We start from the raw sequence: 56,130 nt of genomic DNA, 5'->3' as shown, positions 1-56,130 counted from the left end.
TGTTTGGACGATTTACAGAACGTGCCCAGAAAGTACTTGCACTAGCACAAGAAGAGGCAATCCGACTTGGTCATAATAATGTTGGAACTGAGCATATTCTACTTGGCTTGATTCGTGAAGGAGAAGGGATTGCAGCCAAAGCTTTAACAGCTCTTGGACTAGGATCAGAAAAAATTCAAAAAGAAGTCGAGAAATTGATTGGACGTGGACAGGATTCTGTTCAATCGATTCACTATACTCCAAGGGCTAAGAAGGTCATTGAGCTATCGATGGATGAAGCGCGTAAGCTAAGTCATTCTTACGTAGGAACTGAGCATATCTTACTTGGTCTCATTCGTGAAGGAGAAGGTGTTGCAGCTCGTGTTCTTAACAACCTTGGCGTAAGCTTGAATAAAGCGCGTCAACAGGTTCTTCAGCTCCTAGGAAGCAATGAAAGCTCTTCTTCTAGTCATCAGGGTGGTGGTGCCAGTGCTAATACCCCTACTCTTGATAGCCTTGCAAGAGATCTTACTGTCATTGCAAGAGACAATGGCCTCGACCCTGTCATTGGTCGAAGCAAAGAAATTGAGCGAGTCATTGAAGTCCTTAGCCGCCGAACAAAGAACAATCCTGTTCTTATTGGTGAGCCGGGTGTAGGTAAGACAGCGATTGCCGAGGGTCTTGCTCAGCAAATTATTAACAATGAGGTACCTGAAACGCTTCGTGATAAGCGCGTCATGACGCTTGATATGGGTACAGTTGTAGCTGGTACGAAATATCGCGGTGAATTTGAGGATCGCTTGAAGAAAGTTATGGATGAAATTCGTCAAGCAGGTAACATCATTCTATTCATTGATGAACTTCACACCTTAATTGGTGCTGGTGGAGCTGAAGGTGCAATTGATGCATCGAATATCCTTAAGCCTGCACTTGCAAGAGGAGAACTTCAGTGTATTGGTGCTACCACTCTTGATGAGTACCGCAAATACATTGAGAAAGATGCGGCGCTTGAGCGACGTTTCCAACCGATTCAGGTAAATGAGCCGACAAGTGATGAGTCTGCACTTATCTTAAAAGGACTACGAGACCGCTATGAAGCACATCACCGCGTAACAATTACTGATGATGCCATTGAAGCAGCTGTAAAGCTCTCGGATCGCTACATTTCCGATCGTTTCTTACCGGATAAAGCAATTGACTTGATTGACGAAGCCGCTTCGAAGGTGCGTTTGCGTTCTTATACAGCACCACCAAACTTGAAAGAGCTGGATAAGAAGTTGGAAGAAGTACGAAAAGAAAAAGATGCGGCTGTACAAAGTCAGGAATTCGAAAAAGCTGCTTCTCTTCGTGACTCTGAACAACGTTTACGTGAGCAGCTTGAGCAAACGAAGAAAGAATGGAAAGAAAAGCAAGGAAAAGAGAATCAGGAAGTAACTCCAGAAGATATTGCAATAGTTGTTGCGAATTGGACCGGTATTCCCGTTTCAAAACTAGAAGAACAAGAGACAGAGCGCCTCTTGAAGATGGAAGAGATTCTTCATAATCGCCTTATCGGTCAAGAAGAAGCAGTTAAATCGATTTCGAAAGCTGTGAGACGTGCTCGTGCAGGTCTCAAAGATCCGAAACGCCCAATTGGTTCATTCATTTTCCTAGGGCCAACTGGTGTAGGTAAGACTGAATTAGCACGTGCAGTTGCTGAAACGCTATTCGGTGAAGAGGATTCTGTTATTCGAATTGACATGTCCGAATACATGGAGAAACACTCAACGTCACGTCTTGTAGGGTCACCTCCAGGATATGTCGGTTATGAAGAGGGTGGTCAGCTAACTGAGAAGGTTAGACGTAAACCATACTCTGTTATCTTGCTAGATGAAATTGAAAAAGCACATCCGGATGTATTCAATATTCTACTTCAAGTGCTTGAGGATGGACGATTAACTGATTCGAAAGGGCGCGTAGTTGATTTCCGTAATACAGTAGTCATTATGACTTCAAACGTTGGTGCCAGCACACTTAAACGTAATAAATATGTTGGATTCTCAACAGAATCTGAAGGTCAGGAATACAAAGATATGAAAGGTAAAGTCATGGATGATCTCAAGAAGACTTTCCGTCCAGAGTTCCTGAACCGAATTGATGAGACGATTGTATTCCATTCACTTGAAAAGAAACATTTGAAAGAAATCATTGTTTTGATGGCTAACCAACTAAAGGCTCGTCTATCTGATCACGGGATTGATTTTGAGCTAACCGATTCTGCTTTAGATAAAATTTCTGAAGAAGGATATGATCCTGATTACGGTGCACGTCCACTAAGAAGAGCGTTGCAGCGCCATATTGAAGATCGTCTTTCTGAAGAATTGTTAAAAGGAAATATTGAAAAAGGTCAACGAGTGAAAATCGATTACAAAGAGAATGAGTTTGTTGTTGAAACTCTTTCTGAAGCAACTTCATCCTAAGAAATACAACCGGAAGTGTCATCTTCCGGTTTTTTTCTATTTGAGGAGTGGATTATTCCACTTAAGGGAAAGGTACTGGGATGAGAATCATACAAAAGTGATTTTAGGGGAGTTTAGAGGAATAAATGCTCTACAAATAAAGAATGATTTACCAAATTCACGGAACTTTTAAGAACGGCTAATCGTTATGAGTTCATAGGAACTTATAAGTTGTGATAAAATAAATCTAGTTATTTGTTCGGTTAATATTGAAAGTGAGGATGTTAGATGGCGAAGAAAAAAACGAAATTTATGTGTCAGGATTGCGGCTATGAATCTCCAAAATGGATGGGGAAATGCCCGGGATGTCATCAATGGAATACAATGGTGGAAGAAATGGTTCCTGGGGACAATGATCGTAGACGTTTTGTAACTTCAAGTAATGAAACAGCGAGTAAGCCGACGTCTATTCGAAGCATTCAAAAAGAAATGGAACCTAGAATACTTACGCACATCACAGAGCTTGATCGCGTTTTAGGTGGTGGTGTCGTCCCAGGTTCTCTTGTTCTTGTAGGTGGTGATCCGGGTATTGGGAAATCAACGCTTTTATTACAAACGTCATCAAAGCTTGCAGATCAAGATCATCCGGTTTTATACATCTCAGGTGAGGAGTCGGTCAAGCAAACGAAGCTTCGAGCAGATCGATTAGGTGTTGATGCAGAAAAATTATATGTATTAGCAGAGACAGATCTTGAGTATATTAGTAATGCGATTGAAGAAATAAACCCCCAACTTGTGATTATTGACTCAATCCAAACCATTTTCAGATCAGAAGTTACCTCTGCACCAGGTAGCGTTTCTCAAGTACGGGAGTGTACATCCCAACTTATGCGTATTGCTAAAACAAAGGGGATTGCTGTTTTTATCGTTGGGCATGTGACAAAGGAAGGATCGATTGCGGGTCCGAGACTTTTAGAGCATATGGTAGATGCGGTTCTTTACTTTGAAGGAGAGCGTCATCACACTTTTCGTATTTTACGCGGCGTTAAAAATCGATTTGGGTCGACAAATGAGATAGGCGTTTTTGAGATGAAAGAAGAAGGGCTTGAAGAAGTGCTCAATCCTTCAGAGATATTTCTAGAAGAACGCTCATCTGGCTCAGCGGGTTCGACGGTTGTTGCATCTATGGAAGGAACGCGTACGGTGCTAGTCGAAATACAAGCGCTGATCTCACCAACAAGCTTTGGAAATCCGCGTAGAACGGCAACCGGTATTGATCACAATCGCGTATCGTTATTAATGGCGGTTCTTGAGAAAAGAGTTGGTCTTCTTCTCCAAAACCAGGATGCCTATTTAAATGTGGCTGGTGGAGTAAGACTTGACGAGCCTGCAATTGATCTTGCTATTGCTGTTTCGATCGCTTCAAGTTTTAGAGACAAACCGACTCGTCCGTCTGACATTGTGGTAGGGGAAATTGGGTTGACTGGAGAAATTAGACGCGTATCTCGTATTGAACAGCGAGTGATTGAGGCAGCTAAACTTGGTTTTGAACGGGCAATAATACCAAAGAAAAACATTGGTGGCTGGACTTTTCCTGAAGGTATCCAGGTGATTGGTGTTCAGACAGTAGACGAAGCATTAAACGAAGCGCTAGGGGGATAGAAGATGGAGATTGATAAGCAGCAGGAAGTTATAAATGACATACTAAAAATTGTTGCTCCTGGTACGCAGTTACGGCATGGAATCGATAATATTCTTCGCGCAAATACCGGTGGGCTCATTGTAGTTGGGTACGATGGGAAATTACAGGAAATTGTTGATGGAGGCTTCTCAATTGAATGCCGCTTCACCCCTGCGTATTTGTATGAACTGGCAAAAATGGACGGAGCTATCATTTTAAACAAAGAAGCCTCGAAAATATTATATGCGAATACGCAATTAATTCCAGAGACGTCCATTTCCTCAACGGAGACAGGAATTCGTCACCGTACAGCAGAGCGAGTTGCCAAGCAAACAGGTAATCTAGTGATTTCGATTTCACAGCGGCGTAATGTGATTACTTTATATCAGGGAAATATTCGATATTCATTAAAAGAGATCGGGGTCATCCTGACAAAAGCAAATCAAGCGATGCAAACGCTAGAGAAATACAAATCAGTACTTGATCAAGGGATTACAGATCTTGGTGCGCTTGAGTTTGAAGAACTTGTAACTCTCCAAGAAGTGGCACAGGTTATCCATCGCATTGAAATGGTTTTACGAATTAAGAAAGAGATTCTTAATTACATTAATGAATTAGGGACTGAGGGACGATTAATTAGCATGCAGATGGAGGAGCTTGTCTCTAATCTTGAATCAGAGGCAAAGTGGTTGATTGGAGATTATGTGAAAGATGTTGATGAATCTCCTGCAGATGTTATGAAGCGTTTGAAGAAGCTTTCCAGTGATGATTTGCTAGAAGATAACGCCATTATGAAAATTCTTGGTTACCAGGATCAGAATGAGAATGTGACGCCTAGAGGATATCGCATTTTGCATAAAATTCCAAGATTGCCCTCTAATATTATTGAAAACCTGGTCGATAGTTTTGATAATCTCAACGCGATCTCCAAAGCTTCCATCGAGGAACTCGATCATGTTGATGGCATTGGCGCCATTCGAGCTAAGAAAATAAAAGATGGCCTGAAGCGAATTCAAGAACAACTTTTTGTCGACCGCCACATATAGGGCTATGAAATAGACATTCCATAGGGGGTGTGCTAATCTATAATTAATTTATAGTCATACAAGCTAACCTATAATCATACTATAAAATTCGCAAACTTCAAGGAATTACGTTTCAAATTTAATAATTTGTTTATAATGTTAAAAGGAGGTGAAAACGTCAATGATAAAGTGGATTGTACAGTTATTTTTTATCATTTTAGGCGGAGCACTGGGATTAGTATACTTACCAGATTTAATACAATTACTCAATATAGGGGATCTTCCATCAGTCTTTAGCAACTCTTATGCAGGTGCTGTCATTGGAGCGGTACTATTCTTTCTAGCAACATTTTGGGTAACAGATTATATTGTGGATTTTATTCGAATCATTGAAGAAAAGGTCGTTAAAGCACCTGTTGGGGACGTGCTATTTGGGTCAATTGGGTTGATTATTGGACTTATAATTGCATTTTTACTAAACGTACCTCTGGCTGAATTTAATCTTCCGGTTGTAAGTAACATTCTGCCTATTTTCATTACGATTCTGCTTGGCTATTTTGGGTTCCAGGTTGGATTTAAAAAGCGAGACGAACTCATCAATCTTTTCTCGAACCCTAAAGGGAAGGATAAGAAAAAGGATGCGGATGAGGATGGGATTGACTCTGGGTCTTCCAAGTTAAAGATTCTAGATACTAGTGTTATCATTGATGGAAGAATCGCTGATATTTGTCAGACTGGTTTTCTTGAAGGTACGCTCGTTATTCCGCAATTTGTTCTTGAGGAGTTACAACATATCGCTGACTCATCTGACGTCTTAAAACGTAATCGCGGTCGTCGGGGCCTCGATATTCTGAACAAAATACAGAAGGAACTTGAAATAAACGTTGAAATCTATGAAGGTGATTTTGAAGAAATCCAAGAAGTAGATAGTAAACTTGTGAAGCTTGCCAAGCTTGTTAATGGCATGGTGGTAACGAACGATTTTAACTTAAACAAAGTCTGCGAACTGCAAAAAGTTCAAGTGTTAAACATCAATGATCTAGCTAATGCGGTTAAACCGGTTGTGCTTCCTGGTGAAGAACTTAATGTTCAAGTTATTAAAGACGGGAAAGAATACAATCAGGGCGTGGCATATCTAGATGATGGTACAATGATCGTTGTTGAAGAAGGTAGAAATTATATAGGTAAGACAATTGATGTTCTTGTAACAAGCGTGTTGCAAACATCAGCAGGGCGAATGATATTTGCTAAGCCCAAGCTACTAGAGAAAGCACTTTAAGCGATAGACGACGGGGGTTCTAGCTTTGAAGTATTCGGTAGTCATTCCTGCGGCTGGTCAGGGTAAACGAATGAACGCAGGGAAAAATAAACAATTCATTATGCTTGAGGGAAAACCGATTATCGTTCATACGATATCGGTTTTTCAAAGTGATCCGCAGTGTGAAGAAATTGTGCTCGCTGTGAATGATCGAGAGCATGAAGATTTTCGGTCACTTATAGAAGAGTATGGTTTAACGAAAGTAAGTCATGTCGTAACAGGTGGACGTGAGCGGCAACAAAGTGTGTATGAAGGACTCAAAGCCTTGCAAGGAGAAAAGATCGTGTTAATTCATGACGGAGCACGTCCATTCTTTTCACATGAAGTTGCAAACAAAGTGGCGATAGCGGCATCATCTTATGATGGTGCCATCGTAGCTGTTCCAGTAAAAGATACTGTTAAACAAGTAGATCAGTTACAAGTAAAGAAGACGATTGATCGCTCGAGCTTGTGGGCTGTCCAAACGCCGCAGGCTTTTCGTCTGTCGGTGATTAAGGCGGTTCATCAATGGGCAGAAGCGAATGACGTCATTGGAACTGATGATGCCAGTCTAGTAGAGATGAATGGACGACCAGTTCACGTAATTGAAGGTGACTATTGGAATGTGAAATTAACAACGCCTGAAGATTTAATCTTTGCAAGAGCGATACTGCGTGAGAAAAAGGAGAGTTGAGTATAATGAGAGTTGGGCATGGGTTTGATGTACATAAATTAGTAGAAGGGCGTCCGTGTATCATTGGAGGGGTGACGATTCCGTTTGAAAAGGGGTTACTTGGTCATTCTGACGCCGACGTGCTTCTTCATTCCGTTGCAGATGCTTGTCTAGGAGCGATTGGGGAAGGTGATATTGGAAAGCATTTTCCAGATACGGATGAGGCATTTAAAGATGCTGATTCAAAGGAGCTTCTGCGTCATGTGTATGGCATTGTAAAGGAAAAAGGGTTTGTGCTAGGAAATGTAGACGGCACAATTATCGCTCAGCTTCCGAAGATGGCGCCTCATATTACAGCCATGCGTGAAGTTATTGCTGAATTACTTGAATCAGATATTAGCCAGGTGAATGTGAAGGCGACAACTTCTGAGAAGCTTGGCTTTACGGGCAGAGGAGAAGGAATTGCGGCTGAAGTTGTTGTATTGCTTCAAAAAGCTTGACCGATAATTTGACTCTAATGGTAGAATAATAAGACAGTTGAAGATAATAATTAATGGTGGTGGATCAAATGGGAAATGAAGTACGTGTACGTTATGCCCCGAGCCCAACGGGTTACTTACATATTGGGAATGCCAGAACGGCATTGTTTAATTATTTATTTGCTAGAAACCAGGGCGGTAAGTTTATTATTCGCATTGAAGATACGGATCAGTCTCGTAATGTAGAAGGCGGCGTTGAGAATCAGCTTGATTACTTAAAGTGGCTTGGTATGGATTGGGACGAAAGTATTGATAAAGAGGGCGAATACGGTCCATATACTCAAATGGAACGTCTCGATATTTATACGAAACATACAAAAGAGCTATTAGAAAAAGAGCTCGCATACAAATGTTATTGTACAGAAGATGAGCTTGAAGCAGAACGTGAAGCCCAGCGTGCACGCGGTGAAATGCCTCGTTATTCAGGAAAATGCCGTCATCTGACTCAAGATCAGCGTGAGAAATTAGAAGCAGAAGGCAGAGAGCCTAGCATTCGTTTTGCTGTTCCGCGCGACAAAGAGTACGCGTTTGATGATATTGTAAAAGACCGCGTATCATTTGAATCAAATGGAATTGGCGATTTTGTTATTGTTAAGAAAAATGGTATTCCCACTTACAATTATGCGGTGGCGCTAGATGACTATCATATGAAAATTTCTCACGTTTTACGCGGAGATGATCATATTTCAAACACGCCGAAGCAGCTGATGATTTATGAAGCATTTGGATTTGAGCCTCCTAAGTTTGGTCATATGACGCTAATCGTAAATGACCAAAAGAAGAAGCTAAGTAAGCGAGATAAATCAATCGTTCAATACATTGAACAGTATCATGACTTAGGTTTTCTGCCAGAAGCCCTATTTAATTTTGTTACGCTTCTTGGTTGGTCTCCTAAAGGAGAAGAGGAGTTATTTACGAAAGAGCAGCTTATTGAAATCTTTGATCCTGAACGTTTATCTACTTCTCCAGCCGTATTTGATTCACAAAAACTTTACTGGATGAATAATCAATATATTAAACAGTCAAGTCTTGATCGAGTTGTGGAGCTTGCGCTTCCACACCTTGTAGAAGCAGGAAGATTCCCGCTTGAAATGACAGCTGAACAAAAAGAATGGGCGAAGGAACTGATTGCTCTTTATCAGGAACAGCTTCACTATGGCAGAGAGATTGTTGAGCTTACAGAGTTGTTCTTTAAGCAAGAAATTCAGTATAATGAAGAAGCAATGACGGTGTTAAATGAAGAACAAATTCCTGAAGTGATGCAAGGATTTTTAGATCAGCTTAAAGATGTTGAAGAATTTGAGCCAGCGGCTATTAAGTCAGCGATTAAGGCTACTCAAAAAGCAACTGGACATAAAGGGAAAAAACTGTTTATGCCAATTCGTGTTGCAACGACAGGTGAAACGCACGGTCCTGAACTTCCGCAGGCTATTGCCTTACTTGGAAGAGAAACAGTTAATACACGCTTGAATCAAGTTCTTGCGATGAGTAAAGCCTAAACCATATAGATTTTCACAAACGTTGAAGAGGAGAAGTAAATGAGTGACATTCTTTTTAGAGAGAGCTGTCCCCGGCTGAAAGCAGCTTAAGGATTCACTTATTGAAATGCCCCTCTGAGTCTTCTTTCGAAAGCCATCATGGTGAATAGTTAGGAGCGGTGCCGCCGTTATCGGTGATAGGAGCATTTCTTAGAAGTGTTCGAAGCAGAGTGGAACCACGCGAAGGGCGTCTCTGTGTGATGAAAGCATCACACAGAGACGTCTTTTTTTAGTCAACTGACTCATCTGGCTAATGAAATGGCGTAACCATCTAATGCAATTTAACCTAATGGAAGTATGAGGAGAGGGGTGAACACATGTGGAAGACGCTGAAACAGGATATTGATGTGGTATTTGATCAAGATCCTGCAGCAAGAAGTTACTTTGAAGTGATCTTAACTTACGCAGGACTTCATGCGATCTGGTCTCATCGCGTGGCACATTGGTTTTGGAAAAAGAAATTCTTCTTCCTTGCAAGGGCTGTTTCCCAAATCAGCCGCTTTTTCACCGGTATTGAAATACACCCAGGAGCGACTATTGGGGAACGTTGTTTCATTGATCACGGGATGGGAGTCGTGATAGGAGAAACATGTGAGATTGGCAATAATGTCACGCTTTTTCAGGGTGTTACTCTTGGCGGTACTGGAAAAGAAAAAGGGAAACGTCACCCTACTCTGGAAGATAATACGCTCGTTGCGACTGGGGCAAAAATACTTGGATCGATAACGATTGGAGAAAATTCAAAAGTAGGTGCTGGGTCGGTTGTGTTGCAGGACGTTCCTGTGAATTCTACGGTTGTTGGTATACCAGGGAGAGTCGTCATCCAAAATGGTGTTAAAGTACCTCACCATTTAGATCATCATAAAATGCCCGATCCTGTTGCAGATAAATTCAAACAAATGGAGCAAGAAATGAAGAGTTTACAAGAAGAAGTTCGAACGTTACGAAAGAGGAGTGAAAACGATGGCGATTAAGCTATATAATACATTGACTCAGAAGAAAGAAGCGTTTCAACCCATTGAAGAAGGAAAAGTAAGAATGTACGTGTGCGGTCCGACAGTTTATAACTACATTCATATTGGAAACGCGCGACCGGCAATTGTCTTTGACGTTGTTCGCCGTTATCTTGAATATCGAGAGTATGACGTCCATTATGTTTCTAACTTTACAGATGTCGATGATAAGTTAATTCGTGCGGCTAAAGAGCTTGGTGAAGAAGTCCCGGCTGTCGCTGAGCGTTTTATTACAGCTTACCATGAGGATACGGGAGCGCTGGGTGTTAAGAAAGCGGATGAACATCCAAGAGTAACTGAAAACATGCAAGAAATTATTGATTTTATCACGGCTCTTATTGAAAAGAATTACGCCTATGAATCCGAAGGTGATGTGTATTTTAGAACACGTCAATTTGAAGGGTATGGCAAGTTATCACATCAATCCATTGATGAACTTCAATTGGGCTCTCGTATTGTAGTCGGTGAAAAGAAAGAAGATCCGCTTGACTTCACACTCTGGAAAGCAGCTAAAGAAGGTGAGATCTCTTGGGGAAGCCCATGGGGAGAGGGGCGCCCGGGGTGGCATATCGAATGCTCGGCAATGGCAAAGAAATATTTGGGTGACACAATCGATATTCATGCAGGTGGAAAAGACCTTGCTTTCCCACACCACGAGAATGAGGTAGCCCAAACAGAGGCGTTAACAGGTCACCCTTTTGCGAATTATTGGCTCCATAACGGGTATATCAATATTAATAACGAAAAAATGTCTAAATCACTCGGTAACTTTGTCCTCGTTCATGATTTGATTAAGCAACATGATCCAGAAGCTATTCGATTCTTTATGTTATCCGTTCATTACCGAAATCCAATTAATTTTGATCATGAGCTTTTAGCAAGTGCGAAAACAGGACTCGATCGCATTAAAGATACGGTGGAGAATCTTGAGCACCGTCTGATCAATAGCGCCGATCTTGCTGAAAATGTCCAGGAGTGGAAAGAAAAAATTGAAGGTTATCAGGAGCGATTTGTCAACGAGATGGACGATGATTTTAATACAGCTAATGCGATTTCTATTTTGTTTGAACTCTCTAAAGAAGCGAATCTTTATCTTCAAGAAACAAATTCTTCTAAAGAGGTTCTTGAACGATTTCTAGAGCAATTTGCTGATTTTGGCTCGGTTCTTGGTATTTCGTTTAAACAGGAAAAAGCACTTCTAGATGAAGATGTTGATCAGCTGATTGAAGAACGGAATGAAGCTAGAAAACAGCGTAATTTCAGCAGAGCAGACGAAATTCGCGATGAATTGAAAGAGCAGGGAATACTTCTTGAGGATACTCCTCAGGGCGTTCGCTGGAAAAGGATGTAGCATATGAAGGAAATTGATGTAAAGCAACTGAATTCTCTTGCACTGGCTTATATGGGCGACTCTGTTATTGAGATTAATGTGCGGAAGCGGTTGTTATCACTTGGGCACATTCGCCCGAATCAGTTGCACCGCACAGCAACAACATACGTATCTGCTAAAGCTCAGGCAGCTTATCTTCACTACGTACTGAAGCAAGAGTGGCTTTCGGAAGAAGAAGCGGGTGTTGTTCGTCGAGGACGTAATGCAAAATCTGGAACGGTACCTAAAAACACGAGTGTCAGCACGTACAAGTATTCAACTGCTCTTGAAGCGTTGTTTGGTTATCACTACTTACAGGGAAATGAACAAAGAGTAGATGAACTTTTGGAGAAACTTTATGAATTTGTAGAACAACCGAAGAAAGAAGTGAAGTGAGATGGATAAAGAATTTATTGTAGGACGAAACTCAGTTCTTGAAGCGTTACGATCGGGACATGAGATCAACAAGATTTGGATTAATGAAGGGTCCCAAAAAGGACCCCTTCAGAATTTGATTCAAAAAGCGAAGGAGCAAAACGTACTTGTTCAATTTGTACCTAAGCGGAAGCTTGAACAGTTATCTGGGGAGAGCAATCATCAGGGCGTTGTCGCTTCGATTGCAGCATACGAATATGCTGATATGGATGATTTATTTAAAAAAGCTGAGGAGTCTGGAGAAGCTCCCTTTTTCCTTGTGCTAGATGAAATTGAAGACCCGCATAATCTTGGTTCAATTTTAAGAACGGCTGATTCAGCAGGAGCGCATGGCGTAATTATTCCAAAGCGGAGAGCGGTTGGCTTAACATCTACAGTAGCTAAATCCTCGACAGGTGCCATAGAGTATATTCCTGTTGCGCGTGTAACAAATCTTGCTAGAACAATGGATGAGTTAAAAGAGCGCGGTATCTGGTTTGTTGGGACAGATGCACAAGGTGGACAAGATTATCGACAAGCAGATTATGATATGGGGATTGGACTAGTTATTGGAAGTGAAGGAAAGGGAATGGGCCGTTTGATTAAAGATAAATGCGACTTCCTTGTAAGCCTTCCGATGGCTGGAAAAGTAACCTCGCTCAATGCATCGGTTGCCGCAGGATTAATGATGTATGAGGTTTACCGACAACGTCATCCTCTGGGGGAGTAAGCATGGATGTGCTGTTAGTTGACGGGTATAACATTATCGGGGCCTGGCCAGAATTAAGATCTCTGAAAGAGAGAGACTTTAGTAAGGCGCGTGAGCTCTTAATTGAGAAAATGGCAGAGTATCAAGCCTATACTGGATATCGGGTGATCGTCGTATTTGACGCTCACCTCTCCCACGGTATTGAAAAGCGTCATAGTCAGTATCGGGTTGAAGTGATTTATACCAGAGAGAATGAAACAGCGGATGAGCGAATTGAGAAGATGGCAAGAGAACTCAAAGGAATTCGTACGCAAATTCATGTTGCCACGTCAGATTATACGGAGCAATGGGCTATTTTTGGACAGGGAGCCTTAAGGAAATCAGCTCGAGAGCTGTACAATGAAATGCAAGGAATTGAAAAAGGAATTGAAAAAAGTGTGAATACCGAAAATCGGCGGAATCGTTCGGCTGGCCTGCATTTATCTGAAGAAATTAGCGAAATATTTGAAAAATGGCGAAGAGGCGGTAAATAGGCGGTTGACGATTTTTCGACACGTACTGTATAATATTTCTATATAGCGTACTGGTCGGGGGGAACGCATATTGAGTACAGTAGACCTCAAAGAAAGCACGGTAGATCAAGAACAACAGTCGGTAGGCCAAAGACACCTGGAACACGCAGCATTCGATCAACTTGATGATGAACTGCTCGTCATCATGGTTCATGAAGGTCACAGTAGAGCGTTGGAACATTTGATTACGAAGTACAAAAATTTCGTACGCGCTAAAGCGAGGTCGTATTTTCTCATTGGAGCAGATCGAGAAGATATCATTCAAGAAGGAATGATCGGTCTGTACAAAGCCATTCGTGATTTTAGAGGAGACAAGTTCTCATCTTTTAAAGCGTTTGCCGAACTGTGTATCACCCGGCAGATGATTACAGCTATCAAAACCGCAACAAGACAAAAGCATATTCCGCTAAATTCTTACGTATCGCTTGATAAGCCTATTTACGATGAAGAGTCGGATCGGACATTGCTGGACGTTATTTGTGGAACAAAAGTGACAGATCCTGAGGAATTGATTATAAATCAGGAAGAGTTCGATGACATCGAACTTAAAATGTCTGAAATTTTAAGCGATTTAGAGAGGAAAGTGTTAATGCTTTACCTCGATGGACGGTCTTATCAAGAAATATCGGTTGATTTAAACCGACACGTTAAGTCCATTGATAATGCCTTACAACGGGTGAAACGTAAGTTAGAGCGTTATCTGGAACTTCGGGAAGTCAGCCTTTAATATGGACAAACCTATTAGAAATAAGGGGAGAGAGTAGGGGGAGGTCCCTACTCTTTTTCTGTGTCTGTCTTTCATAGGCTTTATTGACATGCTAAAACGCGCTATGATAAAGTTGTAAAAGTAAGAATGTCAATTTTTTGTTAGGTTTGTAAGAACGTCACAGGGTAGCTGAACGTTTTTTTATTTTGCTCTTTTTTGATATAAGAAAGCTTATATAAATACAAACTTCACTACTGCGCGGCTTAGGAAGGTGTCATTATGCGTAAAAAGGCAGTACTAGCATGTGTTCAATGCAATAGCCGAAACTATACAACTATGAAAAACTCACAGACAAGCCCGGCCCGCATCGAAGTTAAGAAGTATTGCAAATACTGCGGTGCTCATACTGTGCATCGTGAAACAAAGTAATGCCTCGCAGGGTGTTTGCTTTTGAGGCAAACGACATCAAAATAGATTCTCGGGGGAGTTTTCCGCCAGATTAATTGGGGGTAGCAAGTAATGGCAAGTATTGTTCAACGTTCTGGTAAGTTCTTTCGTAATGTCGCAAGTGAAATGAAGCGGGTAAGCTGGCCTACGCGTAAGGAATTGACTCGCTATACAATCGTAACTGTTACAACGGTTATTTTTATAGCTGTATTCTTTGCGTTGATCGACCAGGGTATTTCCTCAATAATCCGCCTCATTTTAGGATAAATCGTTATAAAAATTCATTCTCAAGGTTAGAATGAGAGAGTAAATGAGTTGGGGAGGGAAGGACACAGTCCTGCATATATGGAAAAAAGATGGTATGTTGTTCATACGTATTCAGGGTATGAAAACAAAGTAAAGACCAACCTTGAAAAAAGGGTTGAGACAATGGGCATGACGGATAAAATCTTTCGTGTTCTCGTCCCTGTAGAAGAAGAAACAGAAGAGAAAAACGGTAAGAAGAAAACGGTTATGAAAAAAGTCTTTCCTGGCTATGTTATTACTGAGATGGTCATGACGGACGATTCATGGTACGTTGTCCGAAACACGCCGGGTGTTACTGGTTTCGTAGGATCAAGTGGTGCCGGTTCAAAACCAACGGCTTTGCTTCCTGAAGAAGTAGAATCACTTCTTAAGCAAATGGGAATGGAACAGCCGAAAGCAGATGTAGACTTCGAGCTTAAAGAAAAAGTGAAAGTAAAAGAAGGTCCATTTGCTGATTTCGTAGGTTCTGTTGAAGGAATTGATATGGATAAAGGGAAAGTGAAAGTGCATGTCAATATGTTCGGTAGAGAAACGCCTGTAGAATTGAATTTTGGACAAGTTGAAAAGTTCTAATTGAAAAGTCCTTGCTTAACTTTTCGATTAATGATAGAATTTTAATGTTTCATGAGTCTCATACTAATCGAGACATTCAATTGATATATAAGGTGGGAGGGTGTAAACACCCAAATACCACATCACGGACTTAAGGAGGTGTGTCGCGTGGCTAAAAAGGTAATCAAAGTTGTTAAATTGCAAATCCCGGCTGGGAAGGCGAATCCTGCACCACCAGTAGGACCTGCACTAGGTCAAGCTGGAGTTAACATCATGGGATTCTGTAAAGAGTTTAATGCTCGTACTTCTGACCAGGCTGGTATGATCATTCCAGTAGAAATCACGGTTTTTGAAGACCGTTCATTTACATTTATCACTAAAACTCCACCAGCTGCAGTTCTTCTTAAGAAAGCAGCAGGGATCGAGTCAGGTTCTGGTGAACCAAACCGCAACAAAGTTGCGACTGTGAAGCGTGATAAAGTGCGTGAAATCGCTGAAACAAAAATGCCAGACCTTAACGCAGCGAATGTTGATTCTGCAATGCGTATGGTTGAAGGTACTGCACGTAGCATGGGAATTACGATCGAAGATTAATGTTACACAAGCCGTTGCGATTAAAAGGGATTCCTGCCTGTGTTTTACAGGTTCGCAACTTTTATTATGATGTCGTTCATTTGGCGTCATAAATAGTGGGAGGTTAATCCGCTAAACCACATTCAAGGAGGAACACAAAATGGCAAAAAGAGGTAAAAGATACCAGGAGGCTGCCAAGCTAGTTGAACGTACAACTTTCTATGAGCCTCAAGAAGCAGTTGAACTTGTGAAGAAAACTTCTGTAGGAAACTTTGATGGAACGGTTGAAGCAGCAATTCGTCTAGGAGTAGACCCGAAGAAAAACGACCAGCAGGTTCGTGGCGCGGTTGTACTTCCAAACGGAACTGGTAAAACTCAACGCGTTCTTGTTTTTGCAAAAGGCGAAAAAGCGAAAGAAGCTGAAGCAGCTGGCGCTGACTATGTTGGAGAAGCTGATTACATTGCTAAAATCAACCAGGGTTGGTTTGAATTTGACGTAATCGTTGCAACTCCAGATATGATGGGCGAAGTTGGTAAGCTTGGTCGCGTACTTGGACCAAAAGGCTTAATGCCAAACCCGAAAACTGGAACAGTAACGTTCGACGTTCAAAAAGCTGTTAACGAAATCAAAGCTGGTAAAGTAGAGTACCGCGTTGATCGTGCTGGTAACGTCCATGCACCGATTGGTAAAGTATCTTTCGAAGCTGACAAGCTTGTAGAAAACTTGAACACACTTGTAGAAACACTTGTGAAAGTTAAGCCTGCAGCTGCAAAAGGCACATACCTTAAAAACATTTCGGTTACATCTACAATGGGACCTGGTGTTAAAGTTAACGCATCAACTTACCGCTAATTAAATTAGCTGTTGACATTTGCGTAGCTATTAAATATACTTGTAAATGTTGTTTGATAAATTAATACTTTCTGTACCGTAGACAGCAGGAGTGCACTTGCACTTAATATCCTGCCGAGGTGTGAAGTGATTCGATACGTATGTAATCGTAAAGCCTTCATGTCTTCGGATGTGAAGGCTTTTTATATGACCTCATATTCCAGGGCGGTATAGATACATTTCTTTAGGAGGTGGAACTATGAGCAGTATAGTTGAACAGAAGAAGCAACTAGTTACGGAAATTGCAGACAAACTACGTGATAGCCAGTCAACAATCTTTGTTGATTATCGCGGACTTGATGTTTCTGAAGTAACTGAGCTTCGTAAGCAATTGCGTGATGCAAACGTTGAGTTCCGTGTTTACAAGAACACAATGACTCGTCGCGCAGCAGAAGAGCTTGAACTTACTGATTTGAATGAACACCTTGTCGGCCCTACGGCAATCGCGTTCAGCAATGAAGATGTTGTTGCTCCTGCTAAAATCTTGAACAACTTCGCTAAAAGTCACGAAGCTCTTGAAATCAAGACTGGCGTAATCGAAGGCGGCGTTGTTTCAGTAGAAAAGATCAAAGAACTTGCGGATCTACCAAACCGCGAAGGACTACTTTCTATGTTGCTATCTGTGCTACAAGCACCTATGCGCAATATGGCACTTGCTACAAAAGCTGTGGCTGATCAAAAGGAAGAACAAGGCGCGTAAATTAACCGTCTATCATTTGGTATAAATAAAACAAAAATTAAGGAGGATTTACTCATGGGTAACGAGCAAATCATTGAAGCAATCAAAGAAATGACAGTTCTTGAGCTTAACGACCTAGTTAAAGCGATCGAAGAAGAATTTGGTGTAACTGCAGCAGCTCCAGTAGCAGCAGCAGGTGGCGCAGCAGAAGGTGCTGCTGAAGAGAAAACTGAATTTGATGTAGTTCTTGAAAGTGCTGGAAGCAGCAAAATCAAGGTCATCAAAGTTGTTCGCGAAATCACTGGTCTTGGCTTGAAAGAAGCTAAAGAACTAGTTGACGGCGCACCAAGCTCTATTAAAGAAGGCGTTGCTAAAGACGAAGCTGAAGAGCTTAAGTCTAAGCTTGAAGAAGTTGGCGCAGTAGTAGAAGTTAAGTAGTCATTTGTCTGAAACAAAAGCTCGCTTTTAGAAGCGAGCTTTTTGTTATTTGATGCTAATCATTATGGTTATCATAGTAGGTGGGTAGTCTGTTAGAAATGGCGATGAAAAGAGGGAAAATGATGAGTGAACATTATTATACGAAAAACCCCGGTGTGAAAAGTAGTCCAAATAAAATCATTGCGGACTTACGAGGGCAACAGCTTCAATTCACAACTGATTCTGGTGTTTTTTCAAAGAAAGAGGTCGATTTTGGGAGTAAGCTTCTAATCGAATCATTTGAAGAACCTAAGATTGAAGGGGATATAGTAGATGCTGGATGCGGCTATGGTCCCATTGGCATATCACTTGCTTCTGAATTTTCTAATCGCTGTTTTTATATGCTGGACATAAATGAACGTGCAACGGAGCTTGCGATGAACAACGCGATTAAAAATCGTGTTCATAATGTGACGGTGATGACGAGTGATCAGTTAAGTGCAGTGAAAGATAAACAGTTTGCCGCTGTCCTTACGAACCCGCCGATACGTGCAGGGAAAGATGTTGTTCATGGCATATTGGAAGATGCCCATCACGTATTGAAAGAACGAGGTACACTTTGGGTTGTTATTCAAAAGAAACAGGGTGCCCCCTCAGCTGTTAAAAAGCTTGAAGAAATGTTCGAACAAGTTGAAACCGTCGTGAAAAAGAAAGGATACTATATTCTTAAAGCAGTCAAGTAAATTATGAAATTATCCTTTGACTTCATGGACGGCCTATGCTAATATAATATAATGCCAATGATGGATTTTCCAGGCCTTTTTCGCTTTCGAGTGCAAAGAGGTATAAAATGCCGTCGTCTGGAAAAACTAATATAATCGTTTATAGTTAAGGGGAATTTTTATCAATGCCCTTTTTCTTTTTTTGTCCAACGATAGATTCGATTTAGCAGAATCTCATTGGACTAAGAAAATAAATACGCTGGATTTGAGGGGTGAATCATTTGACAGGCCAACTAGTTCAGTATGGACGCCACCGCCAAAGAAGAAGCTACGCGCGAATCAAAGAAGTGTTGGATTTGCCAAATCTAATTGAGATTCAAACGGCTTCTTATCAATGGTTTCTTGATGAGGGTTTACGAGAAATGTTCCAGGATATTTCTCCAATCGAAGATTTCACAGGTAATCTTGTGCTGGAATTTATTGATTACAGCCTTGGTGAACCTAAGTATCCCGTGGAAGAAACCAAAGAGCGAGATGTAACCTATTCTGCACCTTTACGAGTTAAAGTACGCTTGATCAATAAAGAAACAGGCGAAGTAAAGGAACAGGAAGTGTTCATGGGTGACTTCCCATTAATGACTGAAACAGGTACGTTTATTATTAATGGGGCAGAACGCGTAATCGTATCTCAGCTCGTGCGTTCTCCAAGTGTCTACTATAGTGAAAAGATCGATAAGAACGGCAAAAAAGGATATACAGCTACTGTCATTCCAAACCGAGGAGCATGGCTGGAATTTGAAACTGATGCCAAAGATATTGTCTATGTACGAATTGACCGTACTAGAAAGCTACCAATTACGGTGCTGCTCAGAGCGTTAGGGTTTGGGTCTGATCAAGAAATCATAGATCTCCTAGGTGAAGATGAGTATCTTCGCAATACCCTGGAAAAAGACAACACGGACGGCACAGAAAAAGCGCTTCTAGAAATCTACGAACGCTTACGTCCTGGCGAGCCTCCGACTGTCGATAACGCCAAAAGCTTACTTGATTCCCGCTTTTTTGATCCAAAGCGCTATGATCTTGCAAACGTAGGACGTTACAAGATTAACAAGAAGCTTCATATTAAAAACCGTCTATTCAATCAACGTCTTGCAGAAACGCTCGTTGACCCTGAAACAGGCGAAGTGATTGCAGAAGAAGGCGCGATCCTCGATCGTCGTCTCCTTGACAGAATTCTTCCTGCTCTAGAGACGAACGTTGGATTTAAAGACGTTGAGCCTCATGGAGGAGTCATTGAAGATGAGTCTATCGGTCTACAATCCATTAAGGTCTATGCACCTGATGATCCAGAAGGTGAGAGAGTTATTAATGTAATCGGAAATGGTGGAGTAGAGACAGGCGTAAAGAATATTACACCTGGCGATATCATTTCTTCTATTAACTACTTCTTTAATCTTCTACATCAAGTAGGAAACACAGATGACATTGACCATCTCGGTAACCGTCGCCTGCGTTCTGTCGGAGAACTCCTTCAGAACCAATTCCGCATCGGTTTATCTCGTATGGAACGTGTGGTTCGTGAGCGTATGTCAATTCAAGACACGAATGTGATTACGCCGCAGGCGCTAATTAATATTCGTCCTGTTATTGCATCCATTAAAGAATTCTTTGGTAGCTCGCAGTTATCCCAGTTCATGGATCAGACAAACCCGCTAGCTGAGTTAACTCACAAGCGCCGTTTATCTGCACTAGGACCTGGTGGTCTAACACGTGAGCGTGCAGGGTTCGAGGTTCGTGACGTACACTATTCCCACTATGGAAGAATGTGTCCGATCGAAACGCCGGAGGGACCAAACATTGGACTAATTAACTCACTGTCTTCATATGCAAGAGTTAATAAGTTTGGCTTTATTGAGACGCCATACCGCAGAGTGGACCCTGAAACAGGCAAAGTAACGGAGTATATTGACTACCTAACTGCCGATGAACAGGATAACTACGTTGTGGCTCAGGCGAACGCAAAACTTAATGAAGATGGTTCATTCAAGGAAGAAGATATTGTTGCCCGTTTCCGTGACGAAAACATTATCATCGCCCGTGAAAAAATTGATTACATGGACGTATCTCCGAAACAGGTTGTTTCGGCCGCAACGGCTTGTATTCCGTTCCTAGAGAACGATGACTCCAACCGTGCGCTAATGGGTGCGAACATGCAGCGTCAAGCTGTACCTTTGATGGTTCCTGAAGCACCAATTGTTGGAACAGGAATGGAGCATGTTAACGGAAAAGATTCCGGCGCTGCAGTAATTTGTAAGCACGACGGTGTTGTTGAATTTGCGTCTGCTGCAGAAATTCATGTTCGTCGCATTTCTGTCATTGATGGTCAGGAAGTAAAAGGCGATCTTGATCGCTACAAATTGCTTAAATTTATTCGTTCCAACCAAGGAACATGTTATAACCAAAAGCCAATTGTTGTTGAAGGCGATCGCGTAGTAAAAGGTGAAATCCTTGGTGATGGTCCTTCAATGGAAAAAGGTGAAATGGCCCTTGGACGTAACGTTCTTGTCGGATTTATGACTTGGGAAGGTTACAACTACGAGGATGCTATTATTATGAGCGAACGTCTTGTAAAAGATGACGTTTATACTTCAATTCATATTGAAGAGTACGAATCAGAAGCTCGCGATACAAAGCTTGGACCTGAAGAGATTACTCGTGACATTCCGAACGTTGGGGAAGACGCACTGCGCAACCTTGATGAACGCGGAATTATTCGCATGGGTGCTGAAGTAAAAGACGGAGATATCCTTGTTGGTAAAGTGACGCCAAAAGGTGTAACTGAGCTAACTGCTGAAGAACGTCTCCTTCATGCAATCTTTGGTGAAAAAGCTCGTGAAGTTCGTGATACTTCTCTCCGTGTGCCACATGGTGGAGATGGAATCGTACTTGATGTGAAGATCTTTAACCGTGAAGACGGCGATGAGCTTCCACCGGGAGTAAATCAGCTTGTTCGTGTTTATATCGTACAGAAGCGTAAAATTCATGAAGGAGATAAAATGGCTGGTCGCCATGGTAACAAAGGTGTTATTTCAAGGATTCTTCCTGAAGAAGACATGCCTTACCTACCAGACGGCACACCAATCGACATCATGTTGAACCCACTAGGTGTTCCTTCTCGTATGAACATTGGACAGGTACTAGAGTTGCACATCGGTATGGCTGCACGTGCACTCGGAATCCACGTAGCAACACCAGTATTCGATGGTGCACGTGAGGAAGATGTATGGGAAACGTTAGAAGAAGCAGGTATGCCACGGGATGGTAAAACTGTTCTCTACGATGGTCGTACAGGTGAACCATTTGACAACCGTATTTCTGTCGGTGTCATGTATATGATCAAACTTGCTCACATGGTCGATGACAAGCTTCACGCGCGTTCTACTGGTCCGTACTCACTTGTTACACAGCAACCGCTGGGTGGTAAAGCACAATTCGGTGGACAGCGTTTTGGTGAGATGGAAGTATGGGCACTCGAAGCATATGGTGCTGCATACACCCTTCAAGAAATCTTGACTGTTAAGTCAGATGATGTTGTTGGACGTGTTAAGACTTATGAAGCAATCGTTAAAGGTGAAAATGTTCCTGAGCCTGGTATTCCAGAATCGTTTAAAGTTCTAATCAAAGAGCTACAATCACTTGGTATGGATGTCAAAATGCTAGCAAGTGATGAGCAAGAGATTGAGATGAAAGAGTTAGACGATGAAGAAGACCAATCCAGTGAGAAATTAAACTTGAATGTTGGGTCAAATCAGGCGAGTGAGTAAGGGTTAAACCTGAATTCTAAAGGGAGGTAGGCCCCTTGATAGATGTCAATAAATTTGAGTATATGAAAATCGGTCTGGCGTCACCGGATAAAATCCGCTCCTGGTCAAGAGGAGAAGTTAAGAAGCCAGAAACCATTAACTACCGTACCTTGAAGCCAGAGAAAGATGGACTTTTCTGTGAGCGTATCTTCGGACCCACAAAGGACTGGGAATGTCATTGTGGGAAATACAAGCGTATCCGTTATAAAGGCGTCGTTTGTGACCGCTGCGGAGTTGAAGTCACACGTGCGAAAGTCCGTCGTGAGAGAATGGGGCACATCGAGCTAGCTGCTCCTGTCTCTCACATCTGGTACTTTAAAGGCATTCCAAGTCGTATGGGACTTGTTCTCGACATGTCACCCCGTGCACTAGAAGAAGTGATTTACTTTGCTTCTTACGTTGTAACTGAAGCTGGTGACACGCCGCTTGAGAAGAAACAACTTCTTTCAGAGAAAGAATATCGCGCATATCGTGAAAAGTATGGCAAAACATTCTCTGCAGAAATGGGTGCGGAAGCAATCCGCAGACTTCTTTTTGATATCGATCTTGATAAAGAAGTCGATATTCTTAAAGAAGAGCTTAAAACAGCACAAGGCCAACGCAGAACGCGTGCGATTAAACGTCTTGAAGTACTTGAGGCTTTCCGTGGCTCAGGAAATAACCCTTCTTGGATGATTTTAGATGTCCTTCCGGTTATTCCACCAGAGCTTCGTCCGATGGTACAGCTTGATGGTGGACGATTCGCGACATCAGATCTAAATGATCTGTATCGTCGTGTTATTAACCGTAATAACCGCCTGAAGCGTTTGTTGGATCTTGGCGCACCAAGCATTATCGTACAGAATGAGAAGCGTATGCTTCAAGAAGCTGTCGATGCCCTTATTGATAACGGCCGTCGCGGTCGTCCGGTAACAGGTCCTGGTAACCGTCCATTGAAATCTCTTTCTCACATGCTGAAAGGGAAGCAAGGTCGTTTCCGTCAGAATCTATTAGGTAAGCGTGTTGACTATTCAGGTCGTTCCGTTATCGTCGTTGGACCTCACTTGAAGATGTATCAGTGTGGACTTCCGAAAGAAATGGCGCTTGAACTATTCAAACCTTTCGTCATGAAAGAGCTTGTATCAAAGGGACTTGCACACAATATTAAGAGTGCGAAACGTAAAGTAGAAAAAGTTCACCCTGAAGTTTGGGACGTATTGGAAAACGTAATCAAAGAACATCCAGTTCTTTTAAACCGTGCACCTACGCTTCACAGACTTGGTATTCAGGCGTTTGAGCCAATTCTTGTTGAAGGACGCGCTATTCGTCTTCACCCACTCGTATGTACAGCCTATAACGCTGACTTTGATGGTGACCAAATGGCCGTTCACGTGCCGCTATCTGCTGAAGCACAAGCTGAAGCACGCATTTTAATGCTTGCTGCACAAAACATTCTTAACCCGAAAGATGGAAAACCAGTTGTTACCCCTTCACAGGATATGGTACTAGGTAACTATTACTTAACAATGGAACGTGAAGGAGCAATCGGTGAGGGTTCTGTATACAAAGATACAAATGAAGCACTCATTGCATACCAGAATGGATTTGCACATTTACATTCTCGAGTAGCAATTCCTGCTGCTTCACTAAATAAATCTGCCTTTACTGAAGAGCAGAACAAGCAATTGCTTGTGACAACGGTAGGTAAGTTGATTTTCAACGAAATTCTTCCGGAGTCTTTCCCATATATTAATGAACCGACAACAAGTAATCTTGAAATTGCGACACCAGAGCATTATTTCCTTCCTCATGGTGTGAACGTTAAAGAAGAAATTGCTCAACGCGAACTGATCGCACCATTTAAGAAAGGCATTCTTGGTAAGATCATCGCTGAGGTGTTCAAGCGTTTCAAAGTTACAGAAACGTCTCGCATGCTTGACCGTATGAAAGATCTTGGCTTCAAGTTCTCGACAAAAGCTGGTATTACCGTTGGTGTAGCTGACGTAGTGGTACTTGCTGAGAAGCAAGAAATTGTCCATGAAGCAGAAGAAAAAGTTGAAAAGGTTCTTAAACAGTTCCGTCGCGGTCTTATTACCGACGATGAACGTTATGATCGTGTTATCGCGATTTGGAGTAGTGCGAAGGATCGTATCCAGGAAAAACTAATGAATCGACTCGAAAAAGATAACCCAATCTTTATGATGAGTGATTCTGGTGCCCGTGGTAATGCTTCTAACTTTACTCAACTCGCAGGTATGCGTGGATTGATGGCTAACCCATCTGGACAGATCATCGAACTTCCAATCAAATCCAGCTTCCGTGAAGGTCTAACGGTACTTGAGTACTTTATTTCAACCCACGGTGCGCGTAAAGGTCTTGCCGATACGGCACTTAAAACAGCTGACTCAGGTTACCTTACTCGTCGTCTTGTTGACGTGGCACAAGATGTCATCGTACGTGAAGACGATTGTGGTACGGATCGTGGCCTTGAAGTTAGCGCCATTAAAAATGGCAATGAATTAATCGAAGGACTATATGACCGACTTGTTGGCCGTGTTGCCTTTAAGAAAGTTAGACATCCTGAGACAAATGAAGTTCTTGTTGAGAAAAACAACCTAATTACAGAAGACATCGCTACTGAAATCGTAGAAGCAGGTATTGAAAATGTTTATATCCGCTCTGCCTTTACATGTAGCACAAGTCATGGCGTATGTAAGAAGTGTTATGGACGCAACCTTGCAACTGGTACTCGTGTTGAAGTTGGTGAAGCAGTCGGAATCATTGCTGCTCAATCAATCGGTGAGCCAGGTACACAGTTGACGATGCGTACATTCCACACAGGTGGGGTTGCCGGAGACGATATCACTCAAGGTCTTCCTCGTATCCAGGAGCTATTTGAGGCACGTAACCCGAAAGGTCAGGCTGTTGTGTCTGAGCTAGATGGTAAAGTGATTGATTTAGCTGAGGTAAAAGAGAAGAAAGAGATTGTCGTTCAAGGTGAAACCGAGACAAGAAACTACCCTGTGCCTTACGGTGCACGTTTGAAAGTTGTTATTGGAGACGAAGTGAAGGCGGGTCAACCTCTTACTGAAGGTTCGATCGACCCTAAACAACTCCTTACAATAAGCGGTATCGACGGCGTTCAAGAGTATCTTCTTGCTGAAGTACAGAAGGTATACCGTATGCAGGGTGTTGAGATTGGCGATAAGCACGTTGAAGTTATGGTGCGTCAGATGATGCGCAAGATCCGTGTGATCGACGCTGGTGATACAGAAGTACTACCAGGATCTCTCATCGACATTCACCAGTTTAAAGGTGTTAACCGCAAAGTTCTTAAACAAGGTGGTTTACCTGCAACTGGTCGTCCAGTTCTTCTTGGTATTACGAAAGCTTCTCTTGAAACGGAGTCATTCTTATCAGCAGCATCCTTCCAGGAAACAACGCGTGTCCTAACTGATGCAGCGATCAAAGGTAAGCGTGATGAGCTACTAGGTCTTAAGGAAAATGTTATTATCGGTAAGCTTGTTCCTGCAGGTACCGGTATGCAACGTTACCGTAGAATCAACGTAGCTGGTGAAGCTCAAGAGGCTGAACAGCTTTTAGAGCAAGAAGAAAGTGCATTAGTTAGTCAAGAATAAACAGGGGAAGTGTTGACATCGGGAGTGCAGGGTGATATTATATCCAAGGTGCTCCCGATAATCCTGTTACTTTGGAGGATATGTTCGTGTCTTATGAAAAAGTATCACAGGCAGATGAATTGATTATTGGGACGAAACAAACTCTAAAGGCCCTCCAGATTGGAGAAGCGAAGGAAGTTTTCATCGCTGACGACGCTGATCGCAGGGTAACTTCTAAAGTTGTTGCACTCGCCGAAGAGAAAAGCATACCAGTTCATCGAGTGGATTCTATGAAGAAGCTTGGTAAGGCATGCGGGATCGAAGTCGGCGCAGCAACAGTTACGATAAAAGCATAACCGTTTTTGCCGGGCAAGGCATGCCCTGTCAGGCAAAAACTTTCCTTTTATCTATACATGAACCACCTGGATGTGTGGGCTTGCTATTAACAAAAGAAGGGAGGAAAACAAAATGCCAACTATTAACCAACTTGTTCGCAAAGGACGCGTTTCTAAAACAAAGAAATCCGATTCTCCAGCATTGAACAAAGGGTATAACAGCTTCAAAAAGTCTCATACAGACCTTTCATCTCCACAAAAACGTGGTGTATGTACTCGTGTAGGTACGATGACTCCTAAGAAGCCGAACTCCGCATTGCGTAAATACGCTCGTGTTCGTCTTACTAACGGAATTGAAGTAACAGCTTATATCCCAGGTATCGGCCACAACCTTCAGGAGCACAGTGTCGTGCTTATCCGTGGAGGACGTGTTAAGGATTTACCGGGTGTACGTTACCACATCGTTCGTGGTGCGCTTGACACTGCAGGTGTTAACGATCGTAGACAAGGTCGTTCTAAATACGGTACTAAGAGACCGAAAGAAGCTAAGAAATAATAGCTATCATTTTATTAAATAATGAAAGGGGGTTAACCCATGCCACGTAAAGGTCCAGTAGAACGTCGTGACGTATTACCAGATCCAATTTACAAATCCAAGCTAGTTACTCGCCTGATCAACCGCCTTATGGTAGACGGTCAGAAAGGTAAAGCTCAGCAGGTACTATACAAAGCGTTTGATCTTATCCAGGAACGCACAAACACAGAGGCTATGGAAGTATTTGACCAAGCGTTAAAAAACGTTATGCCAGTACTTGAAGTACGCGCTCGTCGTGTTGGTGGTGCAAACTACCAGGTACCAGTTGAAGTTCGTCCAGATCGTCGTACAACTCTAGGTCTTCGCTATCTTGTGAACTATTCCCGTCTTCGCGGTGAAAAGACTATGGTAGAAAGACTTGCTAACGAAATTATGGATGCTGCTAACAACACAGGTGCTTCTGTTAAGAAGCGTGAAGAAATGCACAAAATGGCTGAAGCAAACAAAGCGTTTGCTCACTATCGCTGGTAATCAGCACACAACCCAAATCCCTTTATAAAAGGAAGGAGAAATACTAATGGCAAGAGAATTCTCCTTAAGAGATACACGTAATATCGGTATCATGGCTCACATCGATGCTGGTAAAACAACAACTACTGAGCGTATTCTTTTCTACTCAGGGCGTATCCACAAAATTGGTGAAACTCACGAAGGTGGATCACAAATGGACTGGATGGAGCAGGAGCAAGAGCGTGGAATCACGATCACTTCTGCTGCTACCACTGCCCAGTGGAAAGATCACCGTGTTAACATCATTGACACGCCTGGTCACGTAGACTTCACAGTAGAAGTTGAACGTTCTTTGCGTGTATTGGATGGAGCAGTTGCAGTACTTGATGCACAATCTGGTGTTGAACCACAAACAGAAACTGTTTGGCGTCAAGCTACTAACTACGGCGTACCACGTATTGTATTCATTAACAAGATGGATAAACTTGGAGCAGACTTCCTATACTCTACAGGTACACTAAATGAGCGCCTACAAGCAAACGCACACCCTATTCAGCTACCAATCGGTGCTGAAGATGAATTCGAAGGAATCATTGATCTCATTACAATGGAAGCTTTCTATTATCTTGATGATCTTGGTTCACGTACAGAATCACGCGAAATTCCTGCTGAATACAAGGAACAAGCTGAAGAGTACCGCACGAAACTTATCGAGGCTGTCGCTGAGCTTGAAGAAGATCTTATGATGAAATATCTTGAAGGTGAAGAACTTACTGTTGAAGAAATCAAAGCTGCAATCCGTAAAGGAACTTGTAACGTTGAATTCTACCCTGTACTTTGTGGTTCTGCATTTAAGAACAAAGGCGTTCAGCTCGTTCTTGATGCTGTACTAGACTACCTTCCTTCACCTCTAGATGTTCCAGCAATTAAAGGTCATCTAAAAGATTCTGAAGAAGAAGTAATTCGTACTGCTGACGATAATGGTCCTTTCTCTGCACTTGCATTTAAAGTAATGACTGACCCTTACGTTGGTAAGCTTACATTCTTCCGCGTTTACTCAGGAACGCTTTCTTCTGGTTCTTATGTTAAGAACTCGACTAAAGACAAGCGTGAACGTGTAGGGCGTATTCTTCAGATGCACGCTAACTCTCGTGAAGAAATCTCTACTGTATATGCAGGGGATATCGCAGCGGCAGTTGGTTTGAAAGACACTTCGACTGGTGATACTCTATGTGATGAAAAGGATACTGTTATCCTTGAATCTATGGACTTCCCAGATCCAGTTATCTCAGTAGCAATCGAGCCTAAGACGAAGAGTGACCAGGATAAAATGTCTGTAGCTCTAGCTAAGCTTGCTGAAGAGGATCCAACTTTCAAAACTGAAACAAACGAAGAAACTGGCCAAACGATTATTTCTGGAATGGGTGAGCTTCACCTTGACATCATCGTTGACCGTTTACGTCGTGAGTTTAAAGTTGAAGCAACTGTTGGTGCACCTCAGGTTGCTTATCGTGAATCAATCCGTCAAGCTGGTAAGGTTGAAGGTAAATTCGTACGTCAGTCTGGTGGTCGTGGACAATTCGGACACGTATGGGTTGAATTTGAACCTAACGAAGAAGGCGCAGGATTTGAATTTGAAAACAAAATCGTTGGTGGTGTTGTTCCACGTGAATACATCCCTGCTGTAGAAGCTGGTCTTCGCGATGCAATGGCTAACGGCCTTCTTGCAGGCTACCCACTAATCGATGTGAAAGCTCGTCTTGTTGATGGATCTTACCATGACGTTGACTCAAACGAAATGGCATTTAAGATCGCAGCATCTATGGCTTTGAAAAAAGCTAAAACTGTTTGTGACCCTGCTCTTCTTGAGCCTATGATGAAAGTTGAAGTTGTAGTGCCAGAAGAATATATGGGAGACATCATGGGCGATGTAACTAGCCGTCGTGGACGTGTTGAAGGTATGACTGCACGCGGAAACGCTCAAGTTATCAATGCATTCGTTCCACTTTCAGAAATGTTTGGTTATGCAACAACACTTCGTTCTCGTACACAAGGTCGTGGTACTTACACAATGACTTTCGATCACTACGAGCAAGTACCTAAATCAATTTCTGAAGAAATCATTAAAAAAGCTACAGGCGAATAATTGTAGCAAACCAACTTTTGTTGTAATCTAAGATAGGCGAGATTGATTTATTCTTACGCCTATCTTGGCATAGATAATTTCTTGGTAATTAAAGGAGGAAACACTAATGTCAAAAGAAAAATTCGACCGCTCCAAGCCCCACGTTAACATTGGTACAATTGGACACGTTGACCATGGTAAAACTACTCTAACAGCTGCGATCACTTCTGTGCTTCACAAGCGTTCAGGTAGCGGTACTGCTATGGCTTATGACCAAATCGATGGTGCTCCTGAAGAGCGCGAACGTGGAATCACAATCTCAACTGCACACGTTGAGTACGAAACTGAAAACCGTCACTATGCGCACGTTGACTGCCCAGGTCACGCTGACTATGTTAAAAACATGATCACTGGTGCTGCACAAATGGACGGAGGAATTCTAGTAGTATCTGCTGCTGACGGCCCAATGCCACAAACTCGTGAGCACATCCTTCTTTCTCGTCAAGTTGGTGTACCTATGCTTGTTGTATTCTTGAACAAGTGTGACATGGTTGACGACGAAGAACTACTTGAACTAGTTGAAATGGAAGTTCGTGATCTTCTTTCTGAATACGACTTTGATGGCGACGAAGTTCCAGTAATCAAAGGTTCAGCTCTTAAAGCTCTTGAAGGCGACGATGAGTACGAAGCAAAAATCTTCGAACTTATGGACGCAGTTGATGAGTATATCCCAACTCCAACACGTGACACTGACAAGCCATTCATGATGCCAGTTGAGGACGTATTCTCAATCACTGGTCGTGGTACAGTTGCAACTGGCCGTGTTGAGCGTGGACAAGTTAAAGTCGGTGACGAAGTTGAAATCCTTGGTCTTGCAGAAGAGAACAAGAAAACAACAGTTACTGGTGTTGAAATGTTCCGTAAGCTTCTTGACTATGCTGAAGCTGGCGACAACATTGGTGCACTTCTTCGTGGTGTATCCCGTGACGACATTCAGCGCGGACAAGTTCTTGTTAAGCCAGGAACTGTAAAAGCTCACACTAAATTCCAAGCTGAAGTATACGTTCTTTCAAAAGAAGAGGGTGGACGTCACACTCCATTCTTCGCTAACTACCGTCCTCAGTTCTACTTCCGTACAACTGACGTAACTGGTACAATCGCTCTTCCAGAAGGCGTAGAAATGGTTATGCCTGGAGACAACATCGAAATGACAGTTGAACTTATCGCTCCAATCGCTATCGAAGATGGAACTAAGTTCTCTATCCGTGAAGGTGGACGTACTGTAGGCGCAGGCGTTGTAGCAACAATCACTGAGTAATCTCTATGATTAAACAAAACACCCGGATTTTTCCGGGTGTTTTTTATTTGGGATCTATGTTAAATTGGATGAATGGGTTTGAAACTTTTCATTCAAGACCACCAAGATTAGGGAATAGTCTGAAATTGCTTTTAGGCCTTGCATTTTACGGCTCAGGCCGTTATACTATTAAAAGTGTGCGATCGACATACTTTTTAGATGGACTAAGCCTTGCATATAGGCATTAGGTTTAGTATAATAAGAATGTTGGTCATAAACAGCGATGATGTGGAAGGTTGCTGACACACCCGGCCCCTTTGCCATGGCGAGTGTGTTGGGTTTATTTTCACGGAGAACTGTCTATAACAATATGGGCGATAAAGGAGGGGAAATAATGGCAAAGCAAAAGATTCGTATTCGTTTAAAAGCATATGATCACCGTATTCTAGATCAGTCTGCTGAGAAAATTGTAGAAACAGCAAAACGTTCAGGTGCACAAGTATCCGGACCGATCCCGTTGCCGACGGAAAAATCTGTTTACACAATTCTACGTGCTGTACACAAGTACAAAGATTCTCGTGAGCAGTTTGAAATGCGTACGCATAAGCGTCTAATCGACATCATCGAGCCTACACCGCAAACGGTTGACTCGTTAATGCGTTTGGACCTACCGTCTGGCGTTGACATTGAAATCAAACTTTAATAGAACGCTAAATAAATTTTTTAAAAACAATTAGGAGGTGTGACGAATGACCAAAGGAATCTTAGGAAGAAAAGTAGGCATGACGCAAGTCTTTGCTGACAACGGAGATATTATCCCGGTAACTGTAATTGAAGCAGAACCTAACGTTGTCCTTCAAAAGAAAGTTGTTGATACAGACGGCTATGAAGCAATCCAAGTTGGTTTTGCTGATAAGAAGAAGTCTCGCTTCAACAAGCCTGAAGAAGGCCATGCTACAAAAGCTAGCACAACACCTAAGCGCTTCGTGAAAGAAATTCGTAACGCAGAAGGTAGTTACGAAATTGGTCAGGAAGTCAAGGTAGATATCTTTAACGAAGGTGACGTAGTTGATGTAACTGGTACGTCTAAAGGGAAAGGTTTCCAGGGTGCAATTAAGCGCCATAACCAATCTCGCGGACCAATGACTCACGGTTCTCGTTATCACCGTCGTCCAGGTTCAATGGGACCTATCGATCCGATGCGTGTTATGAAAGGTAAACTTCTACCTGGTCGCATGGGTGGCGAGCGTGTAACTGTACAAAACCTTGAGATCGTTAAAGTAGATGTAGAACGTAATGTAATTCTAGTAAAAGGTAACGTACCTGGAGCTAAGAAGAGCTACGTAACTATCCAAAGCGCGGTAAAAGCAAAAGAAGCTAAGTAAGAAGGGAGGATATCCAAGTGCCTAAAGTAACAATGTTCAACCAAACCGGAGCACAAGTCGGCGACATCGAACTCGCTGAAGCAATCTTCGGGATCGAACCAAACGAAAGTGTTATGTATGATGCGGTTATCATGCAGCAAGCATCTTTGCGTCAAGGTAACCATGACGTGAAAAATCGTTCAGAAGTACGCGGTGGTGGAGCTAAACCATGGCGCCAAAAAGGAACAGGTCGTGCTCGTCAGGGCTCAATCCGTTCACCACAATGGGTTGGCGGTGGAGTAGTATTTGGTCCGACACCAAGAAGCTATTCTTACAAGCTACCTAAAAAAGTTCGCCGTTTGGCAATCCGTTCTGCTTTGTCTTCTAAAGTGCAAACAGAGGATATGGTCATCGTGGACAGCATTTCTTTTGATGCTCCAAAAACAAAGGAAATGAAATCAGTACTATCTAGCCTATCTGCAGAAAACAAGGCGCTTATCGTTACAGGAGACTATAACGAAGCAGTTGCATTATCTGCACGCAATATTCCTGGTGTTACTGTTGTAACTTCAGCTGGACTTAACATCCTTGATGTCCTTAAAGCTGACAAACTAGTTATGACAAAAGACGCTGTGGAAAAAGTAGAGGAGGTGCTAGCGTAATGAACGCTCGTGATATCATTAAGCGCCCCGTTATTACTGAAGCTACTACAGACGTAATGGCAGACAAAAAGTATACTTTCGAAGTAGATACTCGTGCTAACAAAACTCAAATCAAGAGTGCTCTTGAAGAAATTTTCGGAGTAAAAGTTGCTGGAGTAAATACTCAGAACTATATGGGTAAAAAGAAACGTGTTGGCCGCCACAGCGGATTTACACCACGTCGCAAAAAAGCTATCGTGACGCTTACACCAGAAAGCAAAGAATTGGACTTCTTTGAAGGCGTCTAAAAAATAATAGTGAAGGAGGGAAATAAGAATGGCGATTAAAAAGTACAAACCGACCACAAACGGTCGTCGTGGTATGTCAGTATCTGACTTTGCTGAAATCACAACTGACCAACCGGAAAAATCGTTACTTGCACCGCTTCATAAAAAAGGCGGACGTAACAATCAGGGTCGCTTAACTGTTCGTCACCAAGGTGGCGGTCATAAGCGTAAATATCGTGTTATTGACTTTAAACGAGACAAAGATGGAATACCAGGACGCGTTGCTACGATCGAATACGATCCAAACCGCTCTGCAAACATCGCTCTTATCAACTATGCTGATGGAGAAAAGCGTTACATTCTTGCTCCAAAAGGACTTAAAGTAGGAACTGAAATCATGTCTGGCGCTGAAGCTGACATTAAAGTAGGAAACGCTCTTCCACTAATCAACATTCCAGTTGGTACAACAATTCACAACATTGAACTTAAGCCAGGCCGTGGCGGACAGCTTGTTCGTTCTGCTGGTGCAGAAGCTCAGCTTCTTGGTAAAGAAGGTAGATACGTACTAGTACGTCTTCGTTCTGGAGAAACTCGTATGATTCTTTCTACTTGCCGCGCTACTATCGGTCAGGTTGGTAACCTTGAGCACGAGCTTATCAATATTGGTAAAGCTGGTCGTTCTCGCTGGTTGGGCATCCGTCCTACAGTTCGTGGTTCTGTAATGAACCCAGTTGATCACCCACACGGTGGTGGTGAAGGTCGTGCGCCGATCGGACGTAAATCACCAATGTCACCTTGGGGCAAACCAACCCTTGGATTTAAGACTCGTAAGAAAAACAAAGAATCCGACAAGTACATCGTACGCCGTCGCAAAAAATAACGGGATTTACCTACGGTTCCGCGGAGCCGTAGCATAATCTCAAAAGGGAGGTTCACAAATGGGTCGTAGTTTGAAAAAAGGACCTTTTGTCGACGATCATTTAATGAAAAAGGTCGAAGACTTAAATGAAAAGAGCGACAAAAAAGTTATTAAAACTTGGTCTCGTCGTTCAACAGTATTCCCAGAATTTATTGGACACACTTTTGCAGTATATGATGGACGCAAGCACGTACCGGTTTATGTAACAGAAGACATGGTCGGTCATAAGCTTGGTGAATTTGCTCCAACTCGCACATATCGCGGGCACGCTGCAGATGACAAAAAAACTAGACGTTAATTTGAGGGGAGGTACAACGAATGCAAGCTAAAGCTGTTGCAAAACACGTGCGTATTGCTCCTCGTAAAGCACGCTTAGTCGTAGATCTCATTCGAGGAAAGCAAGTCGGTGAAGCTATTGCGATTTTGCGCAACACAAACAAAGCTGCTTCTCCAGTAGTTGAGAAAGTGCTTAACTCTGCGATCGCTAATGCAGAGCACAATCTTGAGCTAGAACCGAACAATCTTACGGTTTCTCAAGTGTTTGTGGACGAAGGAGTAACAATGAAACGTTTCCGCCCACGTGCTATGGGTAGAGCTAGCCGCATCAACAAGCGCACTAGCCACATCACAGTCGTGGTATCAGAAAAGAAGGAGGGATAACGAGTGGGTCAGAAAATTAATCCGGTAGGACTTCGAATTGGTGTCATTCGTGATTGGGAGTCTAAATGGTACGCAGACAAAGATTACGCTAACCTTTTACACGAAGATATTAAAATTCGTGAATATATTGAAAAACGTTTGAAAGATGCATCTGTTTCAGCTGTTGAAATCGAACGTGCAGCAAACCGAGTGAATGTTACAGTGAAAACTGCTAAGCCTGGTATGGTAATCGGTAAAGGTGGTTCTGAAGTTGAGTCTCTTCGTAAGTCTCTCGCGGAACTAACAGGAAAGAAAGTTCACGTTAACATTTTCGAAATTAAACAAGCTGACATCGATGCAACACTTGTTGCTGATAACATCGCTCGTCAACTTGAAAACCGAGTTTCATTCCGTCGCGCTATGAAGCAAACAATTCAACGCGCAATGAGATCTGGAGCTAAAGGAATTAAAACGCAAGTATCTGGCCGTCTAAACGGTGCTGATATTGCTCGTTCTGAATCATACAGTGAAGGTACTGTACCTCTTCACACACTACGTGCTGACATCGACTATGGTACTGCAGAAGCAGATACTACTTACGGTAAGCTTGGTGTGAAGATTTGGATCTATCGTGGTGAAGTCCTTCCAACGAAAGGAACGCAAAAAGAGGAAGGGGGAAAATAAATCATGTTGTTACCTAAACGTGTTAAATACCGCAGAGAACATCGCGGAAAAATGCGCGGACGTGCTAAAGGTGGCACTGAAGTAGCATTCGGTGAATACGGTCTACAAGCTCTTGAAGCTAGCTGGATCACAAACCGTCAAATCGAGGCAGCTCGTATTGCTATGACTCGTTACATGAAACGTGGCGGTAAAGTTTGGATTAAAATTTTCCCATCAAAGCCTTACACTGCTAAACCACTTGAAGTACGAATGGGTTCCGGTAAAGGTGCTCCTGAAGGCTGGGTAGCTGTAGTAAAGCCAGGGAAAATCTGTTTTGAAATTGCAGGCGTATCTGAAGAAGTAGCGCGCGAAGCACTTCGTCTTGCTTCTCACAAATTGCCTATTAAAACTAAGTTCGTAAAACGCGAAGAAGTGGGTGGTGACACAAATGAAAGCTGAGGAAATTCGTAACTTGACCACTGCCGAAATCGAGCAGAAAGCGAAATCGTTTAAAGAAGAACTTTTCAATCTTCGCTTTCAACTTGCTACAGGTCAACTGGAAAACCCAGCCCGCATTCGTGAAGTCCGTAAATCAATCGCTCGCGCAAACACTGTTTTGCGTGAAAGAGAGTTAGGAATCACAAACGGTTAATATGAGGGGAGGTTTGCGAAATGAGCGAACGCAATAATCGCAAAGAATACACTGGGCGTGTTGTCTCTGACAAAATGGATAAGACAATTACTGTTTTAGTTGAGACATACAAAATGCACCCTTTATACGGTAAACGTGTTAAGTATTCTAAAAAGTTTAAAGCACATGATGAAAACAACACTGCAAAAATCAACGACGTGGTAACAATCATGGAAACTCGTCCGGTATCTAAAGATAAGCGTTTCCGTCTTGTGGATGTAGTTGTAGAAGCAGTTATTATCTAAATGAACTCGGATCATTGAATAATGTCCGAAGGGAGGTCTTTCTAGATGATTCAACAGGAATCTCGTTTGAAATCAGCTGACAACTCTGGTGCTCGTGAACTACTATGTATCAAAGTACTTGGTGGCTCTGGTCGCAAAACTGCTAATATCGGTGACGTAATTGTTTGTTCGGTGAAACAAGCAACACCTGGTGGCGTTGTTAAGAAGGGTGAAGTCGTAAGAGCTGTTATTGTACGCAGTAAGTCTGGCGTTCGTCGTCAAGATGGTTCATACATCAAGTTCGACGAAAACGCAGCGGTTGTTATCCGTGATGACAAAGGACCGCGCGGAACACGTATTTTCGGACCAGTTGCTCGCGAACTACGTGACAACCAGTTTATGAAAATCGTTTCTCTAGCTCCAGAAGTTCTTTAATCATTTGAAAATAGATGCCTTGTAAGGAGGTGCGCGACCTTATGCACGTAAAAAAGGGAGATAAAGTAAAAGTTATTTCTGGTAAGGATAAAGGTAAACAAGGTGTGATCCTTGAAGCTTACCCGAAAAAAGAAAGAGTTATCGTTGAAGGTGTCAACCTTGTTAAGAAACACTCAAAACCATCCCAGGCTAATCCTCAAGGTGGAATCATTGAGCAGGAAGCAGCGATCCACGTTTCTAACGTAATGGCGCTTGATCCGAAGTCTGGTGAACCGACTCGCGTTGGATACAAAGTAGACAACGGGAAAAAAGTTCGTATCTCAAAAAAATCCGGTGAAGTACTCGATAAGTAGTTCGTAGCGAAAGGAGGTCAATCCCGATGAATCGTTTCCAAGAAAAGTATCAAAATGAAACTAAACCTGCACTGATGGAGAAATTTAATTATTCCTCTGTTATGGAAGTTCCAAAACTTGAAAAAATCGTAATCAACATGGGTGTTGGTGACGCTGTACAGAACCCGAAAGCTCTTGATACAGCTGTTGAGGAACTTGAGTTGATCTCAGGTCAAAAACCCCTAATCACTCGTGCTAAGAAGTCAATCGCTGGCTTTAAGCTTCGTGAAGACATGCCAATCGGTGCAAAAGTTACTTTGCGCGGTACTCGTATGTTTGAATTTCTAGATAAACTTATTTCTGTTTCACTACCTCGTGTACGTGACTTCAGAGGTGTTTCTAAGAAAGCATTCGACGGCCGTGGTAACTACACACTTGGTATTAAAGAACAGTTGATTTTCCCTGAAATTGATTACGATAAAGTAAATAAAGTACGCGGAATGGACATCGTTATCGTAACAACAGCTAATACGGACGAAGAGAGCCGTGAAATGTTGACTAACCTAGGTATGCCATTTCAAAAGTAAGTAAGGAGGGAAAATTGTGGCGAAAAAATCAATGATCGCGAAACAACAGCGTCAAGCTAAGTTTAAAGTTCAAGAATACACACGTTGTGAACGTTGCGGACGTCCTCACTCTGTTATTCGTAAGTTTAAACTTTGCCGTATTTGTTTCCGGGAACTTGCACACAAAGGTCAAATCCCAGGCGTTAAAAAGGCTAGCTGGTAAACCCGAAATAGGGAAGGAGGTAATTACTAATGGTCATGACTGATCCAATTGCAGATATGCTTACAAGAATTCGTAATGCGAACACAGTTCGTCACGAAAAACTAGAGTTGCCTGCATCGAATTCGAAAAGAAACATCGCTGAAATCCTCAAACGTGAAGGTTTTGTACGTGATGTTGAAATGATCGAAGACAACAAACAAGGAATCATCCGTATCTTCTTAAAGTACGGTTCAAATAACGAACGCGTTATCACTGGATTAAAGCGAATCAGTAAACCTGGTCTTCGCGTATACGCTAAAGCAGACGAAGTACCACGTGTACTTGGCGGTCTAGGAATCGCTCTAGTTTCTACTTCTAAAGGAATTATGACGGACAAAGAAGCTCGTCAACAGCAAGTAGGCGGAGAAGTTCTAGCGTACGTTTGGTAATTCTTAAAAGCAGAATGGAGGTGTAATTATGTCACGTGTCGGACTTAAACCGGTTGACATCCCAAGTGATGTAACAATCGATATCAAAGGAGACGTTGTAACGGTAAAAGGACCTAAAGGGGAACTTTCTCGTACATTCAGCTCTGATATCAAAGTAAACATTGAAGAGAACGTGCTAACAGTAGCTCGTCCTTCAGATAACAAAGAGCACCGTGCTCTTCACGGAACAACTCGCAGCCTGATCGCTAACATGGTTGAAGGTGTGACTAAAGGCTTTGAAAAAGGTCTTGAAATCATCGGTGTTGGTTACCGTGCAAGTAAATCTGGTCAAAAACTTATCCTTAACGTAGGTTACTCTCACCCAGTTGAGATGGTACCTGAAGAAGGAATTGAAATTGATGTTCCTTCTAACACAAAAGTTGTTGTTAAAGGAATTGATAAAGAACGCGTTGGAGCTGTTGCAGCAAACATCCGCGCTGTCCGTACTCCAGAACCTTACAAAGGTAAAGGAATTCGTTACGAGAACGAATATGTACGTCGTAAAGAAGGTAAAACAGGTAAATAGGTAAAAACCTAGCGGAAAGGAGTGACGTTTAATGATCACTAAGGCCGATAAAAACAAAGCACGTCAAAAAAGACATGCTCGCGTACGCCGCACAGTTACCGGCACGACTGAACGTCCGCGTCTAAACGTATTCCGTTCTAATAAGAACATCTATGCTCAGCTTATCGATGACACTAAAGGTGTTACAATCGTTGGAGCTTCAAGTATGGAACAAGGAATTGACGTTAAACACGGCGGTAACACAGAAGCAGCTGTGAAAGTCGGAGAAGCTATCGCAAAGCGTGCTGTTGAAGCAGGTTATTCAGAAGTGGTTTTTGACCGCGGAGGATACCTCTATCACGGACGTGTAAAAGCTCTTGCTGACGCAGCGCGTGAAGCAGGACTGAAATTTTAATAAAAAGGAGGTTAACTCATGCCTAGCATTGATGCTAACAAACTAGAACTTGAAGAACGCGTAGTTACCGTTAACCGCGTAGCGAAAGTTGTTAAAGGTGGACGTCGTTTCCGCTTCGCAGCAATCGTAGTTGTCGGAGATAAAAACGGTCACGTTGGATTCGGAACTGGTAAAGCGCAGGAAGTTCCTGAAGCAATTCGCAAAGCTATTGAAGATGCGAAAAAGAACTTAATTACTGTTCCTATCGTAGGAACTACAATCCCTCACCAAATCACAGGTCATTTCGGAGCTGGTAACGTACTATTGAAGCCTGCTTCTGAAGGTACTGGAGTTATCGCTGGCGGACCCGTTCGTGCGGTACTTGAACTTGCTGGTGTAGGTGACATTCTATCGAAGTCTCTTGGATCTAACAATCCGATTAACATGGTGCGTGCAACACTTAACGGCCTTGAAAACCTTAAGCGTGCTGAAGACGTTGCGAAGCTTCGTGGAAAATCTGTAGAAGAGCTACTAGGTTAAGGGAGGGAAATTAGATGGCTAAGCAATTAGAAATCACCCTCACACGTAGTGTGATTGGTCGCCCTCAAGACCAACGCGTGACGGTAAAAACACTTGGACTTAAAAAAATGCATCACACGGTTGTTCATAACGACAATCCTGCGATTCGTGGTATGATCAACAAGGTATCTCACCTTGTAACTGTTAACGAAATTGATGCGTAAAAAATCTATACATTGAGGAGGTGCCCACAATGAAACTACACGAACTAAAACCATCTGAAGGTTCTCGTAAAGAACGCAACAGACTTGGTCGCGGTATTGCTACTGGTAACGGTAAGACATCTGGCCGTGGTCAAAAAGGTCAAAAAGCTCGTTCTGGCGGCGGTGTACGCGTCGGTTTCGAAGGAGGACAACTTCCAATCTTTAAACGTCTACCGAAACGTGGATTTACAAACATGAACCGTAAAGAGTTCGCGATTGTTAATCTTGATTCGCTTAACCGTTTTGAAGATGGAACTGAAGTTTCTCCAGAACTTCTATTAGAATCTGGCGTAGTTAGCAAAGAAAAAGCTGGAATTAAGATTCTAGGTAATGGTAAGCTTGAGAAAAAGCTTACCGTGAAAGCCCACAAGTTCTCTGCTTCTGCAAAAGAGGCGATTGAAGCGGCAGGCGGAAATACTGAGGTGATCTAATGTTCCAAGCAATCTCCAACATTATGCGCGTAGGTGATATTAGAAACAAAATAATCTTCACCCTACTCATGCTTGTCGTGTTCCGTATCGGAACATTCATACCCGTCCCTGGTGTGAACAGAGATGTATTACAATTTCAAGATCAAATGAGTCTCTTCGGAGTTCTCAACACCTTTGGCGGTGGAGCGTTGCAAAACTTCTCCATCTTTGCCATGGGAATTATGCCTTACATCACTGCTTCTATCATTGTGCAGCTTTTACAAATGGACGTTGTCCCGAAGTTTACCGAATGGTCTAAACAGGGCGAGGCCGGACGTAAAAAGCTAACACAAGTTACTCGTTATGGAACGATCGTACTTGGACTTGTCCAAGGTATCGGTCTTTCAATCGGGTTTAACAATATTGTTGGAGGTCAGTTGATCAGTAATCCCGGTGTACTAACGTATCTAAATATTTCTCTTGTTTTAACAGCCGGAACGGCTTTTTTGATGTGGTTAGGCGAACAGATCACAGCAAAAGGTGTTGGAAATGGAATCTCAATTATTATCTTTGCAGGGATTGTAGCTGCAATTCCTCCAGGGCTTAATCAGCTCTACGCTCAGATGTTTGAAGGCTCCCAGGATGAGTTGTTCATTAACATCGTAACACTTGCGATTATTGCTCTTGCAGCACTTGCAATTGTTGTCGCTGTTATCTTTGTTCAACAAGGTCTTCGTAAAATTCCAATTCAATATGCTAAACGAACTGTTAACCGCAGACAAGTAGGTGGTCAATCCACTCACTTACCGATTAAAGTTAATGCAGCAGGTGTTATTCCAGTTATCTTTGCGATATCACTGATCATTACTCCACCAACGATCGCCAGGTTGTTCGGAGATAATTCGGTAACGGAATGGATCATCAGGGTGTTTGACTATACACAACCTATTGGTATGGTCGTGTATGCGTTACTCATCATTGGATTTACGTATTTTTATACGTTTGTTCAGGTTAATCCGGAAAAGATGGCTGAGAATCTGAAGAAACAGGGTGGATACATTCCTGGTATTCGTCCGGGTAATGCAACCGAAACGTACATTACTCGAATTCTCTACCGTTTAACGTTTGTAGGAGCACTTTTCCTTGCTGTTATATCGATTATTCCGGTATTTTTCACAACCGTAGCAGGACTGCCGCAGACGCTGCAAATCGGCGGAACAAGCTTGCTGATCGTTGTTGGGGTAGCGCTTGATACGATGAAGCAAATTGAAAGTCAATTAATTAAACGTCATTATAAAGGCTTTATTAAATCTTGAGGATAAACTGGGAAGAACTTTCTTCCCCTCCTTCATCCTCGATTGGGTGACGTGCGGAGGGATTAGATGAATCTAGTATTAATGGGGCTTCCGGGTGTCGGAAAAGGAACCCAGGCAGAAAAGATTGTCGAAAAGTATGGCATCCCTCATATCTCTACAGGAGATATGTTCCGAGCAGCGATCAAAGAAGGAACGCCTCTTGGTCTAAAAGCAAAAGAGTACATGGATTCTGGAAACCTCGTACCTGATGAAGTAACAATTGGTATAGTACGAGAGCGTTTAGGAAAAGATGATTGCGAAAAAGGCTTTCTACTTGATGGTTTTCCAAGAACAGTCGCACAGGCTGATGCGCTTGAAACGATCTTAGCCGATCTCGGTAAAAAACTCGACTATGTGATTAACATTGCGGTTGAGGAAGATCAGCTCATGCAGCGTTTAACCGGGCGTCGCGTTTGCAGAAATTGTGGAGCAACCTATCACGCAGTTTTCAATCCTCCTAAGGAAGAAGGAGTTTGTGATAAGTGCGGTGGAGAACTTTATCAACGCGATGATGATAAAGAAGAAACTGTGCGTACTCGCCTTGAAGTCAACAAGCAGCAACAGCAGCCATTGTTGACCTTTTATGAAGGCAAAGGCTATCTTAAAACCATTGATGGCAATAGAGACATCAATGAGGTTTTTGAAGATGTCGATCAACTCCTCAAAGGATTGTCGTAATGATTATTTGCAAGACTCCTCGTGAACTTGATATCATGCGAGAAGCAGGCAGAATTGTCGCGTTAACACATCAAGAATTACAGAAGCACATCAAGCCTGGAGTTACGACAAAAGAGCTGGATACGATTGCCGATCGGTTTATTCGTCAGCTTGATGCAATTCCTTCCTTTAAGGGTTACAATGGATTTACTGGAAGTATATGCGCTTCAGTTAATGAAGAGCTTGTACATGGTATTCCAGGGGGTCGCGTGTTGGCGGAAGGAGATATAATTAGTATCGATATTGGTGCTAAGTATAAAGGTTACCATGGAGATTCAGCATGGACCTATCCTGTTGGCACTATCTCAGAAGAAGACGAACGGTTGTTAAAAGTTACCGAGGAATCGTTATATAAAGGGTTGGATGAGGCGAAGGCTGGTAGGAGGCTTTCAGATATCTCTCATGCGATCCAAGCATATGCCGAAGCTGAGGGTTTTTCGATTGTACGAGAATATGTTGGTCATGGTGTAGGTCAGGACCTTCATGAAGATCCTCAAATTCCCCATTACGGTCCTCCAGGAAAAGGACCGAGGCTGAAGCAGGGAATGGTCCTTGCGGTAGAGCCGATGGTGAATCAGGGCTCTCGCTACGTTCGAACACTTTCGGATAATTGGACTGTAGTAACAACTGACGGTAAGAACTGCGCTCATTTCGAGCACACGATTGCCGTTACGGAAGAAGGATATGAAATACTAACAAAGGCCTAAGTGAAGGTGATGGTTCGTGAAAGAGTCGGATACCGTTCCCGAGATCGGTCAGATCGCTCGGAATAAACGGGGAAGAGACGCTGATCAATATAGCGTGATTGTAGGGATTGTAGATGAACGTTATGTTTTCTTAGCGGACGGGGATAAACGAAAGTTTGATCGTCCTAAGCGGAAGAACCTCGCACACCTTGAGCTGGTAGAGTATATATCCCCTGAGGTAAAGCGAAGTCTTGAAGAAACGGGCCGTGTCACAAATGGCAAGCTGCGTTTCGCGATCTCAAAGTATTTGAATGAACACGTCATTGATTTAAAGGAGGGAGAGCAAGTAGATGGCTAAAGAAGAAGTAATTGAAATGGAAGGCACGGTTATCGAACCTCTACCGAATGCAATGTTTCGAGTAGAACTCGAAAACGGTCATAAGATTCTTGCTCACGTATCCGGAAAGATACGCATGCATTACATTCGTATTTTACCAGGTGACAAAGTAACTGTTGAGCTTTCTCCATATGATTTATCACGTGGACGTATCACGTATCGTTATAAATAAGAAATTAATCTCCGTATATAAGGAGGGTTAAAATAATGAAAGTAAGACCGTCAGTAAAACCAATGTGTGAAAAATGTAAAGTTATTCGCCGTAAAGGTAAAGTCATGGTTATCTGTGAAAATCCAAAGCACAAGCAAAAACAAGGCTAATATATAAGGAGGTGCAACGTAATGGCACGTATTGCTGGTATTGATGTTCCACGCGAAAAGCGCATCGTAATCGCGTTAACTTACGTTTATGGAATCGGTAAAACAACTGCGAAACAAGTTCTAGTTGATGCTGGTGTTTCTGAAGACACTCGCGTACGCGACTTAACTGAAGAAGAGCTCGGAAAAATCCGTGAAGTGGTAGACAAAATTAAAGTTGAGGGTGATCTTCGTCGTGAAATCTCACTTAACATTAAACGTCTAATCGAAATCGGTTCTTATCGTGGTATCCGCCACCGTCGTGGTCTTCCTGTCCGAGGTCAACATACGAAGAACAACTCTCGTACTCGTAAAGGCCCTCGCCGTACAGTAGCTAACAAGAAGAAGTAAGGGAGGTAATTAACAAATGGCTAAACAACGTAAAGCAAATACGCGTAAAAAGCGCGTGAAAAAGAATGTTGAGAGTGGAATAGCTCACATCCGTTCTACTTTTAACAATACTATTATTACGATTACTGACACTCACGGAAATGCGATTTCTTGGGCAACTTCCGGTAACATGGGCTTTAAAGGTTCTCGTAAGTCTACTCCATTCGCTGCTCAAATGGCTGCTGAAACTGCAGGTAAAACTGCACAGGAGCATGGCATGAAAACTGTAGAAGTTTCTGTTAAAGGCCCTGGAGCTGGTCGTGAAGCTGCGATCCGTGCACTTCAAGCTGTAGGTCTAGAGGTTACTGCGATCCGTGACGTAACTCCAGTACCTCATAACGGCTGCCGTCCGCCAAAACGTCGTAGAGTCTAAGGTAGTAGAGAGTTCAAAAACGTAGATATTCCCTTCGGGAGAATGCCTGGTTTTGAACAATCTCTTATGGAAAGATTCAATCTATCGGTATACAATTGATGAACATGTCAATAATGATAATGTATAAATTGTTGACGGTTGACGAATCATAATTAGGTTGTTGGTATTTGGACCGCCTAAGGGGATTATTCGGTTAGACAGCATGTCTAACCGAAGTTCGACGTTTTGAAGGAGGGTTTGTTGGATGATCGAAATCGAAAAGCCAAAAATTGAAGCGGTAGCTATCAACGAGGATGCTAAATACGGAAAGTTTGTTGTAGAACCATTAGAGCGTGGTTATGGAACTACCTTGGGTAACTCCCTTCGTCGTATCCTGTTATCTTCACTTCCTGGTGCTGCTGTTACATCTGTACAAATTGAAGGAGTTCTCCATGAGTTTTCTACAATTGAAGGCGTACATGAAGATGTAACAACTGTCATTCTTAATCTTAAGAAATTAGCTATGAAAGTTTACTCTGAAGAAGAGAAAACATTAGTAGTTGATGTGCAAGGCCCAGGAACGGTAACAGCTGGAGATATTACTCATGACAGCGACGTGGAGATCTTAAACCCTGACCTTCATATTGCTACCCTTTCTGCTAATGCTCGTTTCCAAATGCGAATTACTGCAATTCGCGGAAGAGGCTATGTACAAGCGGAAGGAAACAAAAATGATGAACAGCCAATCGGAGTTATTCCGGTTGACTCGATCTTCACTCCTGTTTCTCGTGTTAACTACCAGGTTGAAAACACTCGCGTTGGCCAGGTAACTAATTATGACAAACTAACCCTCGATGTTTGGACAGATGGAAGCATTCGTCCTGAAGAAGCTGTATCACTAGGCGCAAAGATTTTAAATGAACATTTAAATATCTTTGTGGGCTTAACAGATCAGGCTCAAAATGCTGAAATTATGGTCGAAAAAGAAGAGGATCAAAAAGAGAAAGTGCTTGAGATGACAATCGAAGAGCTCGATCTCTCAGTTCGTTCATATAATTGCCTGAAGCGTGCTGGCATTAATACTGTTCAAGAACTAACTCAGAAGTCTGAAGAAGACATGATGAAAGTTCGTAATCTTGGACGTAAGTCACTTGAAGAGGTACAAGAGAAGCTTGAAGAGCTTGGACTTGGACTTCGTAACGAAGAATAGATATTTAAGTTGTTGATTTCATTAACAACAAAGGAGGGAATACTTCATGGCATACCAAAAGTTAGGTCGTACAAGTGATACGCGTAAAGCGCTATTCCGTGACCTTGTTACAGATTTGATCATCAATGAACGTATTGAAACGACAGAATCGAAGGCGAAAGAGCTTCGTTCTTTCATCGACAAAATGATTACGCTTGGTAAACGCGGAGATCTTCACGCACGTCGTCAAGCAGCTTCTTTCATCCGTAACGAAGTAGCGGATCAAGAAAGCGGTCAAGATGCAGTTCAAAAACTATTCAGCGATATCGCTCCTCGTTATGCAGAGCGTCAAGGCGGTTACTCTCGTATCCGTAAGCTTGGACCACGCCGCGGTGACGGTGCTGAAATGGTTATCATCGAGCTAGTATAAGACGCACTTGATTAAAAGGGCGGGACAGGATCTCGACATTGGATACTGATTCTATGCCCTTTTTTCGTGCGTTTTTTTGTTTAAACGCACATTCTCAAGTGGTTGCATGCTGCTTGCCATTAAAGAAAGTCTGGCAGATGCCAGGCTTTTTTTATAGGATTAGATGCTGGCATAGCGATCGATATGCTGATAGGAAAAAGGGGCGGTTTTGCTGCCCGCCTTTTTTTCGCACCAGTATCATAGCCAGAGGCGATCACCGCTTGAAATTAGCAGAGGTAGGAGGAACGAGTATGGAAGAACTTATCACCGTTCAAGATGTATCCTTTCGATATCAGGAAGATCAACCACATGTGTTACATGGCGTATCGCTATCTGTCTATAAAGGCGAGTGGCTAGCCATTGTCGGGCACAACGGGTCAGGGAAGTCGACGCTTGCCAAACTTTTAAACGGTTTGCAACTTCCTGAAAAAGGTGATGTTCTCGTTGAAGGGTACAATAGCCGAGATGAGGAAAGCATTTGGGAAATCAGAAGAAGAGTAGGAATCGTATTTCAAAATCCTGATAATCAGTTTGTTGGTACCTCCGTTCGAGATGATGTTGCATTTGGACTGGAGAATAGTGGGATGGCGAGAGAACTAATGTTAGAACGTATAAATGAGAGCGTTCAAAAGGTCCGAATGGAAGATTACCTTGACCAAGAGCCACATCGACTTTCTGGTGGACAAAAGCAACGGGTAGCGATTGCTGGGATTATTGCTTTAAGGCCATCCATTGTTATCTTAGATGAAGCAACGTCAATGCTTGATCCTGCTGGACGTAAAGAAGTCATACAAACGATGCGGAAGTTGAAAGAAGAAGAAGGTATGACGGTTATTTCGATCACTCATGATCTTGAAGAAGCCGCACAGGCAGATCGCCTTGTTGTCATGAACGCAGGAGAAGTCATCGATGAAGGGCTTCCTGCGGAAGTCTTTAAAAAAGGTGATATGCTGGAGCAAATCGGGTTAGATCTGCCGTTCCCACTACAGGTGCAGCGAGCGCTCAGTGAGAGAGGATACGATTTCTCAAGGCTTACTTTATCTCAGAAGGAACTGGTGAACGAGCTATGGACATTACAATCAAAGATTTAGAGCATTCGTACAGTAAAGGAACACCGTTTGAACGAAAAGCTCTTTCAAACATAAATCTATCGATACCATCAGGGACATTTCAAACAATCATCGGTCATACGGGTTCAGGAAAGTCTACGTTAATACAGCATCTAAATGGACTTCTTAAGCCTACGCAGGGAAGTATCGAAATTGGAGACTTTAAAATCCAAGCTGGTGTAAAAGAGAAAAGGTTAAAAGCATTGAGAAAACATGTAGGGATTGTTTTTCAATATCCAGAACATCAGCTTTTTGAAGAAACCATTGAAAAAGACATTCTTTTTGGTCCGCTTAACTTTGGTGTTCCAGAAGACGAAGCAAAGAAGCGCGCAGCAAAACTTATTCAGCAAGTGGGACTTGATGAATCTTATCTCAGTCGCTCTCCCTTTGATTTAAGTGGCGGCCAAATGAGGCGAGTTGCCATTGCTGGAGTTCTCGCCATGAAACCATCCATCCTTATATTGGATGAGCCAACCGCTGGGCTTGATCCGCGGGGGAGACGGGAAATTATGGATCTTTTCTATCGTTTACATCAAGAAGAGGGATTAACTACGATTCTTGTTACTCACAGCATGGAAGATGCAGCACGTTTTTCTGATGACATTCTGATTATGGAGAAGGGTGGGATCGCCCTGCAAGGAAAACCTGAAACCATTTTCTCCAACCCTCATTCCTTAAAAAAATTAAGTCTTGATGTCCCAGAAACAGTCCAGTTTATTCATCGTCTGGAAGAGCGGTTTAATAAGAATCTTCCTCATAGTGTTTTTACGCTTGAGGCAGCAGTGGATGCAGCGTTATCGGTTTTGCAGAAAGGAGAGGATTCCTAATGCAAAATATCATTATTGGGCAGTATGTACCAGGACAATCTTTTATTCATAAACTTGATCCGAGAGCTAAGCTTCTAACGGCATTTCTTTTTGTTATTATTGTCTTTTTAGCGAACAATTGGATCACCTATGCATTGTTCGGGGCTTTTACCTTACTAGCGATATTCGTCTCAAAATTACCACTTCGCTATATTTATAATGGTTTAAAGCCGATCTTGCTCGTCATTATTTTAACGTTTTTACTTCACGTGTTTTTAACAAAAGAAGGACCTTTGCTTTTGGATTGGGGTTTTCTTAAGGTGTATGAAGGGGGTGTGGAGCAGGGAATCTTTATCTCGCTTCGACTTCTATTTCTAATAATGATTACTTCGCTGTTAACTCTTACCACTACGCCAATTGATATCACAGTTGGGATTGAAACATTGCTTGGCCCAATGAAGAAAATTGGTTTACCTGTTCATGAGTTTGCATTAATGATGTCGATCGCGCTTAGATTTATTCCTACCCTTCTGGAAGAGACAGAGAAAATCATGAAAGCTCAATCAGCACGTGGTGCGCAATTTTCAAGTGGCCCAATGAAGGAACGCTTAAAAAGTATCGTCCCTCTTCTTGTCCCGCTCTTTGTTAGTGCGTTTAAACGTGCAGAGGATCTTGCCATGGCGATGGAAGCAAGAGGATATCGAGGGGGAGAAGGTAGAACGAGCATACGTTTACTAAAATGGTCTGGGAAAGATACAACATTATTTGTGATTCTTCTCCTGCTCTGTGTTAGTTTACTACTGCTAAGAAGTTAGGAGAGAATGTGTGATGCAACGGATAAAAATGACGCTCTCTTATGACGGGACTGCTTATAATGGCTATCAGGTGCAGCCGAATGGACGCACAGTGCAGGAGGAAGTACAGCGAGCATTAAAGCAAATGCATAAAGGGGAAACCATTATCGTTACTGGATCGGGAAGAACTGATGCACGTGTGCACGCGTGCGGCCAAGTGATTCATTTTGATACGACGCTCTCAATTCCTCTTGAAAATTGGACTCGAGCTTTAAATGCGCAGCTTCCTGATGATGTGAGGGTTTTGCACACAGAAGCTGTATCGAGTGATTTTCATGCAAGATACGACGTTGTTCGAAAGACATACCAATACCGAGTGCACAATCGCGCAGCGGTGGACGTCTTTAGAAGAAACTATGCGGTACATGAGCCGCACACACTTAATGTGCTGGAGATGAAGCGTGCAGCTGCAGATCTCATTGGTGAGCATGACTTTACCTCTTTCTGCGCTAGTAAGACAGATGTGAAGAATAAAGTGAGAACCATCTATCGAATTGAGATTGAGCAAATGCAAGACGAGCTAGTTTTTACATTCGAAGGGAGCGGCTTCCTTTATAATATGGTGCGCATTCTGATGGGCACGTTACTGGAAGTAGGGAAGGGTCGCCGTTCAGCTAATGAAATGTCGTCTATCCTTAACGCAAAAGATCGAAACAAAGCAGGTAAAACAGCTCCTCCCCATGGACTCTATTTATGGGAAGTCTCGTATTCTTAGAAAAGGAAAGAAAGTTCTTAAACACTTGACATTTGTCTCCCAGTATTATAAGATATTCTTTGGTATTTCTACATCCACTTGCCCCGGATTTAGAAATCTGACTGACAACTGACAATGAATTTTCTGTGGTAGTTTTAAAATAAATTGGATTGATTTTAGGAGGGAAACTCATGCGTACAACATTTATGGCTAAAGGCCACGAAGTCGAGCGCAAATGGTACATCGTTGATGCTGAAGGTCAAACACTTGGCCGTCTAGCAAGTGAAGTAGCAGCGATCCTACGCGGTAAAAATAAAGTAACTTTCACACCTCACGTTGACACTGGTGATCATGTGATCATCCTTAACGCTGAGAAAATTGAACTAACTGGTAACAAACTTAATGACAAGATGTACTATCGTCATAGTGGACACCCAGGTGGTTTGAAATCAAGAAATGCTCTTGAAATGCGTACTAACCGTTCTGAGCAAATGCTTGAACTTGCAATCAAAGGTATGCTTCCAAAGAACAGCCTTGGTCGCCAAATGATTAAAAAGCTTCACGTATTCGCTGGTAGCGAGCACAATCACCAGGCTCAACAGCCTGAAAAATACGAACTAAGAGGATAATTAAAAGGAGGGAATCAACTTGGCACAAGTACAATACAACGGCACTGGCCGACGTAAACACTCTGTAGCACGCGTACGTTTACTTCCTGGTAACGGACGTATGGTTATTAACAACCGTGAGATCGACGACTATTTCGATCTAGAAACACTTAAGCTTATCTCTAAGCAACCACTAGTTGAAACTGGCACTGAAGGCACTTACGATATTTTCGTAAATGTTAGCGGTGGTGGATTCACTGGACAAGCAGGCGCGATCCGTCACGGTATCGCTCGTGCACTTCTACAAGCTGATCCGGAATCACGCGCAACACTTAAGAGCGCTGGTTTCCTAACTCGTGATGCTCGTATGAAAGAACGTAAGAAATACGGTCTTAAAGCAGCACGTCGTGCACCTCAGTTCTCAAAACGTTAATTTGTTTTATTCAAAACCTCTGGCTTCGAGCCAGGGGTTTTTTTGTTGTTTTTGACAAGACGAATTGGAATGAGCAATCTACAATACTGAAGGAATTACCAGTTCATATATCGCATACTCCCTGACGCTTGAGTGAGACTAAAACAAAACAACTCGAGAGGATGGGTGAGATGGACAATGTGATTACCGTATTCAAAGAACGTCAGCGTCATAAGCGCCTTGAATTCGAACGGAGAATTTTAATTGAAATATCGCTAAAGGAGTTATCGGATAACATCAGGGATTTGTTTTCTCCATTTTTCTCTGATGCTATTCTCTACAAAGGAGATGTGGAGAATGTCTGCATGGATATTGCCATTGAAGCGTATTTACTTGGCGCAGAGTATAGCAAGTTCTCCTATTATGGAGAACCGATGACGAAGGTGCATAAACGTTGTTTTAAACTAGAGAAAGCGCTCATAGAAGCTCTCTTTGACTATTGGCTTTTTTGGAAAACGTCAGAGGGGTATGAGGAGTCCTTACACATTACGTGTGATGTTTTTGTTTCAAGTTGGTGGAAAGCAGGTTGTGAAAAAGGAATGATGAGACGTCGCCTTCGCCTGCAATAGCCGCTAAAGTTTCAAGACTAATTCTTTCACCTGTCCCATATAGATAAGGTAGGACAAAATAAGGGGCGGTGTTGGAAAAGTATGAAGAAGTGGTATAAGCGATTTGGCGTTGCCACTGGTATTATCGTGCTGTTATTTATCATTAATTACAAATTTGCCATTGATTCTTCATGGGATGCCTGGCATCTACCTTTATCAGGTCAGGTTATTGTGATTGATCCCGGTCACGGGGGCGCTGATGGAGGAGCAGTAGGTAATAATATCGTAGAAAAAGATATTGCTCTCAAAATATCTCTTAAGTTAAGGGATTATCTTCAGGAAGCGGGTGCCCTTGTCATTATGACAAGAGAGACGGATACAGACCTGGCATCTGAAGGAACGAAAGGACTAAGTAATCGAAAAGCAGAGGATTTAAGAAATCGTGTAGAGCTTATCAACGAGGGAAGCCATAATCTTTTTGTTAGTATTCATTTAAATGCCATTCCTTCTTCCAAATGGAGTGGAGCTCAGACATTTTATAATCCTGTAAATGAAGAAAGTGAGGCGCTATCTCGGTTTATTCAAAATGAAATAAAGCGAAATTTAGAAAATACGAATCGACTGGCGAAGAACATGGACAGTGTTTATTTACTTAGAGAAGCTGAAATTCCAGGGTCCCTCGTGGAGGTAGGTTTTCTTTCAAATCCCTCGGAGAGAGAACTGTTGAATACAGACACCTATCAGAACAAAGTAGCAGCAGCCATTTACCAGGGGATTATTCGATATGCCACTAACGAGCCAGTGCCAGAAGAATAATCACTGGCTCGTTTCAGTAAAGAGATTTTACGTGAAGCACCGTAGTCAAAACTCTCTGAATGATATGTTATACTAGCAATGTAATCGAATTCAGAGAAGGTGGTGCCTCCATGTTAACGAAAGATCAGGTCGTTGAATTACTACAAAAGGTGCAAGATCCTATTTTACATAAAAGTATCACGATTCGTGATGTGAAAACGAAGGAAGGCTATGTCAGTGTGAAGGTAGCCCTTGCTCAAACTGAATCAGCTGAGCAAATGAAGGTTCAGCAGGAGATTGTGAACACCTTAAAAGGCGCTGGTGCAGAATCTGTTGGGTTACGTTTTGAACAATTAGCTGATGAAGAACTTCCTGAGGGAACGTCAGCTAACCCGGATCTGCCTCCATTGCTTTCTCCAGAGAGTAAAACACAGTTTATTGCAGTAGCGAGTGGTAAAGGGGGCGTTGGGAAATCGACGGTTACCGTAAACCTTGCAACGTCACTTGCTCGTCTAGGGAAAAAGGTTGGTATTATTGATGCGGATATTTACGGATTTAGCGTTCCAGATATGATGGGTATTGAAACGAGACCAAAAGTAGAGAATGAAAAAATCTATCCTGTTCAGCGCTTTGGCGTTAAAGTTATGTCGATGGCTTTCTTTGTAGAAGATAACGCTCCTGTTATCTGGCGCGGACCAATGCTTGGCAAAATGCTAAATAATTTCTTTAGTGAAGTGGATTGGGGAGAACTAGATTATCTGTTACTTGATTTACCACCAGGTACTGGAGATGTTGCTCTTGATGTTCACACGATGCTCCCTGCATCAAAAGAGATTATTGTCACAACTCCACATGCTACTGCTGCTTTCGTTGCAGCACGAGCGGGAGCAATGGCGCTTAAGACGAAACACGAAGTCCTTGGTGTCGTAGAAAATATGTCTTACTTTGAAAGTAAAGTAACGGGAGAGAAAGAGTATGTCTTTGGCCAGGGCGGCGGAGATAAATTAGCTTCTGAATTATCAACGGATATTCTTGGCAGACTTCCTCTCGGGCAACCAGACTTCGACGAAGCTGAATTTGCGCCATCCGTTTATCAAGAAGATCATCCAATAGGAATGCAGTATCTTCAAATTGCTAATGAGATTATAAAAAGAACCGCGGAATAAAAGGGAAAGGACATGCCTTGTGGCATGTCCTTTTGTTTGGTTAATCCTGACCATTAGAGCTACCTGCACTCTTTGAATCAGAACTACCCGTTCCTTCTTCCTTACCGCCTCCGGAAGATTTCAGTTGCTCTGACGTAATTCCTGTAAGCATTTCCTGAATTTTAGCTTGAAATAGTGGACTTTCAAATGTTTCGGCAATTAAATCTTTAATTTGTTGACGGGATTGCTTACTTTCAAGGAGCTGTAAATAATGTTTTTCCATGACTGGATCTTGGAGCAGATCCATCATCTTTTCTTGATAGTCAGGATCATCCATGAGTGACTTGAATAATTTCTTGTTCTCATCCTGAATGTATTTAGCGAAGTTCTCAACGAATGTAGGGTCCTTCAACATTTCTTGCCAGTATGCTTTTCCTTCTTCAGTTGTCAAAACTTTCTGTATCGTTTCTTTCACAAATGGCTGTTCCATAACGAGTTGTTTCTTTATTTCTTCATCGGACATCACTTCTTGAATCGCTTTTTTACCCTCGTCGGATTTTAGCAAGTCGACAAGCATTTTTTTCGTTTCTTCATAATTGGCCTGAGATCCTTCAGCAGAACCGGTGGCACAACCAGCGATAAGAAGAATGACAAATCCGAGCGTAAGTAGTCTGAAACGCTGACTCATATGACTGCGCTCCTTTCTCAAGATCTTATTCTTAATATTAGGCGAAACTGTGAATTTATACCCGGTGAATAAAGGAAGGGTAGCAATTTAAAAGTGGCATTGGTACAATTCAACATAGAAGCACCATTAACGTTCACGGGGGTTTGATCTTGAAAACAAGAAATCTTGTTTATTTATTCTTTACAACCCTTCTGATTGGATCAACAGCCGGTATGCTTACAGGTATTGTCTTAGACTGGTCACAGTACTGGACAGATCTAAAAAATGGAGAATTACTCTCGTTTCTAATTGTAATACTCTGGTTATTAGGAGTATCAAGCATCTTTAGTTTGATTAGTCAGATGGGTTTTTTTGCGTATTTAACCATTCATCGTTTTGGATTAGGTATTTTCAAATCAGTAAGACTCTGGAATACAATCCAGGTTGTCTTAATTGCAGTCGCTTTATTTGATTTAGTCTACTTCCGCTATGCTGTTTTTGCAGAAGAGGGTGAAAGTGTAACTAGCTACATACTGATTGCATTATTTCTTTTGGTGGTAGGACTCATTACGGCATATGTGAAGCAAAAAGAAACAAATAAGCAGGCGTTTATACCCGCTCTTTTCTTTATTGTCGTTGTCACCATTCTCGAATGGATCCCGGGACTACAAAGCAATGATCCAAAGTGGCTTTGGCTTATTTTGATCCCTCTACTAGTAAGCAATGTATGGCAATTGCTTACACTTCATCGTTTGATTCAAAAAGAAGTATAGACAAAAGCCGCTTTCCAATTGGAAAGCGGCTTATTTTATTTCTTTACTTTTAATATTGGCGTTTGAAACAAGTTCGCTGACTGTAGCGAAAGAATAGCCTTTCTTCTTTAGAGCAGCAATCATTTCTGGAAGAGCTTCTGCGGTCTGTTTTGCTGAATCAGATGCGTGCATAAGCACAATGTCTCCTGGATCAATTTCTTTTGTAACATTCTGAACAATATTCTCTACCCCTGGGTTTCTCCAGTCTTCAGAATCAAGACTCCAGTGAATAACAGTATAATTAAATTTGTCTGAAAGCAAGAGGACGCGTTTATCAAAGTTTCCATTCGGGGGTCTAAGTAAGTGTGGCTCTTCATCGGTAACTTTTTTTATAGCTTCGCTCGAACGAATAATGTCTTTCTTGATCTCCTCATCTTTCATGGTTGTGTAGTTCTCGTAGCGATAACCAAGGTTGCCAATTTCGTGACCATCTTTCGTAATCTGTTCAACAATTTCAGGATGACGTTCCGCCCAAGCTCCAGAAATAAAAAACGAAGCTTTCACATTGTTTTGTTTTAATTCTTCCAGAATAGGAATTGCTTTTGTTTCCCCCCAACTAATATCAAAAGTTAAGGCAAGCCGTTTCTCATCACTCTTCACCTGATCCACGGCGAGCGGGACATCATTATTTGTAAACACGGCGAGGTCTCCACCTTCAACAAATAGAATAATGGCAGCAAAGAAAGCAGCCGTTACTATAATAAGTCCCTGTTTGATTCTGATCCCATTCCAAATCCAAAAAAACTTCATTATGCACCCCCTTTGTCCCATTCATATGCGAAAAGTTTCTTAACTATGTACAAACTGTTATGGAAACACATAAAACACAAATCACCTGGTCATACTGGGGTGAGGAAGGAGCGATACAGATGATTGGGCTTTTAGTTAACTTTAAAGAAATGAAAGAAATTGAGTATTTGCTTAAGCGAGAAATGGAAGAACTATTATTGGATCTAGATAACAGTAGGCTTGATGGGTTGATTAAACGGGCGATGGAAGAGCGCTATCAGCTTCTGTTAGGTATCTATAAACGAACTGCCACGCAAGCAGAAATAGCAAAGTACGTACGCATCTTGAAAAAAAGTTCAAATTAATTTAAATTACCCCTTGTCAAAAAGAAGAACTACCTGTATATTTATATAGGTCGCCGCAACAACGCGGTTGACACGAAAAACAATTTCAAAAAAGTTGTTGACGCCAACTGAGTTAATATGGTATATTAATAAAGTCGCTGAAAACGACATTGAAAGAAACAAATTGCTCTTTGAAAACTGAACGAAACGCCATGTAAGTAGTTGTTTCTACGGAAACAAACATTGTTTTAAAAGCTAGATTAAGCTTTCTATCGGAGAGTTTGATCCTGG

Annotated in this window: 72 protein-coding genes and 2 other annotated features (1 of these 74 only partly in view); of the genes, 70 read left to right on the top strand and 2 right to left on the bottom strand. The window is 42.3% G+C overall.

The features are described from left to right. From clpC to LC090_RS20815, 68 genes are all read left to right on the top strand, one after another. Nucleotides 1-2,438: the 3' portion of an ATP-dependent protease ATP-binding subunit ClpC gene (clpC, locus tag LC090_RS21150; protein ID WP_226660081.1), read on the top strand. Its footprint begins 4 nt before the window's first position; 2,438 of the gene's 2,442 nt are visible here — the last part of the coding sequence; its start codon lies beyond the left edge, outside the window; it ends in the stop codon at nt 2,436-2,438. A 267-nt stretch (nt 2,439-2,705) separates the two neighbouring features. Then, a complete protein-coding gene (radA, locus tag LC090_RS21145) occupies nt 2,706-4,079 on the top strand; it encodes a DNA repair protein RadA (RefSeq protein ID WP_226660080.1) in 1,374 nt (457 codons plus the stop codon). Nucleotides 4,080-4,082: 3 nt separating this feature from the next. Then, nucleotides 4,083-5,144, top strand: a complete 1,062-nt coding sequence (disA, locus tag LC090_RS21140; protein ID WP_226660079.1) for a DNA integrity scanning diadenylate cyclase DisA — start codon at nt 4,083-4,085, stop codon at nt 5,142-5,144. Nucleotides 5,145-5,304: 160 nt separating this feature from the next. After that, nucleotides 5,305-6,402, top strand: a complete 1,098-nt coding sequence (locus LC090_RS21135) for a PIN/TRAM domain-containing protein (protein ID WP_226660078.1) — start codon at nt 5,305-5,307, stop codon at nt 6,400-6,402. 25 nt (nt 6,403-6,427) lie between these two features. Then, on the top strand, nt 6,428-7,114 hold the full coding sequence (ispD, locus tag LC090_RS21130) for a 2-C-methyl-D-erythritol 4-phosphate cytidylyltransferase (protein WP_226660077.1): 687 nt from the start codon (nt 6,428-6,430) through the stop codon (nt 7,112-7,114). 2 nt (nt 7,115-7,116) lie between these two features. Next, entirely contained in the window at nt 7,117-7,593 is a 477-nt protein-coding gene (gene ispF / locus LC090_RS21125; protein ID WP_226660085.1) for a 2-C-methyl-D-erythritol 2,4-cyclodiphosphate synthase, read from the top strand. Nucleotides 7,594-7,661: 68 nt separating this feature from the next. Then, nucleotides 7,662-9,131: a glutamate--tRNA ligase gene (gltX, locus tag LC090_RS21120; RefSeq protein WP_226660076.1), complete on the top strand. Its 1,470-nt coding sequence runs from the start codon at nt 7,662-7,664 to the stop codon at nt 9,129-9,131. A 13-nt stretch (nt 9,132-9,144) separates the two neighbouring features. Continuing rightward, nucleotides 9,145-9,368: a binding site (T-box leader), on the top strand. 119 nt (nt 9,369-9,487) lie between these two features. Next, the gene (cysE, locus tag LC090_RS21115) at nt 9,488-10,144 is read left to right on the top strand and encodes a serine O-acetyltransferase (RefSeq protein ID WP_224591362.1); all 657 of its coding nucleotides are present in this window, start codon (nt 9,488-9,490) and stop codon (nt 10,142-10,144) included. Further along, entirely contained in the window at nt 10,134-11,534 is a 1,401-nt protein-coding gene (gene cysS, locus LC090_RS21110; protein WP_226660075.1) for a cysteine--tRNA ligase, read from the top strand. Before cysE ends, cysS begins: the two co-directional genes overlap by 11 nt. A gap of 3 nt (nt 11,535-11,537) precedes the next feature. Further along, a complete protein-coding gene (locus LC090_RS21105; RefSeq protein WP_226660074.1) occupies nt 11,538-11,948 on the top strand; it encodes a Mini-ribonuclease 3 in 411 nt (136 codons plus the stop codon). Between the two features lies 1 nt (nt 11,949). After that, nucleotides 11,950-12,696 carry a 23S rRNA (guanosine(2251)-2'-O)-methyltransferase RlmB gene (gene rlmB / locus LC090_RS21100; protein WP_226660073.1) on the top strand — a complete coding sequence of 249 codons (747 nt, stop codon included), beginning with the start codon at nt 11,950-11,952 and terminating at the stop codon, nt 12,694-12,696. A gap of 2 nt (nt 12,697-12,698) precedes the next feature. Continuing rightward, a complete protein-coding gene (locus LC090_RS21095; protein ID WP_226660072.1) occupies nt 12,699-13,208 on the top strand; it encodes an NYN domain-containing protein in 510 nt (169 codons plus the stop codon). Between the two features lie 136 nt (nt 13,209-13,344). Next, nucleotides 13,345-13,974 carry an RNA polymerase sporulation sigma factor SigH gene (gene sigH, locus LC090_RS21090; protein WP_255648255.1) on the top strand — a complete coding sequence of 210 codons (630 nt, stop codon included), beginning with the start codon at nt 13,345-13,347 and terminating at the stop codon, nt 13,972-13,974. A 258-nt stretch (nt 13,975-14,232) separates the two neighbouring features. Continuing rightward, nucleotides 14,233-14,382, top strand: a complete 150-nt coding sequence (gene rpmG / locus LC090_RS21085) for a 50S ribosomal protein L33 (RefSeq protein WP_226660070.1) — start codon at nt 14,233-14,235, stop codon at nt 14,380-14,382. A gap of 90 nt (nt 14,383-14,472) precedes the next feature. Next, a complete protein-coding gene (gene secE / locus LC090_RS21080) occupies nt 14,473-14,667 on the top strand; it encodes a preprotein translocase subunit SecE (protein ID WP_098445961.1) in 195 nt (64 codons plus the stop codon). Nucleotides 14,668-14,745: 78 nt separating this feature from the next. Beyond that, nucleotides 14,746-15,279, top strand: a complete 534-nt coding sequence (gene nusG, locus LC090_RS21075) for a transcription termination/antitermination protein NusG (RefSeq protein ID WP_098445962.1) — start codon at nt 14,746-14,748, stop codon at nt 15,277-15,279. A gap of 147 nt (nt 15,280-15,426) precedes the next feature. Beyond that, a complete protein-coding gene (gene rplK / locus LC090_RS21070) occupies nt 15,427-15,852 on the top strand; it encodes a 50S ribosomal protein L11 (RefSeq protein WP_048313309.1) in 426 nt (141 codons plus the stop codon). 139 nt (nt 15,853-15,991) lie between these two features. After that, nucleotides 15,992-16,684 (top strand): 50S ribosomal protein L1, encoded by a 693-nt coding sequence (rplA, locus tag LC090_RS21065; protein ID WP_226660069.1) that lies wholly within the window; start codon nt 15,992-15,994, stop codon nt 16,682-16,684. Nucleotides 16,685-16,742: 58 nt separating this feature from the next. Next, nucleotides 16,743-16,878: a sequence feature (ribosomal protein L10 leader region), on the top strand. A 44-nt stretch (nt 16,879-16,922) separates the two neighbouring features. Next, nucleotides 16,923-17,423, top strand: a complete 501-nt coding sequence (gene rplJ, locus LC090_RS21060) for a 50S ribosomal protein L10 (RefSeq protein WP_226660068.1) — start codon at nt 16,923-16,925, stop codon at nt 17,421-17,423. A 54-nt stretch (nt 17,424-17,477) separates the two neighbouring features. Continuing rightward, nucleotides 17,478-17,840: a 50S ribosomal protein L7/L12 gene (gene rplL, locus LC090_RS21055; protein WP_226660067.1), complete on the top strand. Its 363-nt coding sequence runs from the start codon at nt 17,478-17,480 to the stop codon at nt 17,838-17,840. Nucleotides 17,841-17,962: 122 nt separating this feature from the next. Then, a complete protein-coding gene (locus LC090_RS21050) occupies nt 17,963-18,562 on the top strand; it encodes a class I SAM-dependent methyltransferase (protein ID WP_226660084.1) in 600 nt (199 codons plus the stop codon). A gap of 260 nt (nt 18,563-18,822) precedes the next feature. After that, nucleotides 18,823-22,365 carry a DNA-directed RNA polymerase subunit beta gene (rpoB, locus tag LC090_RS21045; RefSeq protein ID WP_226660066.1) on the top strand — a complete coding sequence of 1,181 codons (3,543 nt, stop codon included), beginning with the start codon at nt 18,823-18,825 and terminating at the stop codon, nt 22,363-22,365. Nucleotides 22,366-22,400: 35 nt separating this feature from the next. Beyond that, nucleotides 22,401-26,021: a DNA-directed RNA polymerase subunit beta' gene (gene rpoC / locus LC090_RS21040; RefSeq protein ID WP_226660065.1), complete on the top strand. Its 3,621-nt coding sequence runs from the start codon at nt 22,401-22,403 to the stop codon at nt 26,019-26,021. Between the two features lie 86 nt (nt 26,022-26,107). Then, nucleotides 26,108-26,356: a 50S ribosomal protein L7ae-like protein gene (locus LC090_RS21035; RefSeq protein WP_098445969.1), complete on the top strand. Its 249-nt coding sequence runs from the start codon at nt 26,108-26,110 to the stop codon at nt 26,354-26,356. Between the two features lie 112 nt (nt 26,357-26,468). Next, a complete protein-coding gene (gene rpsL / locus LC090_RS21030; RefSeq protein ID WP_048313317.1) occupies nt 26,469-26,891 on the top strand; it encodes a 30S ribosomal protein S12 in 423 nt (140 codons plus the stop codon). Between the two features lie 39 nt (nt 26,892-26,930). Beyond that, nucleotides 26,931-27,401, top strand: coding sequence for a 30S ribosomal protein S7 (gene rpsG, locus LC090_RS21025; RefSeq protein ID WP_224591378.1), 471 nt, complete (start codon nt 26,931-26,933; stop codon nt 27,399-27,401). Nucleotides 27,402-27,447: 46 nt separating this feature from the next. Continuing rightward, nucleotides 27,448-29,526 (top strand): elongation factor G, encoded by a 2,079-nt coding sequence (gene fusA / locus LC090_RS21020; RefSeq protein WP_226660064.1) that lies wholly within the window; start codon nt 27,448-27,450, stop codon nt 29,524-29,526. Nucleotides 29,527-29,632: 106 nt separating this feature from the next. Continuing rightward, complete coding sequence (gene tuf, locus LC090_RS21015; RefSeq protein WP_226660063.1) at nt 29,633-30,823, top strand: elongation factor Tu; 1,191 nt, start codon at nt 29,633-29,635, stop codon at nt 30,821-30,823. Nucleotides 30,824-31,196: 373 nt separating this feature from the next. Then, nucleotides 31,197-31,505 carry a 30S ribosomal protein S10 gene (gene rpsJ / locus LC090_RS21010; protein WP_098445973.1) on the top strand — a complete coding sequence of 103 codons (309 nt, stop codon included), beginning with the start codon at nt 31,197-31,199 and terminating at the stop codon, nt 31,503-31,505. Between the two features lie 46 nt (nt 31,506-31,551). Next, nucleotides 31,552-32,187 (top strand): 50S ribosomal protein L3, encoded by a 636-nt coding sequence (gene rplC, locus LC090_RS21005; protein ID WP_159780818.1) that lies wholly within the window; start codon nt 31,552-31,554, stop codon nt 32,185-32,187. Between the two features lie 17 nt (nt 32,188-32,204). Next, nucleotides 32,205-32,828 (top strand): 50S ribosomal protein L4, encoded by a 624-nt coding sequence (gene rplD, locus LC090_RS21000; RefSeq protein WP_224591382.1) that lies wholly within the window; start codon nt 32,205-32,207, stop codon nt 32,826-32,828. Further along, nucleotides 32,828-33,115, top strand: a complete 288-nt coding sequence (rplW, locus tag LC090_RS20995; RefSeq protein WP_098445976.1) for a 50S ribosomal protein L23 — start codon at nt 32,828-32,830, stop codon at nt 33,113-33,115. The genes rplD and rplW overlap by 1 nt, the downstream gene beginning before the upstream one ends. A gap of 28 nt (nt 33,116-33,143) precedes the next feature. Next, nucleotides 33,144-33,974, top strand: a complete 831-nt coding sequence (gene rplB / locus LC090_RS20990; protein ID WP_226660062.1) for a 50S ribosomal protein L2 — start codon at nt 33,144-33,146, stop codon at nt 33,972-33,974. Nucleotides 33,975-34,032: 58 nt separating this feature from the next. Then, nucleotides 34,033-34,311: a 30S ribosomal protein S19 gene (gene rpsS / locus LC090_RS20985; protein WP_048313326.1), complete on the top strand. Its 279-nt coding sequence runs from the start codon at nt 34,033-34,035 to the stop codon at nt 34,309-34,311. A gap of 20 nt (nt 34,312-34,331) precedes the next feature. Further along, entirely contained in the window at nt 34,332-34,673 is a 342-nt protein-coding gene (gene rplV / locus LC090_RS20980) for a 50S ribosomal protein L22 (protein ID WP_048313327.1), read from the top strand. A gap of 3 nt (nt 34,674-34,676) precedes the next feature. Next, on the top strand, nt 34,677-35,336 hold the full coding sequence (gene rpsC / locus LC090_RS20975) for a 30S ribosomal protein S3 (RefSeq protein ID WP_098445978.1): 660 nt from the start codon (nt 34,677-34,679) through the stop codon (nt 35,334-35,336). A 3-nt stretch (nt 35,337-35,339) separates the two neighbouring features. Further along, the gene (gene rplP, locus LC090_RS20970; RefSeq protein WP_048313329.1) at nt 35,340-35,774 is read left to right on the top strand and encodes a 50S ribosomal protein L16; all 435 of its coding nucleotides are present in this window, start codon (nt 35,340-35,342) and stop codon (nt 35,772-35,774) included. After that, nucleotides 35,764-35,967, top strand: a complete 204-nt coding sequence (gene rpmC, locus LC090_RS20965) for a 50S ribosomal protein L29 (RefSeq protein ID WP_048313330.1) — start codon at nt 35,764-35,766, stop codon at nt 35,965-35,967. Before rplP ends, rpmC begins: the two co-directional genes overlap by 11 nt. Before the next feature lie 20 nt (nt 35,968-35,987). Next, complete coding sequence (rpsQ, locus tag LC090_RS20960; protein ID WP_224591384.1) at nt 35,988-36,251, top strand: 30S ribosomal protein S17; 264 nt, start codon at nt 35,988-35,990, stop codon at nt 36,249-36,251. 45 nt (nt 36,252-36,296) lie between these two features. Beyond that, nucleotides 36,297-36,665: a 50S ribosomal protein L14 gene (rplN, locus tag LC090_RS20955; protein ID WP_098445980.1), complete on the top strand. Its 369-nt coding sequence runs from the start codon at nt 36,297-36,299 to the stop codon at nt 36,663-36,665. A gap of 41 nt (nt 36,666-36,706) precedes the next feature. Then, the gene (rplX, locus tag LC090_RS20950; RefSeq protein WP_224885170.1) at nt 36,707-37,018 is read left to right on the top strand and encodes a 50S ribosomal protein L24; all 312 of its coding nucleotides are present in this window, start codon (nt 36,707-36,709) and stop codon (nt 37,016-37,018) included. Between the two features lie 26 nt (nt 37,019-37,044). After that, the gene (gene rplE / locus LC090_RS20945) at nt 37,045-37,584 is read left to right on the top strand and encodes a 50S ribosomal protein L5 (protein WP_226660061.1); all 540 of its coding nucleotides are present in this window, start codon (nt 37,045-37,047) and stop codon (nt 37,582-37,584) included. A 16-nt stretch (nt 37,585-37,600) separates the two neighbouring features. After that, nucleotides 37,601-37,786, top strand: a complete 186-nt coding sequence (gene rpsN, locus LC090_RS20940; RefSeq protein WP_098445982.1) for a 30S ribosomal protein S14 — start codon at nt 37,601-37,603, stop codon at nt 37,784-37,786. A 29-nt stretch (nt 37,787-37,815) separates the two neighbouring features. Next, nucleotides 37,816-38,214 (top strand): 30S ribosomal protein S8, encoded by a 399-nt coding sequence (rpsH, locus tag LC090_RS20935; RefSeq protein ID WP_098445983.1) that lies wholly within the window; start codon nt 37,816-37,818, stop codon nt 38,212-38,214. 28 nt (nt 38,215-38,242) lie between these two features. Continuing rightward, nucleotides 38,243-38,779, top strand: coding sequence for a 50S ribosomal protein L6 (gene rplF, locus LC090_RS20930; RefSeq protein ID WP_226660060.1), 537 nt, complete (start codon nt 38,243-38,245; stop codon nt 38,777-38,779). A gap of 31 nt (nt 38,780-38,810) precedes the next feature. Then, on the top strand, nt 38,811-39,173 hold the full coding sequence (gene rplR, locus LC090_RS20925) for a 50S ribosomal protein L18 (RefSeq protein ID WP_194220300.1): 363 nt from the start codon (nt 38,811-38,813) through the stop codon (nt 39,171-39,173). An 18-nt stretch (nt 39,174-39,191) separates the two neighbouring features. Next, entirely contained in the window at nt 39,192-39,692 is a 501-nt protein-coding gene (gene rpsE / locus LC090_RS20920) for a 30S ribosomal protein S5 (protein WP_224591390.1), read from the top strand. Nucleotides 39,693-39,706: 14 nt separating this feature from the next. Further along, complete coding sequence (gene rpmD / locus LC090_RS20915) at nt 39,707-39,895, top strand: 50S ribosomal protein L30 (RefSeq protein WP_098445987.1); 189 nt, start codon at nt 39,707-39,709, stop codon at nt 39,893-39,895. A gap of 29 nt (nt 39,896-39,924) precedes the next feature. Further along, entirely contained in the window at nt 39,925-40,365 is a 441-nt protein-coding gene (rplO, locus tag LC090_RS20910; RefSeq protein ID WP_098445988.1) for a 50S ribosomal protein L15, read from the top strand. Next, nucleotides 40,365-41,660: a preprotein translocase subunit SecY gene (gene secY / locus LC090_RS20905; RefSeq protein WP_224591395.1), complete on the top strand. Its 1,296-nt coding sequence runs from the start codon at nt 40,365-40,367 to the stop codon at nt 41,658-41,660. The genes rplO and secY overlap by 1 nt, the downstream gene beginning before the upstream one ends. Before the next feature lie 66 nt (nt 41,661-41,726). Beyond that, nucleotides 41,727-42,377, top strand: coding sequence for an adenylate kinase (locus LC090_RS20900; RefSeq protein ID WP_226660059.1), 651 nt, complete (start codon nt 41,727-41,729; stop codon nt 42,375-42,377). After that, nucleotides 42,377-43,123 carry a type I methionyl aminopeptidase gene (gene map / locus LC090_RS20895; RefSeq protein WP_226660058.1) on the top strand — a complete coding sequence of 249 codons (747 nt, stop codon included), beginning with the start codon at nt 42,377-42,379 and terminating at the stop codon, nt 43,121-43,123. The genes LC090_RS20900 and map overlap by 1 nt, the downstream gene beginning before the upstream one ends. A 16-nt stretch (nt 43,124-43,139) precedes the next feature. Continuing rightward, nucleotides 43,140-43,460: a KOW domain-containing RNA-binding protein gene (locus tag LC090_RS20890; RefSeq protein ID WP_226660057.1), complete on the top strand. Its 321-nt coding sequence runs from the start codon at nt 43,140-43,142 to the stop codon at nt 43,458-43,460. Further along, complete coding sequence (gene infA, locus LC090_RS20885; RefSeq protein WP_098445993.1) at nt 43,453-43,671, top strand: translation initiation factor IF-1; 219 nt, start codon at nt 43,453-43,455, stop codon at nt 43,669-43,671. The genes LC090_RS20890 and infA overlap by 8 nt, the downstream gene beginning before the upstream one ends. A gap of 35 nt (nt 43,672-43,706) precedes the next feature. Beyond that, entirely contained in the window at nt 43,707-43,820 is a 114-nt protein-coding gene (gene rpmJ, locus LC090_RS20880) for a 50S ribosomal protein L36 (protein WP_003720928.1), read from the top strand. Nucleotides 43,821-43,841: 21 nt separating this feature from the next. Beyond that, nucleotides 43,842-44,207, top strand: a complete 366-nt coding sequence (gene rpsM / locus LC090_RS20875; RefSeq protein WP_048313347.1) for a 30S ribosomal protein S13 — start codon at nt 43,842-43,844, stop codon at nt 44,205-44,207. 16 nt (nt 44,208-44,223) lie between these two features. After that, a complete protein-coding gene (gene rpsK, locus LC090_RS20870) occupies nt 44,224-44,619 on the top strand; it encodes a 30S ribosomal protein S11 (RefSeq protein ID WP_224591407.1) in 396 nt (131 codons plus the stop codon). 244 nt (nt 44,620-44,863) lie between these two features. Further along, entirely contained in the window at nt 44,864-45,808 is a 945-nt protein-coding gene (locus LC090_RS20865) for a DNA-directed RNA polymerase subunit alpha (protein WP_226660056.1), read from the top strand. 46 nt (nt 45,809-45,854) lie between these two features. Further along, on the top strand, nt 45,855-46,217 hold the full coding sequence (gene rplQ / locus LC090_RS20860; RefSeq protein WP_098445995.1) for a 50S ribosomal protein L17: 363 nt from the start codon (nt 45,855-45,857) through the stop codon (nt 46,215-46,217). Nucleotides 46,218-46,507: 290 nt separating this feature from the next. Continuing rightward, nucleotides 46,508-47,347, top strand: coding sequence for an energy-coupling factor ABC transporter ATP-binding protein (locus LC090_RS20855; protein ID WP_226660055.1), 840 nt, complete (start codon nt 46,508-46,510; stop codon nt 47,345-47,347). Continuing rightward, nucleotides 47,323-48,192: an energy-coupling factor ABC transporter ATP-binding protein gene (locus tag LC090_RS20850; RefSeq protein WP_226660054.1), complete on the top strand. Its 870-nt coding sequence runs from the start codon at nt 47,323-47,325 to the stop codon at nt 48,190-48,192. The genes LC090_RS20855 and LC090_RS20850 overlap by 25 nt, the downstream gene beginning before the upstream one ends. Beyond that, on the top strand, nt 48,192-48,986 hold the full coding sequence (locus LC090_RS20845) for an energy-coupling factor transporter transmembrane component T family protein (RefSeq protein ID WP_226660053.1): 795 nt from the start codon (nt 48,192-48,194) through the stop codon (nt 48,984-48,986). The genes LC090_RS20850 and LC090_RS20845 overlap by 1 nt, the downstream gene beginning before the upstream one ends. Before the next feature lie 13 nt (nt 48,987-48,999). Next, the gene (truA, locus tag LC090_RS20840; RefSeq protein ID WP_226660052.1) at nt 49,000-49,740 is read left to right on the top strand and encodes a tRNA pseudouridine(38-40) synthase TruA; all 741 of its coding nucleotides are present in this window, start codon (nt 49,000-49,002) and stop codon (nt 49,738-49,740) included. Between the two features lie 170 nt (nt 49,741-49,910). Then, the gene (gene rplM, locus LC090_RS20835) at nt 49,911-50,348 is read left to right on the top strand and encodes a 50S ribosomal protein L13 (RefSeq protein WP_048313355.1); all 438 of its coding nucleotides are present in this window, start codon (nt 49,911-49,913) and stop codon (nt 50,346-50,348) included. Nucleotides 50,349-50,367: 19 nt separating this feature from the next. Further along, a complete protein-coding gene (gene rpsI, locus LC090_RS20830; protein ID WP_098446000.1) occupies nt 50,368-50,760 on the top strand; it encodes a 30S ribosomal protein S9 in 393 nt (130 codons plus the stop codon). 170 nt (nt 50,761-50,930) lie between these two features. Continuing rightward, nucleotides 50,931-51,368: a DUF2521 family protein gene (locus LC090_RS20825; RefSeq protein ID WP_226660051.1), complete on the top strand. Its 438-nt coding sequence runs from the start codon at nt 50,931-50,933 to the stop codon at nt 51,366-51,368. Between the two features lie 81 nt (nt 51,369-51,449). Further along, nucleotides 51,450-52,163: an N-acetylmuramoyl-L-alanine amidase CwlD gene (cwlD, locus tag LC090_RS20820; protein WP_226660050.1), complete on the top strand. Its 714-nt coding sequence runs from the start codon at nt 51,450-51,452 to the stop codon at nt 52,161-52,163. Nucleotides 52,164-52,273: 110 nt separating this feature from the next. Beyond that, nucleotides 52,274-53,308, top strand: a complete 1,035-nt coding sequence (locus LC090_RS20815) for a P-loop NTPase (protein WP_226660049.1) — start codon at nt 52,274-52,276, stop codon at nt 53,306-53,308. A 40-nt stretch (nt 53,309-53,348) separates the two neighbouring features. Here LC090_RS20815 and gerD read toward each other — a convergent pair whose 3' ends face one another. Then, nucleotides 53,349-53,975: a spore germination lipoprotein GerD gene (gerD, locus tag LC090_RS20810; protein WP_226660048.1), complete on the bottom strand. Its 627-nt coding sequence runs from the start codon at nt 53,973-53,975 to the stop codon at nt 53,349-53,351. A gap of 149 nt (nt 53,976-54,124) precedes the next feature. Here gerD and LC090_RS20805 point away from each other — a divergent pair, with 149 nt between their 5' ends. Beyond that, nucleotides 54,125-54,727: a KinB-signaling pathway activation protein gene (locus LC090_RS20805; RefSeq protein WP_226660047.1), complete on the top strand. Its 603-nt coding sequence runs from the start codon at nt 54,125-54,127 to the stop codon at nt 54,725-54,727. Between the two features lie 30 nt (nt 54,728-54,757). Here LC090_RS20805 and pdaB read toward each other — a convergent pair whose 3' ends face one another. Then, a complete protein-coding gene (gene pdaB, locus LC090_RS20800; RefSeq protein ID WP_226660046.1) occupies nt 54,758-55,516 on the bottom strand; it encodes a polysaccharide deacetylase family sporulation protein PdaB in 759 nt (252 codons plus the stop codon). Nucleotides 55,517-55,635: 119 nt separating this feature from the next. On the opposite strand from pdaB, the gene LC090_RS20795 reads away from it, so the two are divergent. Beyond that, nucleotides 55,636-55,860 carry a hypothetical protein gene (locus LC090_RS20795; protein ID WP_226660045.1) on the top strand — a complete coding sequence of 75 codons (225 nt, stop codon included), beginning with the start codon at nt 55,636-55,638 and terminating at the stop codon, nt 55,858-55,860. Nucleotides 55,861-56,130 lie beyond the last annotated feature (270 nt).

The sequence above is a fragment of the Guptibacillus hwajinpoensis genome (genome assembly GCF_020524165.1).
Taxonomy (GTDB): Bacteria; Bacillota; Bacilli; order Bacillales; family Guptibacillaceae; genus Guptibacillus; species Guptibacillus hwajinpoensis_D.
Note: the sequence above shows the minus strand (reverse complement) of the source record. Positions and strands in the feature narration are given on the sequence as shown.

Bases quoted from the DNA above. Each gene is read 5' to 3' on its own strand.
- rplB (WP_226660062.1), top strand. From the start codon at position 33,144: ATGGCGATTAAAAAGTACAAACCGACCACAAACGGTCGTCGTGGTATG.
- nusG (WP_098445962.1), top strand. From the start codon at position 14,746: ATGGAAAAAAGATGGTATGTTGTTCATACGTATTCAGGGTATGAAAAC.
- gltX (WP_226660076.1), top strand. From the start codon at position 7,662: ATGGGAAATGAAGTACGTGTACGTTATGCCCCGAGCCCAACGGGTTAC.
- radA (WP_226660080.1), top strand. From the start codon at position 2,706: ATGGCGAAGAAAAAAACGAAATTTATGTGTCAGGATTGCGGCTATGAA.
- rplO (WP_098445988.1), top strand. From the start codon at position 39,925: ATGAAACTACACGAACTAAAACCATCTGAAGGTTCTCGTAAAGAACGC.
- LC090_RS20850 (WP_226660054.1), top strand. From the start codon at position 47,323: ATGGACATTACAATCAAAGATTTAGAGCATTCGTACAGTAAAGGAACA.
- rplL (WP_226660067.1), top strand. From the start codon at position 17,478: ATGGGTAACGAGCAAATCATTGAAGCAATCAAAGAAATGACAGTTCTT.
- LC090_RS20900 (WP_226660059.1), top strand. From the start codon at position 41,727: ATGAATCTAGTATTAATGGGGCTTCCGGGTGTCGGAAAAGGAACCCAG.
- rpsK (WP_224591407.1), top strand. From the start codon at position 44,224: ATGGCTAAACAACGTAAAGCAAATACGCGTAAAAAGCGCGTGAAAAAG.
- gerD (WP_226660048.1), bottom strand. From the start codon at position 53,975: ATGAGTCAGCGTTTCAGACTACTTACGCTCGGATTTGTCATTCTTCTT.
- rplF (WP_226660060.1), top strand. From the start codon at position 38,243: ATGTCACGTGTCGGACTTAAACCGGTTGACATCCCAAGTGATGTAACA.
- rplX (WP_224885170.1), top strand. From the start codon at position 36,707: ATGCACGTAAAAAAGGGAGATAAAGTAAAAGTTATTTCTGGTAAGGAT.
- rplC (WP_159780818.1), top strand. From the start codon at position 31,552: ATGACCAAAGGAATCTTAGGAAGAAAAGTAGGCATGACGCAAGTCTTT.
- rplA (WP_226660069.1), top strand. From the start codon at position 15,992: ATGGCAAAAAGAGGTAAAAGATACCAGGAGGCTGCCAAGCTAGTTGAA.
- map (WP_226660058.1), top strand. From the start codon at position 42,377: ATGATTATTTGCAAGACTCCTCGTGAACTTGATATCATGCGAGAAGCA.
- rpsE (WP_224591390.1), top strand. From the start codon at position 39,192: ATGCCTAGCATTGATGCTAACAAACTAGAACTTGAAGAACGCGTAGTT.
- secE (WP_098445961.1), top strand. From the start codon at position 14,473: ATGGCAAGTATTGTTCAACGTTCTGGTAAGTTCTTTCGTAATGTCGCA.
- secY (WP_224591395.1), top strand. From the start codon at position 40,365: ATGTTCCAAGCAATCTCCAACATTATGCGCGTAGGTGATATTAGAAAC.
- rplJ (WP_226660068.1), top strand. From the start codon at position 16,923: ATGAGCAGTATAGTTGAACAGAAGAAGCAACTAGTTACGGAAATTGCA.
- rpsL (WP_048313317.1), top strand. From the start codon at position 26,469: ATGCCAACTATTAACCAACTTGTTCGCAAAGGACGCGTTTCTAAAACA.
- rlmB (WP_226660073.1), top strand. From the start codon at position 11,950: ATGGATAAAGAATTTATTGTAGGACGAAACTCAGTTCTTGAAGCGTTA.
- tuf (WP_226660063.1), top strand. From the start codon at position 29,633: ATGTCAAAAGAAAAATTCGACCGCTCCAAGCCCCACGTTAACATTGGT.
- rplQ (WP_098445995.1), top strand. From the start codon at position 45,855: ATGGCATACCAAAAGTTAGGTCGTACAAGTGATACGCGTAAAGCGCTA.
- fusA (WP_226660064.1), top strand. From the start codon at position 27,448: ATGGCAAGAGAATTCTCCTTAAGAGATACACGTAATATCGGTATCATG.
- truA (WP_226660052.1), top strand. From the start codon at position 49,000: ATGCAACGGATAAAAATGACGCTCTCTTATGACGGGACTGCTTATAAT.
- rplR (WP_194220300.1), top strand. From the start codon at position 38,811: ATGATCACTAAGGCCGATAAAAACAAAGCACGTCAAAAAAGACATGCT.
- cysE (WP_224591362.1), top strand. From the start codon at position 9,488: ATGTGGAAGACGCTGAAACAGGATATTGATGTGGTATTTGATCAAGAT.
- LC090_RS20795 (WP_226660045.1), top strand. From the start codon at position 55,636: ATGATTGGGCTTTTAGTTAACTTTAAAGAAATGAAAGAAATTGAGTAT.
- disA (WP_226660079.1), top strand. From the start codon at position 4,083: ATGGAGATTGATAAGCAGCAGGAAGTTATAAATGACATACTAAAAATT.
- rpsM (WP_048313347.1), top strand. From the start codon at position 43,842: ATGGCACGTATTGCTGGTATTGATGTTCCACGCGAAAAGCGCATCGTA.
- infA (WP_098445993.1), top strand. From the start codon at position 43,453: ATGGCTAAAGAAGAAGTAATTGAAATGGAAGGCACGGTTATCGAACCT.
- LC090_RS20855 (WP_226660055.1), top strand. From the start codon at position 46,508: ATGGAAGAACTTATCACCGTTCAAGATGTATCCTTTCGATATCAGGAA.
- LC090_RS21105 (WP_226660074.1), top strand. From the start codon at position 11,538: ATGAAGGAAATTGATGTAAAGCAACTGAATTCTCTTGCACTGGCTTAT.
- cwlD (WP_226660050.1), top strand. From the start codon at position 51,450: ATGAAGAAGTGGTATAAGCGATTTGGCGTTGCCACTGGTATTATCGTG.
- cysS (WP_226660075.1), top strand. From the start codon at position 10,134: ATGGCGATTAAGCTATATAATACATTGACTCAGAAGAAAGAAGCGTTT.
- rplE (WP_226660061.1), top strand. From the start codon at position 37,045: ATGAATCGTTTCCAAGAAAAGTATCAAAATGAAACTAAACCTGCACTG.
- rpsQ (WP_224591384.1), top strand. From the start codon at position 35,988: ATGAGCGAACGCAATAATCGCAAAGAATACACTGGGCGTGTTGTCTCT.
- rplP (WP_048313329.1), top strand. From the start codon at position 35,340: ATGTTGTTACCTAAACGTGTTAAATACCGCAGAGAACATCGCGGAAAA.
- rpsH (WP_098445983.1), top strand. From the start codon at position 37,816: ATGGTCATGACTGATCCAATTGCAGATATGCTTACAAGAATTCGTAAT.
- rplM (WP_048313355.1), top strand. From the start codon at position 49,911: ATGCGTACAACATTTATGGCTAAAGGCCACGAAGTCGAGCGCAAATGG.
- rpsS (WP_048313326.1), top strand. From the start codon at position 34,033: ATGGGTCGTAGTTTGAAAAAAGGACCTTTTGTCGACGATCATTTAATG.
- LC090_RS21095 (WP_226660072.1), top strand. From the start codon at position 12,699: ATGGATGTGCTGTTAGTTGACGGGTATAACATTATCGGGGCCTGGCCA.
- rplW (WP_098445976.1), top strand. From the start codon at position 32,828: ATGAACGCTCGTGATATCATTAAGCGCCCCGTTATTACTGAAGCTACT.
- rpmC (WP_048313330.1), top strand. From the start codon at position 35,764: ATGAAAGCTGAGGAAATTCGTAACTTGACCACTGCCGAAATCGAGCAG.
- rpsG (WP_224591378.1), top strand. From the start codon at position 26,931: ATGCCACGTAAAGGTCCAGTAGAACGTCGTGACGTATTACCAGATCCA.
- rplN (WP_098445980.1), top strand. From the start codon at position 36,297: ATGATTCAACAGGAATCTCGTTTGAAATCAGCTGACAACTCTGGTGCT.
- LC090_RS20815 (WP_226660049.1), top strand. From the start codon at position 52,274: ATGTTAACGAAAGATCAGGTCGTTGAATTACTACAAAAGGTGCAAGAT.
- LC090_RS21135 (WP_226660078.1), top strand. From the start codon at position 5,305: ATGATAAAGTGGATTGTACAGTTATTTTTTATCATTTTAGGCGGAGCA.
- rplV (WP_048313327.1), top strand. From the start codon at position 34,332: ATGCAAGCTAAAGCTGTTGCAAAACACGTGCGTATTGCTCCTCGTAAA.
- LC090_RS20825 (WP_226660051.1), top strand. From the start codon at position 50,931: ATGGACAATGTGATTACCGTATTCAAAGAACGTCAGCGTCATAAGCGC.
- LC090_RS21050 (WP_226660084.1), top strand. From the start codon at position 17,963: ATGAGTGAACATTATTATACGAAAAACCCCGGTGTGAAAAGTAGTCCA.
- LC090_RS20865 (WP_226660056.1), top strand. From the start codon at position 44,864: ATGATCGAAATCGAAAAGCCAAAAATTGAAGCGGTAGCTATCAACGAG.
- pdaB (WP_226660046.1), bottom strand. From the start codon at position 55,516: ATGAAGTTTTTTTGGATTTGGAATGGGATCAGAATCAAACAGGGACTT.
- rpmD (WP_098445987.1), top strand. From the start codon at position 39,707: ATGGCTAAGCAATTAGAAATCACCCTCACACGTAGTGTGATTGGTCGC.
- rpsJ (WP_098445973.1), top strand. From the start codon at position 31,197: ATGGCAAAGCAAAAGATTCGTATTCGTTTAAAAGCATATGATCACCGT.
- rpmG (WP_226660070.1), top strand. From the start codon at position 14,233: ATGCGTAAAAAGGCAGTACTAGCATGTGTTCAATGCAATAGCCGAAAC.
- LC090_RS20845 (WP_226660053.1), top strand. From the start codon at position 48,192: ATGCAAAATATCATTATTGGGCAGTATGTACCAGGACAATCTTTTATT.
- rpmJ (WP_003720928.1), top strand. From the start codon at position 43,707: ATGAAAGTAAGACCGTCAGTAAAACCAATGTGTGAAAAATGTAAAGTT.